Source organism: Rhizobium sp. OAE497, from assembly GCF_040546565.1.
Lineage (GTDB): Bacteria > Pseudomonadota > Alphaproteobacteria > Rhizobiales > Rhizobiaceae > Rhizobium.
This window is the reverse complement of sequence record NZ_JBEPOA010000001.1, coordinates 1,449,579-1,503,073: the sequence shown is the minus strand read 5'-3', so window position 1 is coordinate 1,503,073 and position 53,495 is coordinate 1,449,579. Positions and strand designations below refer to the sequence as shown.

Sequence of the window (53,495 nt, the reverse complement as noted above, 5' to 3'; positions counted from 1 at the left end):
GGTCCGGATCGGAGAGGATGCGTGCCGTCATATGTTCCGACTGGGCGATGCGCACATGCAGCACCGACTTGACCTCGGAATTATCGGCAACGGCATTCACCGGCCGCTTCTCCGCTTCCAGAATATGGATATCGACCGTCACCTTGTTCGGCAGCAGCGCGCCGCGCCAGCGCCGCGGACGGAAGGCGCTCACCGGCGTCATCGCCAGAAGCGGCGCCTCCAGCGGCAGGATCGGACCATGAGCCGAGAGATTATAGGCCGTCGAGCCCGCCGGCGTTGCCACCATCAGGCCATCGCAAATCAGCTCTTCGAGCCGGACATGGCCATCAACCTCAACCCGCAGCTTGGCCGCCTGATAGGACTGGCGAAACAGCGAGACCTCGTTGATCGCAAGTGCTGTCGAATTGGTGCCATCGGCATTGGCTGTCGTCATCTGCAGCGGCCGGAAGACATTCTCGACGGCAGCGCAGATACGATCCTGCAGATCCTCCGTTCTATAATCATTCATCAGGAAGCCGACGGAACCGCGGTTCATGCCATAGACAAGCTTGCCACTGTTCATCGTGCCATGCAGCGTCTGCAGCATGAAGCCATCGCCGCCAAGTGCGACAATGACATCGGCCTCCTCGGCCGGCACATCGCCATAGATGCGAATCAATTCCTCACGCGCCGCCAGCGCCTCGGTGGCGGAAGATGCCAGAAAACCAAGCGTCTGAAATGACCGGCCCATGCAATGCCCTTTATGATGCTCGCCTAGCTAAAGGATAAAGGGCTTGTGCGACAAGGTGTTTTGCGCGGCGATGCTAACCGCCAGCGCCAGGCAACCTGTCGGGAGTGCGAAGTTAGTTTTCAGGAAGCACCGCATTTTCTAACTGGCGCTCGCCGGGGTAAGCGCGCAAACGCCTTGCTCCCTTCGCTCACCATCGACCTCAGCCCCGCTGCAATGAGCTCCAGCAGCTCTTTCAATTGCATCGTAGAAATCGAGCTTCTTTCCAAGATAGGTTGATCCAGCGCGAGAGAAGTGCCCTGTATCTTGATAGATCGATGTACCGTTCTCCTCAATGGTGCAGGCAGGCCTATCCCCGCATAAATAATGCGTGAAATCCAATACCGGATATATGTAGCGGACACCTGCTTGAGAAACGCAACGGTGTCACGATTGAAATCCGCAGATTTGGCTGCGCTCAGGCTACAGGCATTGTTCGGGATACCCCATTTTCGCGCGCGCGCGATGCACAGGCCCATGTTACTGACGCCGTCCTGGGGCGGAGGCGCGAAAACGACGGGTTTAATCCCCATGGAAGACAGCAGGTCCAACGTCTTCTTGAATTCGGAAACTGCCAGCCCTAGGCTTGGCTGCACAAGGCCGCTTCCCCGCAAAAAGACGTGATCACGCCGAATATAGGGATAGAACGGCGACGAAACGACCACCGTCTTTACCGATGGGTGACGCTTGAAATACTGGAATACCTTATCATTGTGATCGAGGCATGTCTCGGGCCAGGTCGTGGCGGCATTTGCCGGAACCGGAGTCAAATCGATAAAGGGCCCACAATTGCTCATATTGAATTGGACGAGCTTAGCCTGGGGATTAGACGCCATGATGCCGTCAACCAGATGCATGGCGTAAGAATCGCCCCAGACAGCAATGTCTGGCGCTTCAGCCGTCTGGCACTTGGCCAATATTCGGCCGTTGCAATCATGATCCAGGCCAAAACTCTCGGCATTCGCCTGGGTGATTTGCTCGAAATGAGATTCCAAGCCCTCAGTCTTGTCGGCGATCAAACCCACGGAGATAAAAGCAGTGCCCACTGCCCCAAAGGCAGCGAATGCAGTTCGGCGTGATAGGAAAGAGCGTCGACGGAATGGCTGCTCCACATATCTGTATGTAACGAACGCAAGGGCGCCGCAAAGGCCAATCAGGCCGGCATAATCCCACGACGAAAGGTTTCCAAAAGAACGGATCCGGGCGAAAGCAAAAATCGGCTGATGCCATAAATAAAGGCTGTAGCTGCCCAAACCGATGACGACGAGAGGCGGGCTACCGAGGAGGCGGCCCGCAAAATTCCGTTGTGAAGCAAAGGCGATCACGGCAACTGTGCCGCATACGACCGGAAGCGTTTGCAAACCCGGATAAATCGCCGTCTCGGAAACCATAAAGTAAGAGAAGCAAATGGCTATGAGCCCGAGCGTGGCAATAACGCCGGCATATCGATGTTGTATGGCCCTACCATCATTGACGACCAGGGCAACGGCGGCACCGGCTCCCAATTCCCAGAAACGACTTGGCAAGAGATAGAAATTCATCGACGCACTGAAGCGCGGTATAATTTGGGTCAGCAGGAAGCTAACCACCGAGAGGAAAACAACCCAGCGCAGCGCCTTGCTCCAAGCACCGCGACTAAGAACCAAAAGGACAGGAAAGAGAAGATAGAATTGCTCTTCAACTGCGAGCGACCACGTATGCAAAAGCGGTTTCAGATCGCCTGCGCCGCCGAAGTAACGCGTCTCTTGCCAGAAGAGAAAATTCGAGATCGACAGGCAAACATGATAGAGGCTCTTCCCGAAGTCATTGAGTTCCTTTGGGAGCATCCACAGCCAGGCAAACGGCAGGCAGGCGGCACACACAACCAACAGAGCAGGTGCAATGCGTCTTGCTCGACGCTCATAGAAAGAAAGAAATGTGAAACTGCCTTTGCTGACCTCGTCCATAATGATGGAAGTAATTAAGAAGCCGCTGATCACGAAGAAGACATCGACGCCAGCAAACCCGCCCCGAATATTTGCCATTCCCGCGTGGTAGAGAATAACTGGAACAACCGCGATCGCTCGCAGTCCGTCAATCTCAGCTCGATATTTCATGAAATATGCTCCGTCCGCGGCAATAGGCGAGATGATTACTTCCGCTATCAAATGCGGATCGGCAGTCGCAGCTAGGCATCCACCAGCCTTCGCCACCGCCTGAGAACGCGTCTTCATAAACGACCAGATATGGGAAGAATGGTGCCCCCGGCAGGGTTCGAACCCGCGACCCCCTGATTACAAATCAGGTTCGAAAGCCTTGCATTATACAGCATCTTGCTCATCATGCGCCATCTGTGCGCCATCGCCAAAAATGGACGATGAGATTTGGTCCATGACATTGCGGTGTGAATCGCTCGGGAAAAGGTGGCCGTAGCGGCTCATGGTCACTGCAAGAGAGGAATGACCGGCGAAGGTTTGCACGGTCTTCGGCTGCAAGCCCGCTTCGATCCAGGTGGAAATGGCGAAGTGGCGCAAGGCGTGCCAGTTGAACGCCTTATATAGCTTGCCTTCCTCTTTAGCCTTCGCGGACACAGCCTTGATCAGCGGCCGATATTCACGGGTGAGGATGTTCTTGTGATCCATGAACCCGCCGCGGGAATTCGGGAAGATCAGGTCATCCGCCTCCTTGTTCTTGGCGGCTGCTCGCCAAGCTCGAAGATCATTGAGCATGGCAGAGGAAAGCGGGACGGTGCGAATGCCAGCCACCGATTTGGTGGTGTCCGCATTCTTATAGGCGTCGACGCGGCCGTCGACCGTGAGCTCGCCTGTGTTGAATGAAACGTGCTTCCACCGGAGGAAGTAAAGCTCTGAGGCTCGCACCCCGGCTGAGGCTGACAGGCGCATGCGAACCGCCAAGCCGCCCTTGGCTTCGGCCAGCGTGCGAGCGAGATCAAGCTTAGACGGCGGCACCACCTTCTTAGACCCTTCACCGCGCTTGCCGGTGACGCGAATGTTTGCGGCTGGATTTACCGCCATCAGGTCGGCTTCAACCGCATTCTGCAGCGCCCGCGAGAGGCTGCCCAATATGCGCCGGGTGGTCACAACGCCTACACCTGCCGTGCGGAGGCGGTCGCGGAAGTCGCTGACGACCTTCGCGGTGCATTGGGAGAGCTTCACCGGTCCAATGTGGCCATCGAAGATGATGCGCGTCTTCTCGGGCTGCTTGGCACGATGTTCTTCAGTCGGCGCCACGTAGTTGCGCAACTGGCCTTCCACGGTGCGCAGGTAATGCTCAGTGACGTGCTCGCCCCGGTCGCGGCGCTCGGTAAGAAGCTTGAGGTAGCTGGTAACGGCGTCATCAACGGTAGTGCTCGATGCATCAGCGCGGAATGTCCCGACGGCGACCTGGTGCGTGACTTCAGTTCGGTGAGCCTCGGCGTCCCGTTTCTTGTCAAACTGCCGTTTATGCCGCTTGCCGGTCGCGTCGGTCCAGGCGAGCACCCAGGCTTCGTGCTCACCGCTTTTGTTCGACCACCGCCGTTTCGTGATTGTTGCCAAACTAATGACCTCCTGATTTAGATGGCGCATGAAATCATGGCGCACGGAATTGTACAAGAGGTAAATCTTGTCAAACCGCAATGTTTACACCACCGTCCTGCCGTCATCATCTTAGGAAGGAGAAAAATGAACGCCGGTAACGACAACATCATTGAGGGCGATCTGCTCGTCGGAGCAAAGGCCATAGCTGAATTCCTCGGTGTCACTCAGAGGCAAGCCTACCGCCTCACCACCGACCGCATCATTCCCTTCCTAAAGCTGGGCGGCACAGTCGCCGCGCGCCGCTCTTCTCTATCCCGATGGATGGATGAAGCTGAAGCGAGGGCGGCAGCGTGACGCGTTACGTAACGGGGTTTGCGACATGCCGTTGACCAATGCGGAGCGGCAAGCCCGGCATCGTGAGAGGATCAAAGACAAGTTACGTAACGCGCCGGAGTTACGTAACGGTTCCGGCACTCGCGAAAGCGGATTGGCGGAAGCCGATGAGATGTTACGTAACGCATATTACAGCGTTGCCGAGCAATACTTCGCCAGGGCCGGCGAAAGGGCCCGCGAGGCAATCGAGGCGTTCCTAAGCGAAGAAATCGGGTTCGCCGACATCATGCTTATGGTCATGGAACAGGCCTACGGCCGCATCAATGATCATTACGAATGCGGCAACGTTGGCGTGCCCGTGCGGGAAATGTCCTGGCGGAAGCATGCCAAGACGATAGCCGAGCGCGTTACGTAACGCCCCAAATCACCAGTCAGTGACAACCAGCCTGCCGGCATCCGTCGGCGGGCCGCGCTTCTGCGCCCAAAACGGGAGACCCCATGAAAGTTCTATATTGCCGGAAGATCAGTGATCCACGCGGCAGCGAATGCATCGCCGCTGTCGACTTCGAGCTGAATGAGCATATCCGCATTTACGGCTTGCGGCTCATGAGGAAGGCCGACGGCCGCCATTTCATCTACGCCCCCCAGGCAGCTGGCTCGCGGAAGGTGGCAACGTTCTCGGAGGCCCTGTCCACCCGCCTGACCGACCTTGCGCTCGATGCGTATGAGGTGGCAGCGTGAAAGACGACAGCCGATTTCTCGAAAAATGGAAGCTTGTTAGGGCCGCGGGGAAAGACCGGGCCAATCTGAGTATGGGCGACATTTCCGTGCTGATTGCCATCTGCGACCGCTACGGCAGCAAGTACGATAAAGACGCCCCGGCAAAGGCTGGCCACGCCTTGCTTGCCTCCATGTCGGGCCTTTCCCGCCGTGCGACCATCGATTCCACCCGGCGCCTCATCGATGCAGGATATGTGTTTGTCATCGAACTGGGCTCCGGAACCGCGGGCACAAAATATGGCCTTCATTTCGCTAGAGGTGAAGACCGCTGCACCACTAAGGGTGAAAACGCTAGTGGTGAAGACGCCTTCACCACAGTAGTGAAGCCCGGTTCACCACTAGACCCCCGCAGTGGTGAAGACGCATTCACGGAGTCCCCACCTACTGAAAGCCGCCTACAGGCGAGCTTACATGTAGGTGATAGTAGGTTCGATGACGCGGCTTCGCCCCCGCCCCCGGATGGCCTGAAGGCCACCGCGGCGGTTCCGCCATCGGGAGATGGATTCGAAGAGTTCTGGAAAGCATGGCCGCGAAAGCATGGCTTGAAGAAGGCCCGTGCAGAGTGGGCGAAGATCGAGCATGACGTTGATATGATCATTGAGGCGGCAACCACCTGGGCCGAGCACTATGCCAAGAACGGCACCGACCGCAAATGGATACCGGAGCCCGCCAACTGGCTGCGCGGCGAGCGTTGGCGCGAAGATCTGCCCCTGGTCCATCTCGACGCGAAGGGCGCTGCGATCTCGAAGGCGAAGGCGAATGCCCCGCTAAAAGCCGAGGCGCCGGCACCCGCGAATGATGTCTATAGGCATGTGGTGATCGAGCGTGTCACGCCGCTACGGAACGGTGACTATGCCTATGAGGCACAGCTACGCTTCAGGGATTGCGAGCCAGACGATGACGTTGAGACCATCACGCAGAAATATGACGTCGACACCTTCCGTCAGCTGATGGCGGCGGTTGGCATTAAGATCATGCGGCCGGGCGACGAAGACCACTCAATTGGAAGGCCGGCCGTGCTGGTGGTGGACGCAGATAGCAACCACCGCTTCGAACCGTTGTTCCGGTCCAGCGCCGACGTCGAGGTAAGCTACGAGCCTCTACCTGAAAAGCCGCCGCGCCCGGCGAGAAGCGTCCAGCCCTGGAGGATGGCAGTATGACCAGCCTCGCCACCCAGCTCCACGAGATCGCCGACCGGCTCACCCGGTTGGCGCCCAGCCACCGAGATCCGAACCGCTTCCATGAGGACAAGAGCGAACTGGTCGGCCAGCTGCGGCGGCTGGCTCAATCGAACGGAAAGCGGCCGATTGAAGCCGCAAACGACAATCGCCCGAACAGGAGTGCTGTTTGACCAACACCGACATCAACCCCGATCGCCCGCTGCGAGGCCGGCGCCTATCTTGGCGCGAATTCACCGTGCTGACAGGGCGGCCGAAGCCGGATTATGCGAAGCTGGCGGCGAATGATAACGCTAAGGCTGTCGACGCCTCTGGCGATGTCGGAACAAATCGCTAACAGCATTGTTCCCCTCTTGTACACGTGGTATTTACCGGAAGAGGAGAAGATCGAATCTCCTCTAGGAAGACTAGAATAATGGCAGCTATTTTCGACGTATCGGACTACATCGTTGTTAAACTCCGCGAGGGCGGCGTTTTCTTGAACGTACTCAAGCTTCACAAGCTTATGTACTACGTTCAGGCGTGGCATCTTGCGTTCGGTCGCGGCCGCCTTTTTGATGGACGCTTCCAGGCGTGGGTGCACGGCCCGGTGAGTCGCGAACTTTATGATCGATATCGAGATACTAAGTCGATGTACTCTACGGTCGACATAACAGATGTAAGCCCGCTTTTCACACCGACGCGTTTGAATGATGCTGAGCGTGCGCATATAGATGCGGTTCTTGAAGTGTATGCGGTCTTTACTGGCGATCAGCTTGAGGAAATGACGCATCGCGAAACTCCTTGGCTAGCAGCACGCGTGAATGTTCCGGCCTCAGCTCGGAGTGAAACTCCCATATCTGAAGAAACAATGCGCAGCTTCTATGCACAGCGATTAAACACAGGGAACGCTGCAGCCGGCGCATGATGAAGCCTGTACTTGATCCGGAAATTATACCGCAGAAAGCGGAGAGGCCGGACCCTGGACGCGTCTCCGAAACTGCCCATTGGGCGTTCTCAATGCGCTATTGGCGGCAGGTCGACAATTTCGGGATTGGAGGAGAAGAGGCCGGTTGGTTTGTATCCTTGTTCGAGCGGATTAGTTCGCTTTGCGCGATGACCCTTGAGGACTTTTTTCGGGATACCGTCCTGCAGGCAAGCGTTCGTTTTCACGCGATAAATTGGCAGGGAAAGAATGTTCCTCTGCGGAGGAAGGATTTTGATTGGGTTCCCGAGGTCTACCGGGATAACCCAGATGACTACCCTATATACCAATTCCACGTATCGAGGGCGCTTGGGCGCGTTGTGGGGTTCTTCGATGAGGTTGGCGTTTTTCAGGTCGTTTTACTTGATCCCAACCACAACATTCAGCCGTCGAGTTACAACGACTACGAAATCCGTCCGACCAAGGCAGGCGCTTGCCTTTACGCTTCCGTATCCATTGCGGCCGATGAATACGTTTCGCAGTGTGCGGCAACCGATTGCTCAATGAAGACCGGGCTGTCGCGGCACCTGCAAAAGCAAATCTATCGGCAAACAAATGGCCTGATGATCTGCCATGTAGCGGAGGACCACTACATCAGGTTTCAAAAACTGCAAGAGGCCAATAGTGATTTCAACCTCCGAGACGTAATCGAGCTCGGCCTGATGCAATACGAGGCGGACAGCGGTTAAAGTTCGACAGCCCCAGGTAGGGGGCACCCCAGATCCTTGCCGCCGCAACTTTGAGGATCGGCGCGGTCCCATAGCGTTAGTGCTAATACAGGAAATTGCCTCCCGACCGGGGGCATCGATGTCTCTGGATTGCTCCGAAATCGGGAAACGGCGATGGCCATTTGTCCGCATTTTTCCGATTCAAATGTTGAGGGGGTCGCAATGCGCCTCCCGCGTGCGCAAGCGCGCGCGAGAAATCATTACGTTTTTTCCCCGAAGAAGCTGCTGGCTGCCGTCATTTTGTTTCCAATCCCTCTTGACGGTTCGTCGGTGACCAAACTTAACGTTTGAGCCGGCAGGCAGTTGGCAACAGACATTGTTTACATCAACGTGAGCTGTGTGGCTGACGATGAAGCTGCGCCAAATACTATAGATTTAGGACCAACGCGTCCGACCTCACCAACTAAGAGCCGGCCACCGGCCAGAACAAGACTCCTTCATAGGGTGCGACCTTGAAAGATATCGAAGTACCGGTTTTTGACCGGCGCCACTCTCTTCCAGATCTAATCGACCAAGACCTTGAATGGGCGCCCGCCCGGACCCTCATCAAGGGCGGCGGCGTCAAAGTCACGCTTCCGAACGACGGCCCGTCACCGGATCACCGCATCCGCGCTGGCGTGGCCTGGTACTCGTCCCATCCGTATAGCGGTCAGGCGGATAACGATAATAAAGATTGGCCGCTTGAGAAGCTGCTGAGGACAGAGGGCAATGACCATTGTCTCGCCCTCGCGGAACGATACCGCGACCTGCATGACGCCTCCACCCGCCCGACACAGCTGATCGGCCGAGAGACCGATAATCTGTATCTCGTTCAGAACGAGGATGGGGAAGGAAAGTCGAAAGGCACCAAGGTGGTGACCGGAAAGAAGGCCGTCGTCGACACCCCGCCCAGGCGGGCGAGCTTGCTCACGTCAGACTCGAAGAAGCGCGCCGCGGCTGTACCGAAGAAATGGACGGGCGACTGGCCGATCCTTTCCGCGATAGATGCGAAGCGAGAGCTTGCTATCCTTCGCGCTCAGCTAGCATTCGTTCCCAAGATCCTTGACGCTTTCGAGTGGTCGGTCGTGAACAGCCTCACCCTGGATGAGATTGGGAAGCGATTGGGTGCCGGCAGCAAAGGCGGCAAAGGCGAGGCCCGCGCGCGGATCTTCGATGGCTTCACCATTGTCGATCGGTTCTGGCAGCGGAAGCTTCGAACGGCGAGGAAGCGGGAGGAAGCGACGTACGCTTCGTCCTGGTGGCAGCCTGGCATGCCAGTGCCCTCTGGGTACTACCAATCGCGGGTTCATCCGGACATGATTTTTCCCGCTGCCGCGTAGGGGTACCCCATTTCCCAACCCCGAAGGGTATAGTTGAAGAGAAGGGCGGCAGCGATGTCGCCCTTTTTCGTTTCAGCTCGTCGCACCGGGCTGAGGTGGCTGGCCGCGCGCGGTCGGTCACCGTCAATTCTGTCGATCTGCGGATGTACCAGCGACAGGTAATTGTTCGTTGGATGGCGAGTCTGACGGACGATCGGCTGGAGCGCGCCTGCGGGCGCTGCTCGCTGCCCAATTCATGCGCCCGCTGGGCGCCCTTTTTTTGGCTCTACTAGTTTCAAACTCTGGAAAAGGACACCACCATGGCCCTGAATGGGTTGCATGTCACAGCCGGCTACGCCGGATCGTACCGGCGCGATAAGTCGCAGCCGATCCTGGGTAAAATCATCTGGTCCGAAGCACCGGCATCCGGCGCTGCGACCACCAACGTCGCGCCGGCCATTTCCGATGTCTTCGGCCAGCCGGTCTTCCGGTTTCGATCTTCTGCCGACGTCTATGTCAGTATCGGCCCGACCCCAAACGCTGCCGCCAGCCCGCGCATCCTTGTGCCGGCTGGGACTGATTACGACGTCTTCGCCGAGCCTGGCGACAAAGTCGCATGGAGCGCAGCATGACCATTCCCGAACTTGCAGAAATCGTTGAGCGTCATCTTGGCATCAAGCGCAGCCGTGTAACGAGCGTAGCGCGGGCGCTGCAGGCCGCTGGAGCCCTTTCGAAGGGCGGACCGGGCCAAGCGCCGGAATTCAGCCGCGACGACGCTGTTGCCCTCCTGGCTGGCGTTGCCACCGGTGCCAAGCTTGAAGCGGTCGCATCTGCGACACGCGCGCTTCTAGCGGCTACGCCAGGCGGCGCCGACGTCCGCTCTGCGCCGCTCTGCATTCCCAGGAATGCGGAGATCCAGCTGGCCGTCCTCGCTAGCATGTCTCTTACCGGTGACAGCCTCGAAGGCCTGACGATCGAAGTGGTGCACGGCTGGCCGGAAGTCGCGCTGATCTGGGCCGACGGCAAGGTCCAGCGCTTCCAGGCAGCCGGATCGGTAGCCAACACCCAGCCGACCAACAAGAGCCGCGTTGCGACGCGGATCGCCGGCGACGACTTCGCCAGTTTCATCAAGGAGGCCACCACCCATGGCTAAAGCATCATTCGCCGTTCCGACACTCAGCGAGGCCGATTCCGAATACGGCACACTGTCCGAACGCTACACCGCCCTGACCAACGAGCTTGCGGAGATCTCCCGCGAGGCTGACGAGCTTGAAGCGGATATGCGTGCTCGTCGAGCTCCATCCATTCGCCCGGGTGTTGCCGAGCTGATCGGCGAGGCCGTCGATCTTACGCTGCTGGAACGCCCACGGCGCCTGCGGGAGCTTCGCCAGCGCGCCGGTGATCTTGAGCAGGCCGCAGAGATCATCCGCCGCCGTCGTGACGACCGTCTGAGCGCCGCCAGCCTCGCTGCCTGCAAGGCCACGAAGGCCGAATATGCGCGCCGGATCGGCAAGTTCGTCGACGCGCTGCAGGCCGCCAAGGCGGCGTACGACGCAGCCGAGGAAGTGCTTGACGCTTTGGAGCGCGAGGGCGTGCAGATCGGCTACATGCCGCCGGCGCGGTCGCCCTTCTTCGCAGGCACCGAGAACGGCGCGACGCGGTTTGTTTCTGAAGCGTGGGGGAATGCGAATGTCTAACCGCCGCGAATATGAGGCCCGGCCAGCGGGCACGGGACGCAAGGGCGTCCGATCCATTAAGCTGCCAGGCGAACAGCGTCACGTCGAGCGTGCTGAGCCAGCAGAGGCTATCGCACGCCGCCTGGCGATCTCGAAGCGCGAGCGCGATCTGAGGGAGCGCACAGGTGGCTGAAATCAGCGGCTATGCCATTCAATGGGGGCAGCCGGCAGTCATCGCCGGCCTCTTCGAGGAGAGCTTCGCCCGCGGCGCGTTCAACCAAAGCCTGCTTGATCATCCGGACGTCGTGGTCCTCTGGGCGCACGACCCGAGCCGCCCGCTGGCTCGCGTCTCGAACAAGAGCCTGACTATCAGGTCCGACAGCATCGGCCTTTGGTACTCGTTCCAGCCCGATGACAAATCGCCTCTCGGGCAGGAAGCGCTGGCAAGCGTCGGCTCCGGCCTGGTCAACGAGGTGTCAGTTGGCTTTTCGTCGATCGAGGAAGAGTGGAACGACAGCGGCCGCATTCCGAAGCGCACCATCACCAAAGCGTTTCTTGGCGAAATCAGCATCGTTTTGTGGGGCGCCTACGGGCAGTCGACGAGCGCCGAGCTTGTCGGCCGATCCACAGCCGCCAGCAAGGCCGAGGCCGCAATGCGTCGGCGCGGCATTTCAACCACCTAGGAACATCATGGACGTACATTTCAAATACCAGCTGGGCGATCTCGTCGAGACGCGCCGCGGCGAAGTCGGCAAGATCGTGCTCATGTCGGTGTGCGAGAGCCGCGACGGGCGGGAAGACTACTACCGCACCTACAAGATTGTCGACGACGATGGCGGCCATGTGTGGACGCCGGAATTCGGCATTAAACGGGTGGTCGGGTGGTGAGCGGAGGCAGCGCCGCCGGGTGACCGACTGCAGCTCACGGGAACACCAGCATGCGGGCGGGGATGACCCTAGTGCCACCTCAAGCGGCAGGCAACTTTCGTGCATCGTGAGGTTGCATCGGCTTGTTTGATGAGCGAACTACGATAAACCGTCGACTCCTCTACACTCGCAAAGGAGGGGTCGCATGAATGAGGTGAAGGTAGTTGGCTTGGATCTCGCAAAGAACGTTCTGCAAGCACATGGTATCGACTCTTCAGGGAAGAAAACTTTTAACGTCCGGCTTAAGCGCGAGCAGGTGAAGCCGTTTTTCGCCGGGCTAGACCCATGCCTCGTTGCGATGGAAGCCGGATCGGCGTGCCACTTTTGGGGTCGCGAAATCGCTCGCTTTGGCCATGAGATAATGATCATACCCGCGCAGCATGTGAAGCCTTTCGTCAAAAGGAATAAAACCGATGCGCTAGACGCGCAGGCCATAGCTGTTGCTGCGCTCCAGGACGGGATGCAGCGGGTGGCCGTGAAAACGGTCGAGCAACAGGCGCTGACAGTTATCATCAAAACACGCGCGCTGTTCATCCGGCAGAGAACAAACACACTCCTAGCGCTGCGGGGCCACCTCGCCGAGTTCGGCTTTATTACGGGAACTGGAGTGGCCAGGCTAACAAAGATAACTGAAGACGTCTGTGCCGGTAGGATTCCAGAGATTCCGGAGCTCGCAAGGCAGGCGGTGGCAGACGTCCTAGCTGAAGTAGAAGCCTTGAATGTACGAATCGAGCGCCTTGAAGCCGATGTTGCTCGACTGTCGCGGGCTGATGGCGACGTCCGTCGTCTGCTTGCAATACCTGGCATTGGCCCTGTGACAGCTTCGGCGATCAAAGCCTATGTGCCCGACATTGCGGTCTTCCGATCCAGTCGCCATTTTGCGTCCTGGCTAGGATTAACACCGCGCTCGCATGATTCTGGCGGAAAAAGCCGACCTGGGCGAATTTCAAAACGGGGAAATGTGACATTGAGATCGCTTCTTTATCTTGGCGGCTTGACACTCGTTCGTATTGCCAAGGCAAAACCTGAGGCCGACCCCTGGTTGGCCCGACTAGCTACGAACAAACCGATGAAGGTTGCCGCGGTAGCTGCCGCCAACAAACTTGCCCGGATCATCTGGGCGCTACTGACCGGAAGCAAAGATTATACCCCCGCGCCGGTGACCTAGTCGCAGCATGCGACGCAAACGATCCTAGCCGCCGCTCCACCCGTGGTGACGAAACAGGCCGCATCGAAGACTGTGCATTGCACTATGTAGCTACTAGCCGTTTTGTCCGCGTTCTAGTGAAAGGCGTGCCACCCGGCAGCGCCGTATGATCTCCTGCAAGTGACAGCCACGTGCAATAGGTCGTTTGCGTTTCAAGGCCATCTCCGAAAGGGGATGGCCACCAATCGAATTACCAAGCCTTCTCGCGGGCACTGGAAAAAGTCCGCCGTCGGGCGACCCGATATCGCTGAACTGAGCAGCATGGCGCGCGTTCGGTGCAGGTCTAGAAACATTCGGCGATCCCAGGCCGCGCGGAAAGCGCCGCCGCTAATTAGAAAGCACAATCAATGACAAAAACGAACGCCCAGCCGGGCGAGCGAGGCCACGCGCGTGGCGGGAAGATAAGGTCGGCGAAATGATCGTGCCTGGCAGGCCGCTGCTCAACCGAGCACAGCGCCGGGCTCTTCGCGCCTAGCGCCACCATCGCCTTCAACAGTTCAATCCTTCGCCCTGGCGGCTCGCCGGGGCGCTTCCACATGGGAGAACACATGCCACAACTGGCAAACACCATCTGGGCAGACGGCCCGGGCGGCTCACCTACCCAACCTAATAAAGCCGACGTCCGCGAGTGGGGCACATGGCTGGAATCGTTTATCACGGCAATCGGCGCCAACAGTGGATCCGTCTTCGCGACGCGCGCCGCCCTTTATGCCGATCTTGCTCATGTTGCGAACAGCATGGCGTGGGTCGTGAATGATTCCACTGCGGCTTACAACGGCATCTATCAGAAGTCGGGCGCATCGGGGGTGGGGGCGTGGGCCAAGATCGCTGATCTGCCCTACAGCTTTATCACCGCTGTGGACGCTGGTGCCGGCACTCCGAATGCGATCGTAGCCACGAGCACTTTGCCAATCAGCACCTCTGCGCTCGTCATCATGAACGTGTTCGAGGCCAACACGGCCTCGCCGGTAACCGTTGCCTTCAATGGCGGCACTGTCCTGACGGTCAAGACCAACACTGGTAACGACGTCTCTGCTGGCGGCCTGGTGGCCGGTATGCAGTTGCTCGGAGTCGTATCGGGCTCCGTGTTCCGGCTGGTCAGCGATCAGGTTTCGAGCGCAGTTGTTGCGGCAGCGGAGGCTGCGGCTAGCGCGGCAAATGACTCAATGGAGGCCGCGGCACAGTCTGCCCAGGATGCAGCAGACAGCGCTGAGCAGGCCGCTTCTGTTGTGACGGGCAATATCGCGGCGGCCATTCATGCCGCTACAGCGAAGAGCGTTCCGGTTGATGCAGATGAACTCGGTCTTGTCGACAGTGCGGCAAGCTGGGCGCTCAAAAAGCTCACTTGGTTGGCGGTCAGGCTGGGCGTCTTCGTGCAGGCTGCCGCTACGGTTGCGAGCGCAGCGACGGCAGATATCGGTTCTGCATCAAGCTTCTTCATCAGCGTTACCGGTACGACTGCGATCACCTCTCTCGGGAGCGCAGTCGGAATCCAGGTGGGGACCTTGCGGCTGGTGCAGTTTGCGGCGTCTCTCACGCTGACGAACAATGCAAACATCATTCTGCCAACCGGCGCCAACATCACTACCGCTGCCAACGACTTCATGTTGGCGCGCTATGAAGGCTCCGGTGTTTGGCGTGTCATCTGGTATCGCGGCGCGCTTACCACGGCGGACTGGACGACTGGCACCAGTACGAAGCCCGGCATGCCGACGCCTGCGCAACTGAAGGCAGCAATCCAAGCTAATCGTTCTATTGCTGTGGTCGCGGATGTGAAAGCTCAGGGAACGGCACCGCAGACACTTACGGCAGCAGCTTGGACGCAACGAAACCTGAACACGGAAGTTTACGACCCGGATAGCATTGTTTCGATTTCCGGCAACACTTTCACCGTCACTAAAGACTGCATGCTTTCTGGTTGGTGTGCGTCTACCAACAACCAAGCAGCCATGCGGAGCCGAGTATATTGCGTCACAGATGCCGCGCCGGTCGGCTATTCGGCCTATATGTCGATCAACGGTTCTGGCGCAAGCGCTGTTGTCATGGCGTTCGATGGCATCAAGCTTGATGCCGGAAAGAACTACCGGATTGAAACGTACCATAGCTCAGCAGCCCCTGCCGGTGTCGCGCAAAACCTTGCGGGCATAGCGGAAACCTACCTGCAGCTTAAGCTGGAGACGATCTAGTGACGAAGTCGAAGTACGCAATCCTCAGTGACGACGTCGTAGACGTCATTTCGTTTGAACCCGACATGGAAGACGGCGAGGTCAGCCCCTCGTGGGTGCCGGTGCCAGACAGCGTTTTCGCAGGCTTCATAAGGCAGGTTGATGGCTCTTTCACATCGCCGCCACCCTTGCCCCCCAGCCTGAGCGACTACCAGGGTGCAATCCAAGAGCTTGTCGACCAAACAGCACAGGCCGAGCAATTCAATGACGGCGTGACGCTAGCGTCCTACGTTGCCTCCACAGTGCAGCCGTGGGCGGCACAGGCGCAAGCCTTCGTGTCATGGCGCGACAATGTCTGGCAATATGCGTACGCCGAGCTTGCAAAGGTGCAGGCCGGGGAACGCGAGCAGCCGAGCGTCGAAGCCTTTCTTCTCGAACTTCCGGAGGTCATTTGGCCATGAACCATTCAGCAGTAGCAGCGGCCGTCGCGCTCAACGCCACAAACGCCATCATCCACAGTCTTGTCGTCAGGGGCGTGCTCACCGGGAAACAGGGCTCCCAACTCTTGAGTGACATTGCGAAGGCGACCCGAGCTGATGACCTCGGCCAAGCTGGCGAAGATGTCGCCGCGTGGCTCGATAAGGCGGCGGCGCCTCTCGCGGCTTAGCCATCGGTGGGCTCGCCGGTGTTTGCCGGCGGGCTCTGGCGGGTCTGAGTTGGAACCAGATCGAGCTGATACTCGTTTTTCAGCCATACTTGAAACTCAGCGAGGTATTGCTCGTTCTGCTCGACCTCGACAATGCCAAAGAGTTCTGCGCCCGCCTTAGTCAGCGCAGGGCCGGTGAATTGCAACATCCTTGCTTGCTTCAGTCCTTCTTGGTCCACGACGCCGTCCTTAAACCCCATCATCCATAGTGGTTCACCATTCTTTGTCGCGGAGTAGAACTTCCCTCCAATACAAAACGCGCCTGCCGCGAAGATCAGTTCATTCACCGTCTGATAGGGCGTGAACGAGTGGGTCAGAAGGCCGTGCTCCTGCAGCACGGTGAGCGCGTGGTAGTTGAGGCCGTAAACATCAAGATCGTTAGCTCCAGGAGCCTTTCCAAGCGAGCAAAGCATGGGCCCGAACAGGGGGCCGCCGGATATCGCACAGGCTGTAAACTTCTGTAGGACAGCGACGGCCTCAGGGCTCAGAACGCTGAAAGCCTGCATCGCGAGCGGAGAAAACGATCCTGGCTTTTGGATTTCCCCCGAGAGTATCTTCGCAAAACCTGCCTTCATTCGCTCCGATGACGCCTCGGAAGCGAGCCGCCGAAATTTGTTGAGCCAATCGTCGGAGATATCGCCGTCTCCTATACCCGCTGTGCCGGCGCCCGAAGCGTCCACTATCGCATCCGCGAATATCTCTTCAACTGTGGCCTGCTCGCCAACAAGGCGCTTCAGTCCCTGATCAAACAGCGTTGCAGCGCGCGGATCCTCCTCGGCAATCATCTTTGCGGCTTTGGCCGCCACCGCATTGGAAATGATTTCCCGGCCTTTGTTGGTGGTCTTCTTCTCCGACCAGGTGTCGAAATAGTAGCCGCCTTCGCCGACGAGGAAATCCTTCGCTTTCTTCATCCGCGCGACTGCTGCTGCCGGCCAACCCTCTGTCCAAGCAGGAAGGTTAGATTTATTGGGTTCCGGCGCCGCTGGAAGATTGGAGGAGGTATCCGACGGCTGTTGATCACTCATTCCAATACAATCCTCGTGAGCGCCATACGGTCCGCAGCTGCTCCGCTATATCTTCTTCCGTCCGGTGGTCGAAGTGGGCCGCTAGAACAGCAGCTATTGTTGAAATACTAGCGTGGTCGGGCAATGCTTTTTCGGCGAGATCTGCCTGATTGTTGATCTCGCGCATGAGTAGATCGTCGTCTGCTTGGCTCATATTGATGCTCCGGATCATTCGAGCTGTTTAAGACTTCCCTGGCGCCTTCGGGAATGCCCCGGCGCCCTTGTATGGCTTCCCTGTTAGCGGTGAATACTTTGGCTGTTGTACTGCGGCAGGCTTGGACGTTTTCGGCTTAGCCGGAACACGGCGCCATCCGCTCATGGTCATGCACTGCTTTACGAACTGGTCGGCCCGGATCGCATTGTCGATAGCGTTGCCGAGCTGGGCGCCGGCGACATAGCTGGCACTGCCGAAAGCGATCATTCCTTGCTGTGTGCTCGATGACATCATTTCGCACCGCGCCTGCGCCATTTCAAGGTTCGGAGCATTCGGCACGATCGGCTCATAGGCGTAGTTCGTTTGGCAGCCCGAAAGGACGGCAAGGCTTGCCGCTATTACAATCAGTTTCTTCATGATGTTCCCCAGTTCCTGCTTTTGATCTAGCAGCAACTTGAGGACGTGTTTAGCGGCGCGGTAAACAACCCACCGACTTTTTTTGGGTGTTGGGGCGGTGAGAATGCCGGGCTCTGGATTTATCTTAGTGCGCGCGTCATGAAGTCGACCACTTCCAGGGCGGGCACACCAGCATTGACAGAATTTATGCCTGTCTCGTGCCTGAACTCAAGCGAGCGGATCACCATTCCAATGCAAAGCCCGCATTCATCCAAGATTGGGCCGCCACTACTGCCTGGAGACACGAGATTTGAAACGATCAACTTTCTGCCGCCCAGGCGGTCTTTTACAACTGCATTTAATTCACCGCGATGCGCCAGCAGGTGGCTAGTGACAGTGGTTGCGATGGTGGGATAGCCCAAAGAGATAGTCTGAGCGAGAGTTCGTGCTTCTCCGAGTAGGTGCACAGGCACCGCGTCATCCGGGCCCGCGACCGGGATGAAGGCGGCGTCCAGATCAGCGTCAAATATCCAGTCTGACGAAAGCGCCTTATAGGACCCGCTGAACTCGCCCCCGAAGCCAAGGAAATCCACTGGATCTCGGTCGTCCATTAAATTATGCGCAGCGGTGACGACATACCTTTTCTCGTCGCCTAAACTCGTCAGAAACGCAGTGCCAGTGTATTCTTGATCGCCCTTTCGGACGTAGATGGCGGGCACACTCTTCTTGTACTTCTCAGCGATATATGATGGTCCAAGAAGGATATTGTCCGCGATGCCAAGTTTCAGAAAGCCGTCGATCCTATTGGATTGCCAAGTATAGCGGTAGGCGTCTGTCCGAAGTAGCTCCGAGTCCGTCACCAGCCCCCACTCAACGAGCTTGCTAAGCATGAACTGCAATGGTTGGATTTGGGTGCTTTGTGACTGCCCCGACGCGTGCACCATGATGGTGAAGTCTAAGCCCGAGAACAGTCCTGCCTTTAGGAAGTGCTGCTTGTGACCCCAATCGGGTGTGTTCGCGAACTCTCGCTCAATCATCGCTCTGAATTCGGCATTGTCGACGACTGTCGAAAGCAGATTCATAACTGCCTCAACCTCATTCCGGGAGGTTCGCGGAAGTCCAGATTGCAGATTCACTACGACCATAATTCCGTCCACCCGGCCTCTCGCGCGCATGAAAGAAAAAATCTGTCACCGCGAGTCGCAAGTCAATCGCACTGCATCCCAATATCTGGGGATGTGGACGCGGGTTCCCCGGCGTGGGGAATGCTTGCTTCAACGTGCAAATCGTGTGAAATTGTGCGCGGAGCTTCAGAACTCCCGAAGCGGGCCCTTGCCGGGGCTTGCGCTTCAGACCGCGATAGGCGTGCGCTGCGGCTTGCCGGCCTCAGGACGCTGAAACTGACGAGACAACACCGTTGTCGCGACCGGCAGACTATTGCCGGGAAGGCCACGGTGCGTCAAGAGCAATCTTGACCGGAATAAACCCGAAAGGGTGAAGGCCGTGGCGCATGTCTTCGCGGGCATGTTCTGAACTTCCCGGCGCCAGTGCCGCACACTGGTTTGCCCGTCATCCGTGCCGCCTTCAGAAGCGCCGGGGACGGAAGTAACCGCGAGCACAAACATGATCCACGTTGAAGCGATCGAAATACCCGTCATCAGACAGCCAAGCATGTGCGACATCGCCCATGATGCTCTAAGCCGGGCGAATATCCTCTGCAGCCTCGCCGACCGCGTCCACGACGAGCTAGCCGAACGCCTGCCGCCTGGGTGGAATGAACTGACCTACATGATTTATCAGATGCTCGACACGGCGCGCCATCTGCAGCAGACGCACCAAGATTTCGGATGGGTGCTTCAAGACAAGCGTCGGCCAGCGTGATTCTGCCGGTGCCGGTGCTCGCAGGTACCGGCAAAATGGGGCCGCTCTAGTCCGACGGGGTTAGGGCGGCTTTTTCATGCGCCGCCATGCGCCATCCATGTTCCACGTAATCCCCGCTAACGCAGGGAAAAGCCCGGAAACCATGGTAATTCTCGTCAAATCAACGGCGCATGAAAAACCCGCCAACTGAGGGCGGGTTGATCATTAAGGAACTGATTTCGTTCACAAATTAGTGGTGCCCCCGGCAGGGTTCGAACCCGCGACCCCCTGATTACAAATCAGGTGCTCTACCAACTGAGCTACAAGGGCAATGCGTGCCAAGTAGCAGATTCTGCCCTTGTGTAAAGGAGAAAACCTTTTTGGCGCGATTTCGTGATCGATCTTCGCGCCTCCCTCCGCATGAACCTAACATGAAGCCCGTCTTCAGAGCGAGTTCAGGCCGCGGGGGCCAACCTTGGGCATGAACTACCAAGGAGATGCGTTATGAAAATCGCCCATTTTGCCATTGCGGCCGTTCTTTCGATCGGCTCGGCCTTCGTTGCGGCGGAGCCTGTCTCGGCCATGCCGCGGTCGCAGGCGCCGGTTGCGGCTGTGGAAAAGAGCGATGTCGTTCAGGTCCGGCACCGTCACTACCGGAACAACCATCGTTACTATTATCGCCATGGCTGGCGCTATAATCGGCACCACTATCGCGACTGGCGCGCCGAGCGGCGCTGGCGGGAGCATCGCTACTGGCGATACCACGACCGTTACTACCGGCCGCATCGCAACGGCGTCTATTTCCGCCTGAACCTCTAGAATGAAAAAGCCCCGGGAGACCGGGGCTTTCTTTATTCACATGCCTGCAGCGATCAATCGATATCGTCGACGACGGCGTCGGGCTTGCCGCTGATGCGATGCGCGAGCGCCGCTTCCATGAACTCGTTGAGTTCGCCGTCGAGAACATCGCCCGGAGCGGTGCTGGCCACGCCGGTGCGCAGGTCCTTGACCAGCTGGTAGGGCTGCAGGACGTAGGAGCGGATCTGGTGGCCCCAGCCGATATCGGTCTTCGATGCGGCTTCGGCGCTGGCGGCGTCTTCCCGCTTCTTCAGTTCCGCTTCGTACATGCGGGCACGCAGCATGTCCCAGGCCTTGGCGCGGTTCTTGTGCTGCGAGCGTTCCTGCTGGCAGGCGACCACGATGCCGGTCGGGATATGGGTGATACGCACGGCCGAGTCGGTCGTGTTGACGTGCTGGCCGCCGGCGCCCGAGGAGCGGTAGGTATCGATGCGGCAGTCGCTCTCGTTGATCTCGATGTTGATCGAGTCATCGACGACGGGATAGACCCAGATCGACGAGAAGGACGTGTGACGGCGCGCGTTGCTGTCATAAGGCGAGATACGCACCAGGCGGTGAACGCCCGATTCCGTCTTCAGCCAGCCATAGGCATTGTGGCCCTTGACGAGTAAGGTCGCGGACTTGATGCCCGCTTCTTCGCCGTCATGGACTTCCAGAAGCTCGACCTTGAATTTCGAACGCTCAGCCCAGCGGGTGTACATGCGCAGAAGCATGTTCGCCCAGTCCTGGCTTTCCGTGCCGCCGGCGCCGGAATGGACTTCGAGATAGGTATCGTTGCTGTCGGCCTCGCCTGACAGCATCGCCTCCACCTGGCGGCGCGCCGCTTCGGCCTTCAAGCCCTTCAGCGCTTCCTCGGCCTCGGTGACGATGCTCGCATCGCCCTCTTCCTCGCCCATCTCGATGAGCTCGATATTGTCGTTCAGCTGCTGCTCGAGCTGCCGCACGCCGTTGATGCCGTCATCCAGCTGCTGGCGCTCGCGCATCAGCTTCTGTGCTTCCTGGGCATCGTTCCAGAGGTTCGGGTCCTCTGCCTTGTTGTTCAACCAGTCCAGCCGTCTTATCGCCTGGTCCCAGTCAAAGATGCCTCCTCAGCAGGGTGATAGCCTGCTTGGTTTCATCGACTACGTTTATGATCTCCGCGCGCATTTTCCTGCTTCTCTGCGTTGGTCTCGAGATGGCCCGTCAAATAGTTGCGGCGGCAGCGGATGTAAAGCCCGCGGCCGCCGCATGGCGTTCGACGAAGGTGATTAGTAGAGGCCGCCGCTGTTCGACTGAACGGCCTGATTGGCCTGCGGCGAGGTCTTCAGGATCTCTTCCGGAGACATGGTGCTGTCCATGCCGATGACCGAGAAGCTATCGGCGGGGCCGGTGCCGGGCTTGAAGGCTTCGATGATCGTGTTCGGATCGCCTTCCTGCGCCGCCATGCCGGTCTTGCGGTCGATGGCGACGAGGTTCATGCCCTGCGGGATCACGAATTTGGACGGCGGCATGTCCTTGACGGCGGCCTGCATGAACTCGTTGAAGATCGGCGCCGAAAGGCCGCCACCCGTACCGCCGCGGCCAAGCGGCGCCGGCGTATCGAAGCCCATGTAGAGACCGGCGACCAGATCCGGCGTGAAGCCGACGAACCAGGCGTCCTTTTCATCGTTGGTGGTACCGGTCTTGCCGGCGACATCGCGGCCGCCGAGATCGATCTTGCCTGCGGCGGTACCGCGGGTGATGACGCCCTGCATCATCGAGGTGATCTGGTAGGCGGTCATCGGGTCGAGAACCTGTTCGCGGTTGTCGACGATGTTCGGCTCTTCCTGGTTCTGCCAGTCGCCGGCATTGCAGCCGTCGCAGACGCGCTCTTCATGCTTGAAGATGGTCTTGCCGTAGCGGTCCTGGATGCGGTCGATCAGCGTCGGCTTGATCTGCTTGCCGCCATTGGCAATGACCGAGTAGGCCGAGACCATGCGCAGAACGGTGGTTTCGCCGGAGCCGAGCGACATGGCGAGCAGCGGCGGCATCTTGTCGTAGATGCCGAAGCGCTCCGCATATTCGGCAACGATGTTCATGCCAAGGTCGTTGGCGAGGCGGACCGTCATCAGGTTGCGCGAATGCTCGATGCCCGAACGCAGCGTCGAGGGGCCGCCGACTTCGCCGCCGTAGTTCTCAGGCTTCCAGACCTGACCGCCGGAGACGATCTCGATCGGGGCGTCCATGATGACGGAGGCCGGCGTATAGCCATTGTCCATCGCGGCTGCGTAGACGAAAGGCTTGAAGGAGGAACCCGGCTGGCGCATCGCCTGCGTCGCGCGGTTGAATTCCGACTGGCCGTAGGAGAAGCCGCCAGCCATGGCGAGAACGCGGCCGGTTTTCGGGTCCATGGCAACGAGGCCACCCTGAACCTTCGGTGGCTGCTGCAGCCGGTATGATGTCGATGTCTCACCGCCCTGGCGCGCGACATAGACGACGTCGCCTGGCGACAGAACGCCCTCAGGCGACTTCGCCGTCTTGCGGTCGCCGGTCGACGAGCGATAGGCCCACTGCATGTTCTTTGCCTGGATGGTGCCGCGCTCGCGATCCGGGCCGATCTTGCCGCCACCGTCCTTCGGCGGCTGCAGGCCGATATCGACGCTGTCGTCGGAGACGGCGAGAACGACGGCAAGGCGCCATTCGGGAACGTCCGACAGGGCCGGAATGTCGGCGAGGGCCTTGCCCCAGTCGGCAGTCGTGTCGATCGTCTTGATCGGGCCATGGAAACCGCGGCGCTCGTCATAGGTCGTCAGACCATCCTGCAGGGCGCGGCGGGCCGCCAGCTGCATCTGCGGATCGAGCGAGGTGCGGACCGAGAGACCGCCTTCATAAAGCGCCTTCTCACCGAACTGGTCGATCAGCTGACGGCGGACGGCTTCGGCGAAATAATCGGAAGCGAAGAGCGACGGGCCGGTGCTGCGGGCGGTGACGCCGAGCGGCTGCTTTTTGGCTTCTTCGCCGTCTTCCTTGCTGACATAGCCGTTTTCGACCATGCGATCGATGACCCAGTTGCGGCGCTCAAGCGCTGCTTCCGGGTGGCGGAACGGATGGTAGTTTGCCGGGCCCTTCGGCAGCGATGCCAGATAGGCGGATTCGGCGATCGTCAGTTCGGTGACCGACTTGTTGAAATAGGTGAGTGCCGCGCTGCCGATACCGTAGGAGTTCAGGCCGAAGAAGATCTCGTTCAGATAAAGCTCAAGGATCTTGTCCTTGCTGTAGGCCTGCTCGATGCGGAAGGAGAGGATCGCTTCCTTGATCTTGCGGTCGATCGTCTGGTCCGAGGTCAGAAGGAAGTTCTTGGCGACCTGCTGGGTGATCGTCGAGGCGCCGACCGGGCGTCGGCCGGAGCCGAAATTCTGGACGTTGACGAGGATAGCACGGCCGAGACCGGTGAGGTCGACGCCCGGATGGTTGTAGAAATTCTTGTCTTCAGCCGAAAGGAAGGCAGCCTTAACGCGGTCCGGGATTGCCTGGATCGGCAGGAACAGGCGCTTTTCCTTGGCATATTCGGCCATCAGCGCGCCGTTTCCGGCGTGAACGCGGGTGGTCACGGGCGGCGCATAGCTGTTCAGCACGGCGTAATCGGGGAGATCCTTCGCGACGTTGGCCAGATAAACGGCCACGACAGCTGCTGCGCCAAGAAACATGACGCAAGCAATGCCGAAGAAATATCCTAGAAGTCTGATCATGTTGGGCTACCGGTATTCCAAATCTTCAATCGGCGCAGGCGGTATCATCGCATCAGATCGCGCAATTTACACGTTGCGCGCGGCTTACTCCATGCGCGGCACTGCGACAAGCCGATTCCGCCTCTCGGGTCAGAAACATAGCCGGGAGTAACGGCCTGAATGTGAGCAAAATAGGGCTCCCCTGCCCCATTCCACTGCCATCCTCAGCTTTCGCTCAAACTGTCACATCTTCGCCACGGCATTAGCCGCCATTGGCGGCAACCGACGAATGGTATCGCTTTACGGCATCGGTCAGCAGATCGGCCATCTTCAGCCGCCACTGGTCGTCGAGGAGAAGCTTCTCATCCTCGACATTCGAGAGGAAGCCGAGTTCCAGCAGGATAGAGGGCACGTCGGGTGCGCGCAGGACCTGGAAACCGGCATGCCGGTGCGGATTGTTGATCGTGCCGATCTGATCCTTGAAGGAGCCGAGCACATTCTCGGCAAGCGAGATCGAGAAGGCCTGGGTCTCGCGCCGCGTCAGGTCGAGCAGGATGTCGGCGACTTCAGGCGGCTCGGCAACGGTTTCCTTGCCGGCGATCTGATCGGAGAGGTTTTCGCGCTCGGCGAGATCGGCGGCGAGCTTGTCGGATGCCTTGTCGGAGATCGTGTAGACGGTGGCGCCCCTGATATCCTTCTGTTTCAGCGTATCGGCATGAAGCGAGATGAACAGGCCGGCATGGTGCTGGCGGGCGAGCTGCACGCGCTCGGAGAGCGACAGGAATTCGTCGCTATCGCGGGTGAGGAAGGCCTTGATGCCGGGCTCGCGGTTCAGCCGGTCAGCCAGCGCCTTGGCAAAGGCAAGCGTCACCTGCTTTTCCTCGGTCTTGGTGTCGACGCCGATCGCGCCGGTATCGATGCCGCCGTGACCGGCATCGACGGCAATGATGAAGTCGCCGGGCTTCGGCGCCTCTCCGGCCGGTATCGCGCTCGTCACCTGCTGGTCGGCCGGATCGCTCCAGGACTGGCCTTTGACGAGGGCCGCGAATTCCTCCTTGGTCGTCATCTCGGCATCGAGCACCAGGCGGTGGCCCTTGCCGTCCTCATCCTTCTGCACCTTGGCGATCGCCAGCTTCACCGGTTTGATCGCCGTCAGCACGATGCGGGCACTGCCCTCGCCCATCGCGCCGTAGCGGATATCCTTGAAGAGACCGCGGGCACCGAGCTGCTTGGCATCGAAGCCGAAGGCGGTCGCCGGCAGGTCGATGACGATACGCTCGGGACTGGCGATGTAGTGAACGGAGAAAGCCGGTTCGCGGTCGAAATCGACGACGATGCGGGTGCGGGCGTCATCGCCGATGATGCGGGCGCCATAGGCAAGCAGCGGTTCTGGCTTGCCGCCATCGGCAGCCGAAGCAGGTCCCACATGAAGACACAGCGCGGCGGCAACGAGCGCGCCCGCCAAAATATTCATCCGCCTGCCGGATTGCCCTTTAGCGGGCCGCTCCCTCTTAACCAATCGACCGCCACACCCTATCTGTCATTGCATATCGGTCCCGGACGCCCGCCAGCGCCGTCAGGCTCCCCCGAGCCTTGTAACACAGCGCATGCCGAATCAGGACCGTTTATCCCCGATTTTCTATGCGTGCCGAAATCCATCAATATTATGGCACATTTGGCTTTTCCCTTGCTATTGTGACAGAGAAACCATACAACGAATTTAGGTTAGAAGTGCTGACGGGATAGAGTCGCCGCGAAGGCTGCCAACCCCACGAGGACCTGGCGCCGCAACCGGCAATCGTCCGCCGTCATATGTGTTTCTAGCCGAGTGAACTGGATTCTGAATTTTCCGGCGTATGCGGAAACTTCATCGGTGGATAGCCACCAAACGCTCTGAGGAGCAAACCCATCGGACCTACGGGTCTTAGTATTGTCGATCTCGCTTGGTCATAATGGTGTCGCAGCAGGTTTTATCCAAAGTCTACAGGCCCCGGGAGAATATCTTCCCCGCTGTTGCCTGGCTGCTGCCTACCCTCCCGAACCAATCGCGACTTTCATTATCCGGCGCAACCGCTCATAACCGTTCCCTGCCTGTCCTAGACACCGGCGGGAATGCGCGTATCGGGCTGCGCCGAGGAGCACAGCTTACATGGCAGACAAAATGCTTATCGACGCGTCTCACGAGGAAGAGACGCGCGTCGTTGTCGTTCGCGGGAACCGCATAGAAGAATTTGACTTCGAGTCGCAGCACAAGAAGCAAATCCGCGGCAACATCTATCTTGCTAAGGTAACGCGGGTAGAACCCCTCGCTGCAGGCCGCTTTCGTTGATTACGGCGGCAACCGGCACGGCTTCCTGGCCTTTGCCGAAATCCATCCCGATTACTACCAGATCCCGCTGGCCGACCGTCAGGCGCTGCTGCGCGCCGAGGCCGAAGAGCATCGCCGCGACGACGACGTCGAGCATGTCGAGACCGCGCCGATGAACGATCCGGCGAACCAGGAGCAGCCCGATATCGGCATCGTCGCCAAGGACGAGCCTGCCGAGGAAGCCGCAGCCGAGGCTCCGGCCGAGGCAGAGGCTCCGGTTGCCGAAGAAGCCGCTCCGGCCAAGAAGAAGGCCGCGGCCAAGCCGCGCCGCAGCCGCAAGAAGGCTGTCGAAACCACCGCGACCGAAGACGCCGTTCCGACCGATGTCGAAGCACCGGTTGCTTCCGTCGACAGCGACGACGATTCGAACGGCGGCTCGATGGCTGCAATGGTCGAAAGCGACTCGATCTCGGAAGAAGTCGATTCCCGCCGCCGCGGCCACGACGACGATGACGACGACGATCACGACCATGAAGAAGAAGTGATCGAATCCGTCGGCGCCGAAGACGCGATGGAAGAAGTGCCGGATCGCGCAGCCCGCCGTCCGCGCAAGCAGTACCGCATCCAGGAAGTCATCAAGCGCCGCCAGATCCTGCTCGTGCAGGTCGCCAAGGAAGAGCGCGGCAACAAGGGCGCGGCTCTCACCACCTATCTGTCGCTCGCAGGCCGTTACTCGGTTCTGATGCCGAACACGGCGCGTGGCGGCGGCATTTCGCGCAAGATCACCAACCCGCAGGACCGCAAGCGGCTGAAGGAAATCGCCCGCATGCTGGAAGTGCCGCAGGGCATGGGCGTGATCCTCCGTACCGCCGGTGCCAACCGCACCAAGGTCGAGGTCAAGCGCGACTTCGAATATCTGATGCGCCTGTGGGAGAACGTCCGCACGCTGACGCTCGCCTCGACGGCTCCCTGCCTGGTTTACGAAGAGGGATCGCTGATCAAGCGCTCGATCCGCGACCTCTACAACAAGGATATCGGCGAGATCATCGTTGCCGGCGAAGAAGGCTATCGTGAAGCGAAAGACTTCATGAAGATGCTGATGCCGAGCCATGCCAAGGTGGTTCAGCCCTACCGCGACATCCACCCGATCTTCTCGCGCTCCGGCATCGAGGCACAGCTCGACCGCATGCTGCAGCCGCAGGTGACGCTGAAGTCCGGCGGCTACCTGATCATGAACCAGACGGAAGCGCTGGTTTCGATCGACGTCAACTCCGGCCGTTCGACGCGCGAGCACTCGATCGAAGACACGGCGCTGCAGACGAACCTCGAAGCCGCCGACGAAGTGGCGCGCCAGCTTCGCCTTCGCGACCTTGCCGGCCTGATCGTCATCGACTTCATCGACATGGAAGAAAAGCGCAACAACCGCGCTGTCGAGAAGCGTCTGAAGGAATGCCTGAAGAACGACCGCGCCCGCATCCAGGTCGGCCGCATCTCGCATTTCGGCCTTCTGGAAATGTCGCGCCAGCGCATCCGCGCTTCGGTTCTGGAATCGACGACGCAGGTCTGCTCGCATTGCGGCGGCACCGGCCACGTCCGTTCGCAGTCCTCCGTTGCCCTGCACGTCCTGCGCGGCATCGAGGAATATCTGCTCAAGAACACGACGCACGACATCACCGTCCGCACCACGCCTGACATCGCGCTCTACCTGCTCAACCACAAGCGCCAGTCGATCGTCGATTACGAAACCCGCTTCGGCGTGGCGATCGTCATCGGTGCCGACAACAGCATCGGTTCGCAGCATTTCGCGATCGATCGTGGCGAGCCGGTCGAGAACCCGGTCAAGATCGAAACGCTCTTCAACTTCGCGGCTATCCCCGACGATGACGACGACGATGTCGTGATCGAGATGGACGAGGAAGAAGACGAAGAGCTCGAAGAAAAGGCAGCCAGCGCCGAGCGCCCTGCCCAGCAGCGTTCGGAAAGCGACAGCGAAGGCGGTAACCGCAAGCGCAAGCGCCGCCGCCGCCGTCGTGGTGGCCGTGGTGGCAATGGCGACCAGGCTTCAGGCCTCGAAGCCTCCGCTGAAGACGGCGCCGACGAAACGGAAGGCGATGAGGACGAGGCAGAGGGCGATGAAGCCGCTGCAACCGAAGCCCGCGCCGAAGGCGATAGCGACAACGAGCAGCGCCGCAAGCGCCGCCGCCGTGGCAAGCGTGGCGGACGCCGCAACCGTGACGAAAACGGCGAACTGAGTGCCGATGCCGCCGACGGTGAAGGTGAAGGCGACGCCGAGTCGGAAGCCGAAGCCGGCGAGACCGTCGCGGTCGAAACCCAGGCCGAAGTGATCGAAGCCGTTGCAACTGATGCAGCCGAGGGCGAAAGCGCCATGGCAGCCGTCGAAACCGGTGCATTCGTCACCGAAGAGGTCAAGCCTGCCAAGGGCCGCGGCCGTGGCCGCCGCAAGGCAGCTGCATCGCCGGTCGAAGAGCCTGTTGTCGTCGAAGAAGCGCCTGCAGCCGCTGCGGAGCCGGAAGCCGAGACGGTCGAAGCATCCGCCGATCTCGCCGCTCCTGCTGCTGAAGCCGCTGCGGCCGAAGAGGCAAAGCCGGTCCGCGCCAACCGCGAATCGAACATCTCCTCGTCTGCTCCGACCGTGAAGTCGACCCGTGAGGCTGCCGAGGCCGAAGGCGATGGCAAGCCGAAGAAGGCCGGCTGGTGGCAGCGCCGCGGCTTCTTCTAAGAAGCCTGACAGTTCAAAACAAAAATCCGGCCGTGGAGACGCGGCCGGATTTTTTTATGGCTCGAGGATTGATTTTCGGCGAAGGCTCAGACTTCGACATGGATCGCCAGGACGGCGGTCGCGGCGTGGTCACGGACGTTATAGCGCAACTCGCCCTCGACCTTGACGAGGACGTAGGATTTGCGGCCTTCCTTCAGCTTGGCATCGATGTGATCGGTATCGAAGGGGCTGACCAGCGTCACCATATGCGAGCGGTCGGTTTCGAGGCTTCCGAGCTTCTGCAAAGAGGTCAGTATCTTGACCCAGTCGCGGTCGTCCGGAAGGTATATGATAAAGCGGTTCACTGCCTGCTCCTGAACAAGAAGCAGACGTCATATCACCCTCCAGCGTGACCTGAGCGTGACACCACCGGCAGTTATCAAAGGCATCGGAAGAGCCCGCTTTCCTGCTACCGGAAAGACATTTTCATGAGTAAAGCCGGAAGTACGGATGTAGCGGCATGTCGATTTTCAGGCCTCGCCGGCGCCGAAGACGACCGCGTCCAGCCAGGGATTCGAGAACTTGCGTTCCGGGTCCATCCTGTTGCGAAGATTGACGAAATCGCCAAACTTCTCATAACGGGCACCGATGCCGCGCTCGTTGAAGACCTTGCCCCAATGCGGCAGCGCGTTGAACGGCTGTAGCGCCTCCTCGATATGGCGCACCGCCCCGTTGACGGCATCCTGATCCCGCTGCCAGGTGAAGTGCATCGATAGCGTATCGCGCTGATATTGCGGGCTGAGCCACAGCGTGTCGGCGGCGACGGTGCGGAACTCGCCGGCCTGGATCAGCGGCGCGAAACGCTCGCGAATCTTCAGCAAGGCCTCGATTGCGGCTGCCCCATGCTGCCGGGGCACGTGGAATTCCGACTGTATCTCCACGCCGCTGCTCGGGGTGAATCCCATCTTGAAATGCGGCAGCCGGTCGGACCAGCGTCCGTAACGGCCGAGTTGCTCCGTCGAGTTGCCGGCATCGAGCCCGATGATCGGGTGACGGTTTACCGTAGCGCGCACCGCGCCATGCAGTGCGGCAGGCCAGTCAGCGTCCGATGCCGTGCGTTTCAGCCAGATCGCCCCCGCCTTCTCCGCCCATTGCGTGAAGACGCTGACGCTGTAGCCGCCGGCCATGATCTGATCGAGATTGGCAAGCAGCTGATCCCAGGCGAGATTCTCATAGACGCTTTGCGCGATTTCGAATTCCGGCCGGATATCGAGGCTGACCCGCGTCACAATGCCGAGCGCGCCGAGATGGACGACCATGCCGTCGAAGCCGGGCTCGCCGCGCTTGACCTTGACGAGGCCGCCGTCAGCGGCGACGAATTCCAGAGCGGATACCGCGGTCGCCAGATTGCCGTTGCCGTCGCCCGATCCATGGGTGGCCGTGGCGATCGCGCCGGCAATCGAGATATGCGGCAGCGAGGCGAGATTGTGGATCGCCAGCCGCTGACCGTGGAGAAACTGGGCGAGATCGCCATAGGTCCAGTGACCGCCGACGCTGACCTCCGTGCCGTTGCTCTCGACCACCGGATTGGCAGGCATATCCGTCAGCCGGATCGCGGTGCTGCCATCGGCAATGCCGTTGAAGGAGTGGCCGGAGCCGACTGCCTTCAGCGATCCCGATCGCGCGACGATGCTGCAAAGCTCATCCACCGAGGTGGGGCTGAGGCACTCCCTGAAGCTGTAGTGATAGCTCTCCGCCCAATTGGCTGCCGGAACCTGACGCACGCTACGAACCCTCCCGAATCCATTTGTCGCCTCGACGTTAGCCGAAACGCGCCGGGTTGAAGAGGCCGCTTGCCGTCAATTCCGTCCTGCCAGATACGGCAGGGCGAAGAGATAGAGGCCGCTGAAAAGCAGCAGGAACAGCGGCAGAAGCGGTGAATAGACGACCCCTGCCGGTGGCGTGCCGAAGGCCATGGTTGCGAAATTGGCGGCGACGGTCACCGTGAAGATGATCGAGATCCAGCGGTGCGCCTGCCGGATAAATCTGCTGAAAGCCAATGTTTCCTCCCTGAAGATATGGCCGAGATTCAAGCGCGCGCCAGCAGCTGCTCGAGGTTCTCGAAGAATTTGTGCCAGCCTGCGCGTGCGCCCATGAAGGCCTGCTGCTGGTCGGGGCGGAATCCGGATTGCTCCATGCGCAAATGCGTGCCCTTCGCCGTCGGCGTCAGGGTCCATGTCACGACGCTTTCGAGGCCATGGGCGTCCCAGCTGTAGGAGAGCGTCCTGTTCGGCTCGACTTCGCGGACCGCGCAATCGACCGAGCCCCAGTCGCCGCTGAACTTGAAGCGGTGGTCGACCACCGGCTTGAAATCGTTCCGCATCAGCCAATCCTGCAAGAGATGCGGCTGCGTCAGCGCGCGCCATATCTTTTCCGGCGGAAAGGCGATCTCCCGCTCGACGATCACGGTGCGCCGTTCGTGGGTTGCGTCGCTCATTGATCCATCCTCTTCAAAAGCTCTTCGAGATCATCGAACCGGCTCTCCCAGAAGCCGGCCATCTTCGTCGTCCAATCCGCCAGCGGGGCCAGAGCCTCGATGCGGGCGCTGTAATGCGTCTGGCGTCCCTCATGCCGGTCGCGCACCAGGCCAGCCTGCTTGAGGACGGCGAGATGCTTCGAGACGACCGGTTGCGAGACCCCTGCTCCTGACGTCAGCACGCCGACCGTCTTCTCGCCCTCCAGGCACAGGCGCTCGAAAAGCGCGCGGCGGGTCGGATCGGCGAGCGACCGGAAAAGCAGGTCCTGGGTGCTTTGTGTTTCCAATTCATACCTCATTGGCTATGGTTTTATTCATAGCCATGCGGGTATGGATTAGTCAAGAGGCTTGTGAACGGGCTCTGCTCGAACGCAGACAGGCCTTCACCTTGTCGCTACCCTAAAAGCAATGATTCCAGCAGAAGGGCCCTCCGCCGGCATGACCGAGATCTCAGACGCGCCGGACATGCGCCGCGGCCTGCACCTGTTCACCGATGGCTCCTTCGATCCGAAGTCCGGCCACGGCGGCTGGGCTTTCGCGGCCTATCGCGACGGCGCCGAAATCGCTGCGGCATCCGGCGGCATCGGCAACGCAGAGAATAACGGTATGGAACTGCTGGCTATCCTGGAAGCGGCGCGGTGGGTCGATGCCAACGCATCCGGCGAGACCGCAATCATCTGGACGGACTCGGCCTATGCCATGAAGGGCTGCACGCTCTGGCGGCCGATCTGGCGGAACAACGGCTGGAAGAAGATCGGTGCAAACGCCAATCTGAGGAACCGGGCGATCGCCAACAAGGACATCTGGCAGGCGATCGACGGCGCGCTATCGCGCAACGCCGCTTTGACCGTCGCCTGGTGCAAGGGCCATGCCGGCATCGGCGGCAATGAGCGGGCCGATGAGCTGGCGGAGCGCGGGCGCCTGTCGCTTCGCCCGCTCACAAATTGATTCAAGCGCCTGCGGAATTGATTCAGGAAACCGGCGCAAGCGCAGGAAAACAGACTCTATTTCAGCCAGCCGGCCATGCGCTCGATGGCCTCAGCGATCTCCGATTCGGATCCCGCATAGGACATGCGCATCGTCCTGTTGCCCTCCAGCGGATCGAAGTCGAGACCCGGCGTGGCCGCGACATTGATCTCCGCCAGCATGCGCTTGGCAAAGGCCATGCTGTCATTGCTGAAGCGTGTGACGTCGACATAGGCGTAGAAGGCGCCGTCCATCGGCGATGCCACCGGCAGACCGATTTCGGGTAAGCGCCGAAGCAGGAAATCGCGGTTTGCGGCATAGCTCGCCTTGTAGACGTCGAGCTCGGCAGCAGCGCCAAGCGCTGCCGTCGCGGCGATCTGCGAGAGCTCCGGCGGCGAGATGTAGAGGCTCTGGGCGACGCGCTCGATCGGGCGCACCAGGCGCTCCGGCAGCACCATCCAGCCGATCCGCCAGCCGGTCATGCAATAGTATTTCGAGAAGGAGTTGATGACGATTGCCTCGTCCGTCAGCTCCAGCGCGCTGGTCTCCTCACCGGCAAAGGTCAGGCCGTGATAGATTTCGTCGGAGATGAAGGCGATCGAATTGGCGGCGCAATAGTCCGCAAGCGCCTGCAGCGCCGCCCTGCCCGTCACCGTTCCGGTCGGGTTTGCCGGGCTTGCGAGCAGGATGCCCTTCAGCTTCACGCCATTCTCGCGCTGTGCGGCTTCCAGGCTTTCCGGCGTCAGCGTAAAATGCGTCTCGGCCGTCACGGCAACTTCGATCACCTTCAGTCCGAGGGCGCCGAGGATGTTGCGATAGGCCGGATAGCCGGGCCGAGCGATCGCCACGGCGTCACCGGCATCGAAGAGCGACAGGAAAGCGAGATTGAAACCGGCAGACGAGCCCGTGGTGATGGCGATCCGCGCCGGATCGATCTCCAAGCCATGACGGTCGCGGTAGTGCCAGGCAAGCGCATGTTTCAGCCGCGCTGTCCCCAGCGCATCGGTATAGCCGATCTTGCCTTGCGCAAGGGCTGCGCGGGCTGCCTCGAGCGCTCCCTGCGGGGCCGGATGGGAGGGCTGGCCGACCGCCATCGAGATAACCGGGTGGCCGGCGGCGCGCCGTTTGGTCGCCTCGGCCAGAACATCCATGGCGTGGAAAGGCTCGACTTCGCTGCGCTTCGATACGGAAAACAAGGTCTGATAACTCCGGATATTCAATTGCGGCCAGACAATTGCCGCATTATCAGGTTCATCACAATCCCGCGATTGCGCGGCGATCCAGAAAAATCCTGTTTGATGGCCGGGCCGCACACCGTAATTTGATGCTTCGCATTCAAGCCCATTAACCGGGCGATGTTATGAAGCGGCATCGCATTCGATCAGCCGACGAGGACACAATGGCTCTCTTTCCGAAAACCTTCACCGCCCTTGCGCTCGCTGCCAGCTTTGCCATGCCGCTTCCAGCGCTTGCACTCGACGATGCGCAGAAGAAAGAATTCGGCGAGTTCATCAAGGAATACCTGATCCAGAACCCGGAGATCATGCTCGACGTTCAGGATGCCCTGCAGAAGAAGCAGGAAGAAGCCCGTCTCGTCAAAGCCAATCAGGTGATCAGCGAGAACAGCAAGAGCATCTTCGACGCCAAGGACGATATCTCGATCGGCAACCCGAAGGGCGACGTCACCATCGTCGAGTTCTTCGACTATAACTGCGGCTATTGCCGCCACGCGCTCTCCGACATGCAGACGATGCTGAAGAAGGACAAGAGTGTCCGCTTCGTGCTGAAGGAATTCCCGATCCTCGGACCGGAATCGGTTGCCGCCCACAAGGTTTCGGACGCTTTCCGCAAGCTGGCGCCGGAGAAATACGAGCAGTTCCACCTGGCGCTGCTCGGCGGCGAAGGCCGTGCGGATGAAGACAGCGCCATGGAAGTCGCCTCCTCGCTCGGCGTCAACGAAAAGCAGATCCGCGACGAAATGGCGAAGAGCCCGGATACCGGCTCGGTGCAGAACGCCTATGACCTGGCGCAGAAACTCGGCATTTCAGGCACGCCGTCCTATGTGATCGGCAACGAGCTGGTGCAGGGCGCAGTCGGCTTCGACGACCTTGAAGCCAAGGTGAAGAACATGCGGACCTGCGGCAAGACGAGCTGCTGAGGCTCTCGCCCATCAAATCGCCAAAATCCAAGCGTTTCAGCCATGTGGACAAATATGGCACGATTCGGGATGCCTATCCCAAAGGGCTTTCATTAAGGCCATGGGGAGTCTATAGGTTGCCCTCGTGCATTCAATGGAACACTCGATGACGCAAACGATTTTCGTCCTGAACGGGCCAAACCTGAACATGCTGGGCAAAAGAGAACCCGGCATCTACGGTGGCAAGACGCTTCAGGACATCGAGGCGGATTGCCGGGCTGCGGGCAAGGAACTCGGTTTCGAGATCGACTTCCGCCAGAGCAACCACGAAGGCACGTTGATCGACTGGTTCCATGAAGCCAACGACAAGGCGGCAGGCGTTGCCATCAATGCCGGCGCCTACACGCATACATCCATTGCACTGCATGATGCGATCAAGGCTATTTCCATTCCGGTGATCGAGCTCCATATCTCGAACGTGCATGCACGCGAAGAATTCAGGCACAAGTCGATGATTGCCCCTGCCTGCAAGGGTGTAATCGCCGGCTTCGGCCCCCACAGCTACATTCTGGCGCTCCAGGCGCTGAAGAACCTCACGGCATAAGAAGAAGACAGGGCAAACACTCATGGCTGAAAAGAAATCCGGTATCGACCAGGCACTGATCCGTGACCTCGCGAACATCCTCAACGACACGGACCTGACGGAAATCGAAGTCGAGCAGGACGATCTGCGCATCCGCGTTTCGCGCGGCGGCAACATGCAGTACGTCCAGGCGCCGATGGCGGCTCCGGCTTACGCTGCTGCTCCGGCAGCTGCAGCACCCGCCGCTGCCGCGGCACCGGCCGCAGCAGCCGCTCCGGCGCGCAACCCGGCCAACACCGTCAGCGCTCCGATGGTCGGCACTGCCTATATGGCACCGGCTCCGGGCGCGCGCGCCTTCATCGAAGTCGGCTCGACCGTCAAGGAAGGCCAGACGCTGCTCATCATCGAAGCGATGAAGACCATGAACCAGATCCCGTCTCCGAAGTCGGGCAAGGTCACGGAAATCCTCGTCGAGGACGGAAGTCCCGTCGAATACGGCCAGGCCCTGGTCGTCATCGAATAAGGCGGGCGTCATGGTCTCCAAAATCCTCATTGCAAACCGCGGTGAAATTGCGCTGCGCGTCTTGCGCGCCTGCAAAGAGCTCGGCATTCCCTGCGTCGTGGTTCACTCCACGGCAGACGCCGACGCCATGCATGTGCGCCTTGCCGACGAAAGCGTCTGCATCGGCCCGCCGCCATCACGCGACAGCTATCTGAACATTCATCAGATCGTTGCCGCCTGCGAAATCACCGGCGCCGACGCGGTTCACCCGGGCTACGGCTTCCTCTCCGAGAACGCCAAGTTTGCGGAAATCCTCGAAGCCCACGGCATCACCTTCATCGGCCCGACGGCGGAGCATATCCGCATCATGGGCGACAAGATCACCGCCAAGACGACGGCGCAGGAACTCGGCATCCCCGTTGTTCCCGGCTCCGACGGCGAAGTGAAGACCGAAGAAGATGCGCTGAAGACGGCGGCCGAAATCGGCTACCCCGTTCTGATCAAGGCAACCGCTGGCGGCGGCGGACGCGGCATGAAGGTTGCCAAGTCCGAAGCCGACCTGATCGAGGCATGGTCGACGGCCCGTACCGAAGCGGCTGCCGCTTTCGGCAACGAAGCCGTCTACATGGAAAAGTATCTCGGCAAGCCGCGCCACATCGAAGTTCAGGTGTTCGGTGACGGCGAAGGCAATGCGATCCATCTCGGCGAACGCGACTGCTCGCTGCAGCGCCGTCACCAGAAGGTCTGGGAAGAAGCCAATTCCCCCGCCCTCAACGTCGAGCAGCGCATGAAGATCGGCCAGGTCTGCGCCGACGCCATGAAGAAGCTGAAGTATCGCGGCGCCGGTACAATCGAGTTCCTCTACGAGAACGGCGAGTTCTATTTCATCGAAATGAACACCCGTCTTCAGGTCGAGCATCCGGTCACCGAAGCGATCACCGGTATCGACCTCGTGCACGAACAGATCCGCGTTGCCTCTGGCGGCGGTCTCTCGGTTACGCAGGACCAGATCACCTTCGAAGGCCATGCCATCGAATGCCGCATCAATGCCGAGGACGCGCGCACCTTCGTGCCCTCGCCCGGCACGATCACGCATTTCCATGCGCCCGGCGGTCTCGGCGTGCGCATCGATAGCGGCGCGTATCAGGGCTACAAGATCCCGCCCTATTACGACAGCCTCATCGGCAAGCTCATCGTGCACGGCCGCACCCGCGTCGAATGCATGATGCGCCTACGCCGCGCGCTGGACGAATTCGTCGTCGATGGCATCAAGACCACGCTGCCGCTGTTCCAGGACCTGGTTTCCAACCAGGACATCGCGAATGGCGACTACGACATTCACTGGCTGGAGCAATATCTGGCCAGCACCAAACCGGCCTGATCCGGAATGGCAGGGTCGCGCAGGAAGTCCCCAGGTATTACCCCGGAGATCCTCCTGCGCGCCTACTCCATCGGCCTCTTCCCGATGGCCGAATCGGCTGACGATCCGGAAATCTTCTGGGTCGAGCCGGAGCTTCGCGGGGTGATCCCCCTCGACGACTTCCACATTTCGAAAAGCCTGGCGAAGACCATTCGCCGAAAGCCGTTCGACATCCGCTTCAACTCGGATTTCGACGCGGTGATCTCGGCCTGCGCCGAGGAGACGTCCGGGCGGCCGAGCACCTGGATCAACGGCACGATCAGGCAACTCTATTCGACGCTCCATCGCATCGGCCACGCGCATTCGGTCGAAGCCTGGGACGGCGATGAGCTGGTCGGCGGCCTCTATGGCGTTTCGCTGGGAGCGGCGTTCTTCGGCGAGAGCATGTTCTCGCGACGCACCGATGCCTCGAAGATCTGCCTCGTGCATCTGGTCGAGCGGCTTCGGGAGAAGGAATTCAAGCTGCTCGACACGCAGTTTACCACCGAGCACCTGAAGACGTTCGGGGCGATCGACGTTCCGAAGGAAGAATATGCCGTGATGCTTGATGCGGTGATGGATTCGCCTCATCTGCAGTTTTAGGGCGGCTATCGGTGCGCCCGCCCTCGCCCTTCGAGGGTCGCTTTGCTCCCACCTCAGGGTGAGGGCTTCTCTATCTTGAATGCAGCTTCCCACACGACGACATATGCTCCGCCCTCATCCTGAGGTGCCCGAAGGGCCTCGAAGGACGAGGGTCGGCCACCGGGGGCACGACACCAAACCAATCAGAAATTCACTTGGCCTTCGCCGCGCCATCCGGCGCCGGCACGTCGGACTGCGCCTTGCAGTCCTTCAGCCAGACGTCATAGATCGGATGCTCGACGGCATTCAGACCCGGGCTGTCGGCGAACATCCAGCCGGTGAAGATGCGGCGGATCTTGCGGTCGAGGGTGATCTCGTCGACCTCGACGAAACCGTCGATCTTCTGCGCTTCCGACTGGTCGCGCGAATAACAGGCCTTCGGCGTGACCTGCAGGGCGCCGAACTGGACGGTCTCGTTGACATAGACGTCGAAAGTGGTGATGCGGCCGGTGATCTTGTCGAGGCCGGAGAAGACGGCGACAGGGTTTTCGATGCGCGCGGCGGAGGCCGCCTGCGGCAGGAAAGAGGAGCCAAGCGCCAGGGCGATCCCGGCGGCACGCAGGACATGGTTCCGCGTGAAAAGCTGCATATCTACCCGTCTCCACCGCATCTCAAGATAATGGCCGCAGCTTCTGCGGCCAACCTGCGGGTAAAGGTCAATTGTGGCCAAAAGCGGGGCCGGATGGCCCGCTTCGCGGTCGAGAAACTCAGTTGCCCGGCGTCCAGGCGTCGTAGTCGCCGGTGACGCGCGGACGCTCGCCGGTTGCGGCCAGCGAACCCGGCGGACGGTAAGCCTGCGGCGAACCGGTCGGGTTGGCGCGGTGCGCCTTTTCCCATTCCTTGGCGGCGTAGTTTTCCTTGGACGGCGGTGTGTCGGTGCGGTGATGCATCCAGCCGTGCCAGCCCGGAGGAATGGCGGAGGCTTCGGCATAGCCGCTGTAGATCACCCAACGCTTCGGCAGGCCGTAGGAAGACAGGCCGCCTTCGTAATAGACATTGCCGAGCTCATCTTCGCCAACACGCTTGAAGCCGCGAAGCGCAAACAGTGTTCCCAGCGTGTAGTGGTTCCACCAGGTGAAAATGTGCAGCAGGAAGTTCTTCATGTCTGTTCCTTGTGCTTGAGGGAGGTCAAGCGGGACTGGAATTCGTTCACTCGCTTATGCCGCCGGAAGACCTGATTGTCCAGTGATTCCAGATCGGCAAAGGCTCATTTCAGGGCCATCTTGAAGCCGAGATGCCACGGCTCAAAGCCCAGGCGCTCGTAGAAGCGGTGTGCATCCTTGCGCTTGCCATTGGAGATCAACTGAACACGGGAGAAACCGCGGCTTTTTGCCTCTGCGATGCAGAACTCGATCATCTGCCTGCCGATGCCCTGCCCGCGCAAATCATCGCGCGTCTGCACCGCTTCGATGATCATGAAGGAGGCGCCGCGGCCGGTCAGCGTCGTCGCTATCGAGGTCTGAAACGTGCCGGCAACTTCGCCGGACAGTTCGGCAACATAGAGCGTCTGATCCGGTGATGCGGCAATCGCGGAGAAGGCCCGCAAATAGTCGGGAAAGGCAGCCTCGTCAGTCGTATCGCCATGGCCGCCGATATCGTCGGCGGCAAACAGCGCGATCAAGGCGGCAAGGTCGGCTTCCCGGGCTTCACGGATGATGAGCTGGCCGGTCATGAGGCTCTCAATGGGTGGGGAGATGCTTTTCGAGCACGAGCGTGGCGATGCCCGACTGGCCGGGACCGACATTCTCGTTGCGGCCGACTTCGGCGAAGCCGAGCCTGGTGTAGAAGCTGATCGCTTCGGCGTTCTTCGGCTCCACCTCGAGGCGCATAATCTCGGCGTCGGGGAAGCAGGTTTCGAGCTCGGCGAACATGTCGCGGCCGATGCCTTGTCGCTGCAGCGCCGGACGAACATAGAGAAGATGCAGAACCGCCGTCTTCGCCATGTCCGTGGACATCACGGCATAGCCGACGCCGCCGATATCCTTGCCGCTATCGGCAACGACGAATTCGGCGTTCTTCTTCGCCAGCCGCTCTTTCAGAGCCGCCGGAGAAAACAGGTGGGCGATGAGTTCGTTGACCTTCGGCTCGCCATAGAAGCGATCGTAGGCGGCGTGAAAGCTCTCGACCAGGAGTGTGCGGACCTTCTCCAGATCACGCTCACCGGCGGTGCGGACGAAATAGACCATTGTCGCTTTCCTGTGGCGCGGCGGCAGCGTACTGCCGCCCGCCCGCCGAGGTTATTCCTCGACGATGCCGAGCTTGGCCTTGACCAGCGCCTGGACGGCCTGCGGATTGGCCTTGCCGCCGGTTGCCTTCATGACCTGACCGACGAACCAGCCGGCCAGCGTCGGCTTGGCGAGAACCTTGGCGACCTGATCCGGGTTGGCGGCGATGATCTCGTCGACGGCCTTTTCGATGGCGCCGGTGTCGGTCACCTGCTTCATGCCGCGGCTTTCGACGATCTTGGCCGGATCGCCACCCTCATTGAGAATGATCTCGAAGAGGTCCTTGGCAATCTTGCCGGAGATGGTCTCGGCCTTGATCAGGTCGATGATGCCGCCGAGCTGGGCCGGGGAAACCGGAGTCGATTCAATGTCTTTGCCGAGTTTGTTCAAGGCACCCAGCAGGTCGTTGATGACCCAGTTTGCGGCCATCTTGCCATCGCGGCCTTCGGCAACGGCTTCGAAATAATCGGCAATCGCCTTTTCCGAAACGAGAACCGAGGCGTCGTAGATCGACAGGCCGAGCTCGCGCACGAAGCGCTCTTTCTTGTCATCCGGGAGTTCCGGCAGATCGGCTTCTAGCGCCTTGATGAAGGCGTCGTCGAATTCGAGCGGCAGCAGGTCCGGATCGGGGAAGTAGCGATAGTCATGCGCATCTTCCTTGGAGCGCATGGAGCGCGTCTCGCCCTTGTTCGGATCGAAGAGGCGGGTTTCCTGATCGATCGAACCGCCGTCTTCGAGAATGCCGATCTGGCGGCGTGCCTCGTATTCGATCGCCTGGCCGATGAAGCGGATCGAGTTGACGTTCTTGATTTCGCAGCGCGTGCCGAAGCCTTCGCCGGGGCGGCGAACGGAGACGTTGACGTCGGCGCGCATCGAGCCTTCGTCCATGTTGCCGTCGCAGGTGCCGAGGTAGCGGACGATCGAGCGTAGCTTCGTCATGTAGGCCTTGGCCTCATCGGACGAGCGCATGTCGGGCTTCGAGACGATTTCCATCAGGGCGACGCCCGAACGGTTCAGGTCGACATAGGACATGGTCGCATGCTGGTCGTGCAGCGACTTGCCGGCGTCCTGTTCCAGGTGAAGGCGTTCGATGCCGATCTCGATATCCTCGAACTGGCCCTGGCGATCAGGACCGAGAGAGATGACGATCTGGCCTTCGCCGACGATCGGATCCTTGAACTGCGAGATCTGATAGCCCTGCGGCAGGTCGGGATAGAAATAGTTCTTACGGTCGAAGAGCGAGCGCTTGTTGATCTGCGCCTTCAGGCCGAGACCGGTGCGCACCGCCTGCTTGACGCATTCCTCGTTGATGACGGGCAGCATGCCGGGCATGGCCGCATCGACGAGCGAGACGTTGGAATTCTGCGGCTTGCCGAATTCGGTCGAAGCGCCGGAGAACAGCTTCGAATTCGACAGCACCTGTGCATGGACTTCCATGCCGATGATGACTTCCCAATCGCCAGTGGCGCCGGGAATGAAGCGTTTCGGATCAGGCGTGCGAACGTCGACAAGGGTCATTTGATGCTCTTTGGAAGGCTGTTCTTTTCATCTGGTGAGGTAAAGGAAATGGCTTGCGGGTGCAAGGCTTTCGGCGCGCTTGAGCTATCGGCTCCCGTTTTCGGGCTGTTAACAGCGGCGCGCTAGCATGGATCCATGATCGCCTCCCATCTGCCTCAACTCGCCGCCCTGCTTCTCGGCTACAATCTCTTCGTCTTCGCAACCTATTTCATCGACAAGCGCGCCGCGCGGCTGGGACATCGGCGCGTCAGCGAGCGGACCTTGCTGATGCTGGCATTGTTCGCCGGCAGCCCGGGCGCCATCACCGCACAGCGTCTGCTGCGTCACAAGACGCAGAAGGAGCCGTTCCGCACGCTTCTCATGGGAATCGCCGCACTTCATGTCCTGCTGATTGGCGGCGCTGTTGCGTTTTTCGCCGCACGCCGATTGGGGCTCGTCTAGAAATCCGGGCCGTATGTTCCGTCGCCAGCCGTCTCCAGCGGCTTGGTCAGGCCGACGGATGGCACGTCACGGTCGAGCTTCGGATTATAGACGATCGACAGCCAGTGGATGGCATAGCCATGTTTCTGGAAGAAGTTGATCGCCTCGTTGTTTCCCGAATGCGTCTGCATGCCGGCGCTGGAAAAGCCCTGATCGGCGATGTCCGCCTCGATCTGCGAAAGCAGCGCGGTGCCGACGCCCTGACGGGTGAAAGAAGGGTCGATCCAGAAATCCGAGATCGTCTCGTCGAATTTTTCCCGCGCGCCCCAGCCGACAATCTGGCCGTTGAGTTCGGCAACGGTGATCGTCAGCCAGCTGTTATGGGTGAAGTTCGAAAAGGCACTGCGCGCGGCATCGAGCAGCGCGTCCGTCTCGCCCATGGCCGCCATCGCCTTTTGCCAGGCTCTGAGGCCGATCTCACTCAAAAGGTCCGCCTCGCCCTCGCGGGCATTGCGAATGTGGATCATGGAACCCCCGTTCAATGATCAAAGTAGAACACCGAATCGCCAGCTTTTCCATCGATTTGCGCGGCTTGCGCACCGTTTTTGCAGGCCCGCGGCGAATCCGGCGCGCTTGACGGCAACCTGTGCGTGGGTTAGGCAAACCTTATGTTGAATTCGTCTGAGACCCGCTAAGGGCCCTGCCCGCAAATCTCTTTGCGCGCATGGGCCAGAAAAAAACGAAGCCCCGCCGTTCGCCTTGAACGACGGATCGTTTTTTTGCGCTTTCGAGCGCTGCGACCGGATCAACACAACAATGGACATTTCACGCGCCGAACAGCGCATCCTGCACCTGCTCGCCCAGGGCGGCAGGATCGAACTCACCCGCGGCGAAAACCGCACGATCGAGAAGCTGCAACTCTTCACGAGAGAAGGCTGGGTCTTCTCCGGCCTCGACATCCTGACCTTCCGCAAGCTCAAGCAGAAACGGGCGATCCGCTCACAGGGCGGCAGGCCCTACCGGATCACCGAGCGGGGGTTGGTGCTGGTGCGGGCGGAGCAGGATAACAGGTGACGATTGTGGGTCAGCTCGCTGATGAGCTGGCCCACCTCTAAATCGACAGGGTTGGCGCAAAACCTTCTTCGCGCTATCTTAGCGTTATGAGCGATCTGCGAGACACCATCCCTGTCGAAGACCTGACCGAAGTGCAGCCCACTGCGGCTGCCGACGCGGGCTATGATGCATGGAAGGAAAAGAAGATCCGAGCCGCACTGAAGCAGGCGGATGATCGCTCCTCAATGGTCCCGGCAAAAAAGGTCTGGGAGCGTTTCGGGTTTGAACGTTAGTTTCACGCCACAAGCCATCGCCGACCTCAGTGAAATTCATAGCTATATCAGGGAATTCGACCCGAGTGCCGCCGATCGGATTCTGTCGCGCATCCGGCAAGTCATCGAGATATTCGAAAATTTCCCGCTGCTCGGCCGGGAGGGCAGCATCAATGGCACGCGCGAGTTCGCGATTTCCGGACTGCCCTATACGATCGTCTATCGCATCATCTCCGCCGGCGATCTCGACATCCTGACCATCGTCCACCAACGCAAACTTTATCCGCCTCAGCAGGATTGAGGTCATGCACGGCTGGATAGCTCAGCCTTCATCGCCACCCATTCCTCAGCGAGCGTCCCAGCTCCACGAGAGCGTCCAGCGCGGCGATACCAATAATCGGCGTTCCAGTCGTCGCCTTCGATGCGGTGGCAAAGGGCGTGGCCCCAGTCGAAGGGGCGCTGCCCTTCGTGCGCCTGGCAGATATCGTGAACCGCGGCCCACTCGGCGCCCATGACGAAACCGGCGGCCGCGAGGCGGTCGAGGGACGCTATCAGATTTTCGAGATCAGTTTTGGACATGGCCACCTCCCAGCGTTGCCTACCCCAGATGCATTTCGAGGTTCACCTTTTCAAGGTCTATTCCGAGGCTCGCGCCGGCATCGGAAAACTCCACCTCTCCCTCGACACTCCGGCAGTAGAATTGACTTCGCCGACCACGATGTGGTCGGCGACGGTCATTTTCCGAATTGTCAGTCCGCTTACCACCACTTGGCAGGCGAGAACTTGCCGGCGGCCTGTTCGATGACATGCGCGGTCTTGAAGAGGGTTTCCTCGTCGAACGGCTTGCCGATCAGCTGGAGACCGAGCGGCAGGCCCTTGTGGTCGAGACCGGCGGGAACGGCGATGCCCGGGAGACCGGCCATGTTGACGGTCACCGTGAAGATGTCGTTCAGGTACATGGCAACAGGATCGGCAGCCAGATTTTCGTCGGCGACGCCGAAGGCCGAGGACGGCGTGGCGGGCGTCAGGATGGCGTCGACACCGGCATCGAAAGCGATTTCGAAGTCGCGCTTGATCAGCGTACGGACCTTCTGGGCCTTGATGTAGTAAGCGTCGTAGTAACCGGCCGAAAGAACGTAGGTGCCGATCATGATGCGGCGCTTGACTTCCTTGCCGAAGCCCGCGGCGCGGGTCTTCTCATACATGTCGGCAATGTCCTTGCCGTCGACGCGCAACCCGTAGCGAACGCCGTCGTAACGGGCAAGGTTCGAGGACGCTTCGGCGGGCGCCACGATGTAATAGGCCGGAAGGGCGTATTTCGTGTGCGGCAGCGAGATGTTGACGATCTCGGCGCCAGCATCCTTCAGCCAGGCGATACCCTGCTGCCAGAGGGTTTCGATCTCCTCCGGCATGCCATCGACGCGGTATTCGTTCGGGATGCCGATCTTCATGCCCTTCAGCGACTTGCCGAGTGCGGCTTCATAATCCGGAACGGGCAGATCGACCGAAGTCGTGTCCTTGGCATCGACGGATGCCATCGACCTCAGGAGGATTGCGGCGTCGCGCACATCGCGGGCGATCGGGCCGGCCTGGTCGAGCGAGGATGCGAAGGCAACCGTGCCCCAGCGCGAGCAGCGGCCATAGGTGGGCTTGATGCCGACGGTGCCGGTGAAGGCTGCGGGCTGGCGGATCGAACCGCCGGTATCGGTCGCGGTAGCGCCGGCGCAGAGATGGGCCGCAACGGCAGCGGCCGAACCGCCCGACGAGCCGCCCGGAACGAGCTGCTGGTTGGAGCCCGACGCGCGCCACGGGTTGATGACCGCGCCGTAGTGTGAGGTCTCGTTCGACGAGCCCATGGCGAATTCGTCCATGTTCAGCTTGCCGAGCATGACGGCGCCATCGTCCCAGAGGTTCTGGGTGACGGTCGATTCGTAGCGCGGCTCGAAGCCGTCGAGGATGTGGCTGCAGGCCTGGGTGTGGACGCCGACGGTCGCGAACAAATCCTTGATGCCGAGCGGAATGCCTTCGAGGTCGCCAGCCTTGCCGGCAGCGATACGCTCATCCGACTTCTTCGCCATGACGCGGGCGAGATCGGGGGTGGTCTTGATATAGGCGTTCAGCTGGCCATTGGCCGCGTCGATCGCCGAGATATAGGCTTCGGTCAGTTCGGTCGCGGTGATCTCTCTGGCGCGCAGCTTCTCGCGGGCTTCGGCAATGGTCAGGCTGGTGAGTTCGCTCATGGTCTCTACTCGGATATCTCTGTTGGTAACGGGTGTCGGAAAAAGCGGCAGCGCTTATTCGACGACTTTCGGCACCAGGAAGAAATTGTGGTCGGTGACAGGGGCGTTGGCGACGACGTCGTCGGCCTTGTTGCCGTCGGTCACCTGATCGGTCCGCTTCTTCATCGCCATCGGCGTGACCGAGGTCATGGCCTCGACGCCTTCGACATTCACTTCGGAAAGCTGTTCGACGAAGCCGAGAATGCCATTGAGCTCACCCACCATGCGATTTGCCTCGTCTTCGGAGACGGCAATACGGGCAAGGCGCGCGACGCGCTTAACGGTGGCAAGATCGACGGACATGGCATACTCCGAAAGGGAAATTTCCCACTCGCTATAAAGACCATGTCCGCCTTGTGCAACGGGCTTTCGTTAGATCGAGACGCTCTCGGAAGGCTTGATTGCCTTCACTTCCGTCTTCGAACCTTCCATGCCCGAGACGAACTTGTCGGCGGTCTGGTCGATGATCGGGAAGGTGCCGTAGTGGCAGGGGATCGCGGTCTTGAAGTTGAAGTAGCGCTGGCAGGCGAGAGCTGCCACCGCGCCGCCCATGGTGAAGCGGTCGCCGACGGGAACGAGGCCGATATCGGGCTGGTGCAGCTCGTTGATCAGCGCCATATCGGAGAAGATGTCGGTGTCGCCCATGGCGAGGATCGAGGCTTCGTCGTCGAAGTGCAGCATCAGGCCGTTTGCGTTGCCGAGCGCGTGGGCGATGCCGTCTTCGGTGACCTGTGCGGAGGAATGCAGCGCATTCGTAAAGGTCGCCGAGAAGCTGCCGAGCGAGATCGTGCCGCCGGTATTGCCCATTTCGATCTTCGACACGCCCTTGGCGGCAAGCCAGGAAGCAAGATCGGCATTGGCGAGAACGGTGGCGCCGGTCTCCTTGGCAAGTGCAATGGTGTCGCCGACATGGTCGCCATGGCCGTGGGTGAGGAGAATATGGGTGACGCCCGCCGATACATCCTTGATGTCCTGTCCCTCGAAGGAAGAGTTATAGGTCAGGAAGGGGTCAAGGAGGATGGTTGCCTTGCCGGTTTCGATGCGGAAGGCGGAATGACCGAGCCAGGTGATCTTCATGAAATGGGTCCCTTATTATCAGATGCAAAAGCGGATTTCGCTTGTTATGGACATAGCCGATATGGCCGCAAAGAAAAGCGCCGCAAGCTTCAATTTGTTTTGACGGGATGAAACGCCGATGACAGTGATGACGATCGAGGAGATGGCTGCCGCCCTGCAGCCCGGACAGGCGATCGCGGGCCTCGATCTCGGCACCAAGACGATCGGCCTTGCGATGTCCGATCTCGGCCGCCGCTTCGCCACACCCCGGCCGGTTCTGAAGCGCGAAAAGTTCACGCTCGACGCCGAGGCGCTGCTGGCTTTCGCGGAGAAGGAAAAGGTCGCGGGTTTCGTGATCGGACTGCCGATGAATATGGACGGCTCTGCCGGTCCCCGCGTTCAGGCGACGCGCGCCTTCGTGCGCAACATGGAGCAGAAGACCGCCCTGCCCTTCGTCTATTGGGACGAGCGGCTTTCGACCGTGGCGGCCGAACGGGCCTTGCTTGAGATGGATGTGTCGCGCGCCAAGCGGGCTGAGCGGATCGATTCCGCTGCGGCAAGCTTCATTCTTCAGGGCGCTCTGGACAGGCTGTCGGCGCTTTCGAGATCAGCCGATTTCGACGACTGACGCGCCGCCCACCAGGCCGCGATCTTCTTGCGGCGGCGGAAGGCGATGATGGCGATGACGACGAGGCTGTCGACGGCGATGGCACGGGCGACGAGCGGCGGAATGGTTTCCGGCGGAACGCCGAGGATCTTGCCATAGACCTCAAATGTCAGGTCATGAACCTGGCGGCTCAGCATGAAGATGCCGAAATTGATGTCGTAATAGGAAAGCCAGTACCAGCCGCTCAGGAAAACGATCGGGCCCAACCAGAAGATCAGGAACCACTTCATGCGGCCTCCCCTCGGTGACGCCAGGTGTTTCTATAACGCCAGGCGGCCGGACTTTCGAGACCGACAACCCAGGTCGACAATGCCATGACGCTCAGGACGACCGCCGGGACGGTGATATCGAGGGCGAGCACCGCGAAAAACATCATCGCGGCGACAAGCAACGCAGCTTTGGCGGCTCTGGTTCCCATCATGGGTCCTGACAGCTAAGAATTTAACTGCCGGTACCCTGTCGCCTTAACGCCGACGGCGCAACGTAAACCATTTGTTAAGGTTAACAGCCGGGCGGGCGCCTGTGGATGACCGGACGGGCGATCAGCCGTAGACGCCGCGAACGATGCGCTTGACGGCCAGCGCCGCCTTCTCCCAGTCCTTGGCATTCTTCAGCGGCAGCCCGGCGCATTGGCCGCCGGCAGCGGCCGAGAGCACCAGATGCTGGATGGCGGCGAAGAGAATCGCATTGACGGCAGCGGTATCGACGCCCTTCGGCGGCGTCAGGGAGCCGCGCATTCGGTCCAGCCATACCGACAGCGCCTTCGAGCGCGCCTCGGAGAGCCGCCTCACCTGCTCGGTATTTTCCGAGACTTCCCAGGCAACGATGCGGCGCATCAGCGGATCGTCGCGCAGCGCCTCGAGGAAGAGCAGCGACAGCCGCTCCATCAGGTCGCCATAAGTCAGCAGGAACATGCCGCCGGTATCTTCCGGGATACGGTCCTTGACCCAGGTGCCGAGATCGGCGCCGATCGCCTCGACCAGACCGTTGAGACCCCCGTAATAGCGGTAGATCAGCTGCTTGTCGCAACCGGCGCGGCGGGCCACCGCGTTGATGCCGAAATTCTGGAAGCCTTCCTCGGCGAGCAGCGCCTTGGCGGCGTTCAGGATCGCCTTCTCGGTGGCGCTGCGGTCGCGGATGCGCTTTTCCGGCTCGCCGGGGGCGACAGGCGCCAAAACCATGGTGTCGTTCAGCATATCGAGGCCGATTCCGTTCGTGTCACTACAAGGTGAGTAACAACGGGGTTTCGGCCCGGCAACGTTCAAGCCCTTGAAAGCTTGTGGATAGACGGCGCGCTCCACAGATGTCTCCTTCCGGAGACACCTAGAGATACTGGCCGAACCAGACGGAGCGGTCTGCCGGTGCCACCAGCGGCGGCGCCAGACGCTCGAAGCCGCGGGAGGCCCAGAAGCGCTGGCCGCTGACATTCTCGGCATTGGCGCCGAGATAGACGCCCTTCACCCCGGCCTCGCGCGCCGTCGATATCCAGAGATCGAGAAGCCTGGTGCCGAGCCCCCGCCCCTGCAGGCGCGGCAGCAGGTTCATGTGGATATGGGCGGGAAAGGCCGCCACCCTCGGTGCGAAAGCGGCTTCGGGATGATGGATCGTGTGGATGCGGCGTTCGTCGGCATTCCATGCCGCGGGATCGCCTTGCGGCTCCTCATAGCGGGCGCGCAGGGCCGGCCACCATTCACGCTCGAGTCTCGCTTCGAAAGCCGCCGTATCATGGGGGCCGACGATATAGCCGGCGACGCCTTCGTCATCCTCGACGACGAATGAGGTGTCGGGGCTCAGCACGATGTAAGGCGCCGAGTAGATGTGGCCGATGAGCTGGCCGTCCTTGTAAAGACGGGTGGCATCCTTGCCGGCATCGCCTGTCAGCAAAGAGATGGCGTAGATCTGGTCGAGATCGCCAAGACGGGCCTTGCGGATTTCGCTCATGCGTCAGCTGGCCGGCGGGTAGAGAAGATCGACGATGTAGCTGGCATCGAACCGGGCATCGAGCATGCCGTAGGTGGCGCGCCAGCCGCCGGCGAGACGGGTTTCGATGAAGGCATCGGCGATGCGTCCGGCACCAAGGCGGTAGAGCTCGGCGGCACCGGCGGCGAGCGCCAGCTGCTCGATCAGCAGGCGGGCAGCGCCCTCGTCGCGCTCGCAGAGCGCCATGGCGGCGCGCAGCACGTCGATGGTCTTCTTGCCGGCAGGGCCGAGATCGCGGGCGAGACCGGCAAAGACCGTTTCGAACAGATCCTTGCCGCGCGAGAGAACCCGCAGAAGATCGAGCGCCATGACATTGCCGGAGCCCTCCCAGATCGCGTTGACCGGGGCCTCTCTATAATGACGGGCGATCGGGCGCTCCTCGATGTAGCCGCTGCCGCCGATGCATTCCATCGCCTCATAGATCAGCGCCGGCGCGATCTTGCAGCACCAGTATTTGGCAACCGGCGTCATGACGCGGGCGTAGGCCGCCTCTTCGGCATTGTTGCGGGCCTTGTCGAAGGCTTCGGCAAGACGGAACGACAGCGCCGTTGCAGCAGCGACGTCGAGCGCCATGTCGGCGAGCACGCGGGTCATGATCGGCTGATGGACGAGCATCTTGCCGAAGACGCTGCGGCCGCGGGTGTGATGAACGGCTTCGGCGAGCGACGCGCGCATGATGCCCGACGAGGCCAGCGCGCAATCGAGCCGCGTCAGCGTCACCATATCGAGAATGGTGCGGATGCCGGCATCGGGACCGCCGAGCAGGAAGCCGAACGTGTCGTTGAACTCGACTTCCGAGGAAGCATTCGAGCGGTTGCCGATCTTGTCCTTCAGGCGCTGGAACTGCAGGCCGTTGGCGGAACCGTCTTCGAGCAGGCGCGGAACGAGGAAGCAGCCCATGCCCTCCTTCGTCTGCGCCAGCATGATGAAAGCGTCGCTCATCGGCGCCGACATGAACCACTTGTGGCCCGAGAGACGATAGATGCCTTCGCTGACCTTTTCGGCGGTGCTCTTGTTGGAGCGGACGTCAGTGCCGCCCTGCTTCTCGGTCATGCCCATGCCGATCGTCACGGCAGTCTTCTGCATGGCCGGCTTGTTCGACGAATCGTATTTGCGCGACAGGATCTTCGGCGCCCAATCCTTCTGGACGGCGGGCGAAGCAGAGAGAGCAGCGACCGAGGCGCTCGTCATCGTCAGCGGGCAGAGATGGCCAGATTCGAGCTGCGCCGTCAGGTAGAAACGGGCGGCGCGGATCTTGTGCGACTGGTCCTTGGCATCGGCATCGGCCTGCGGATCCCAGACCGACGAATGCAGGCCGACGGACATCGAGCGGCGCATCAGCGCGTGCCAGGCCGGATGGAACTCGACGACATCGAGGCGCTCGCCGCGCGGGCCGTGGGTGCGCAGCTGCGGCGTACCCTGGTTTGCCATGCGCGCCAGCTCCTGCGCCTCCGGAGAGGTGACGTAGCGACCCATGTTTTCCAGGTCTTCACGCGTGCCGCGCGGCAACCCTGCCGTCAGGTCGACGATCAGCGGATCGGAGCGGTAGGCATTGATACCTGACCAGAGGCTTGGCTGGTTCAGCTCGGCGAGTTTTTCTTCAGCGGGAGTCATGAGTCGCTTCTATTGCATGAGCCAGACAAAGGGAAACCGGAACTTGACGATTTCAACCTCAGCTCTAGCGGATTTGCGGCAAAATTGCATGGGGACATAAGCCTTTGCCCACAGCGCAAGCTTGCGGCGGCGGGCAGCACTCATTATAGACCCCACCGGTATAGCAAGAGGCAGGTCCATGGTCTTTTTTCCCCACCGCCACCTCATCGGCATCAAGGGTCTCACCGAGCAGGATATTACCTATCTCCTCGACAAGGCCGACGAGGCCGTCAAGATCAGCCGTCAGAGAGAAAAGAAGACGTCGACGCTCAGAGGGCTGACACAGATCAACCTCTTCTTCGAAGCATCGACGCGCACGCAGGCATCCTTCGAACTCGCCGGAAAGCGGCTCGGCGCCGACGTCATGAACATGTCGGTCGGCAACTCTTCGGTAAAGAAGGGCGAGACGCTGATCGATACGGCGATGACGCTGAATGCGATGCGCCCCGATGTGCTGGTTATCCGCCATTCGAGCGCCGGTGCGGCCGCCCTCCTCGCACAGAAAGTCTCCTGCTCGGTCGTCAATGCCGGCGACGGACAGCATGAACATCCGACCCAGGCGCTGCTCGACGCGCTGACGATCCGCCGTGCCAAGGGCAAGCTCTCGCGCATCATTGTGGCGATCTGCGGCGACGTGCTGCATTCGCGTGTCGCGCGCTCCAACATCCTGCTTTTGAATGCCATGGGCGCCCGGGTGCGCGTCGTCGCTCCTGCGACGCTGTTGCCTGCCGGGATCGCCGACATGGGCGTCGAAGTCTTCCATTCGATGAAGGAAGGCCTGAAGGACGCCGATGTCGTGATGATGCTGCGTCTGCAGCGCGAACGCATGTCCGGCGCCTTCGTGCCGTCGGTGCGTGAATATTACCACTTCTACGGCCTCGATGCCGAAACGCTGAAGGCGGCGAAGGAAGATGCGCTGGTCATGCATCCGGGTCCGATGAACCGCGGCGTCGAAATTGCATCCGAAGTGGCCGACGGTCCGCAGAGCGTGATCGCCGAGCAGGTCGAGATGGGTGTTGCGGTGCGCATGGCGGTGATGGAGACGCTGCTTGTTTCCCAGAACCAGGGACCTCGCACTGAAGGAGTGGGCGCATGAGCAACCTCGTCCTCAAGAACGTCCGCATCATCGATCCCTCGCGCAATCTCGATGAAACAGGCACCATTGTCGTCAAGGACGGCGTGATCGTCGCATCGGGCAAGGATGCGCAGAACCAGGGCGTGCCCGATGGCGCCGAAGTGCGCGATTGCAACGGCCTCGTCGCGGTCCCCGGCCTCGTCGATGCCCGCGTGCATATCGGCGAACCCGGTGCCGAGCACCGCGAGACCATCGCATCCGCCAGCCGTGCTGCGGCAGCGGGCGGCGTGACCTCGATCATCATGATGCCGGATACCGATCCTGTGATCGACGACATCGCGCTCGTCGAATTCGTCAAGAAGACCGCCAAGGACAAGGCGCTCGTCAATGTCTATCCGGCAGCGGCGATCACCAAGCATCTGGCCGGCGAGGAAATGACCGAGATCGGCCTGCTGATGGAAGCCGGCGCGGTTGCCTTTACCGATGGCCGTTCGAGCATCCATGACACGCAGGTGCTGCGCCGGGTGATGACCTATGCGCGCGAATTCGGCGCCGTCATCTCCTGCGAGACCCGCGACAAATACCTCGGCGCCACCGGCGTCATGAACGAAGGGCTGTTTGCCAGCTGGCTCGGTCTCGGCGGCATTCCGAAGGAAGCCGAACTGATTCCGCTGGAGCGTGATCTGCGCGTCGCGCAGCTGACGCGCGGCAACTATCACGCCGCGATGATCTCGGTGCCGGAATCGGTCGACGCGATCAAGCTCGCCAGGAGCCGCGGCGCCAAGGTGACCTGCGGCATCTCGATCAACAATCTGGCGCTCAACGAAAACGACATCGGCGAGTACCGCACCTTCTTCAAGCTCTACCCGCCGCTGCGCACCGAAGACGATCGCGTGGCGATGGTCGAGGCGCTGGCCAAGGGCGAGATCGACATCATCGTTTCCTCGCACGATCCGCAGGACGTCGACACCAAGCGCCTGCCCTTCGGCGAAGCGGCCGATGGCGCCGTCGGCCTCGAGACCCTGCTTGCGGCGGCCCTTCGGCTGCATCACAGCGGCCAGGTCAGCCTGATGCGGCTGATCGATGCGATGTCGACCCGCCCGGCGCAGATCTTCGGCCTCGATGCCGGAACGCTGAAGCCCGGCGCCAAGGCGGACATTGCGCTGATCGATCTCGAAGAGCCTTGGCTTGTCGCCAAGGACATGCTTCTGTCGCGCTCGAAGAACACGCCTTTCGAGGAC

At 60.5% G+C, this 53,495-nt stretch carries 64 protein-coding genes and 1 tRNA gene (2 of these 65 cut by a window edge); 33 read left to right on the top strand and 32 right to left on the bottom strand.

Features of this window, described 5'->3' with window-relative positions; genetic code table 11:
• The 3 genes from ABIE40_RS07705 to ABIE40_RS07690 form a co-directional block, all read right to left on the bottom strand.
• On the bottom strand, window positions 1-730 hold the 5' portion of the coding sequence (locus ABIE40_RS07705; RefSeq protein WP_199628679.1) for an NAD kinase. It extends 44 nt beyond the left edge of the window; the window shows 730 of its 774 coding nt (coding positions 1-730); the start codon lies at window positions 728-730; its stop codon lies off the left edge, out of view.
• 119 nt (window positions 731-849) lie between these two features.
• Window positions 850-2,862: an acyltransferase family protein gene (locus ABIE40_RS07695; protein ID WP_199628680.1), complete on the bottom strand. Its 2,013-nt coding sequence runs from the start codon at window positions 2,860-2,862 to the stop codon at window positions 850-852.
• A 204-nt stretch (window positions 2,863-3,066) separates the two neighbouring features.
• Window positions 3,067-4,302 carry a tyrosine-type recombinase/integrase gene (locus ABIE40_RS07690; RefSeq protein ID WP_199628681.1) on the bottom strand — a complete coding sequence of 412 codons (1,236 nt, stop codon included), beginning with the start codon at window positions 4,300-4,302 and terminating at the stop codon, window positions 3,067-3,069.
• Between the two features lie 126 nt (window positions 4,303-4,428).
• On the opposite strand from ABIE40_RS07690, the gene ABIE40_RS07685 reads away from it, so the two are divergent.
• The 18 genes from ABIE40_RS07685 to ABIE40_RS07600 all read left to right on the top strand — a co-directional run bounded on the left by ABIE40_RS07685 (window position 4,429) and on the right by ABIE40_RS07600 (window position 16,207).
• Window positions 4,429-4,638 carry a helix-turn-helix domain-containing protein gene (locus ABIE40_RS07685; protein WP_199628682.1) on the top strand — a complete coding sequence of 70 codons (210 nt, stop codon included), beginning with the start codon at window positions 4,429-4,431 and terminating at the stop codon, window positions 4,636-4,638.
• A gap of 25 nt (window positions 4,639-4,663) precedes the next feature.
• Window positions 4,664-5,032, top strand: coding sequence for a hypothetical protein (locus ABIE40_RS07680; RefSeq protein WP_199628683.1), 369 nt, complete (start codon window positions 4,664-4,666; stop codon window positions 5,030-5,032).
• Window positions 5,033-5,115: 83 nt separating this feature from the next.
• Window positions 5,116-5,358: a hypothetical protein gene (locus ABIE40_RS07675; protein WP_199628684.1), complete on the top strand. Its 243-nt coding sequence runs from the start codon at window positions 5,116-5,118 to the stop codon at window positions 5,356-5,358.
• The gene (locus ABIE40_RS07670; protein ID WP_199628685.1) at window positions 5,355-6,557 is read left to right on the top strand and encodes an LvrA C-terminal domain-related protein; all 1,203 of its coding nucleotides are present in this window, start codon (window positions 5,355-5,357) and stop codon (window positions 6,555-6,557) included. Before ABIE40_RS07675 ends, ABIE40_RS07670 begins: the two co-directional genes overlap by 4 nt.
• Entirely contained in the window at window positions 6,554-6,748 is a 195-nt protein-coding gene (locus tag ABIE40_RS07665; RefSeq protein WP_199628686.1) for a hypothetical protein, read from the top strand. Before ABIE40_RS07670 ends, ABIE40_RS07665 begins: the two co-directional genes overlap by 4 nt.
• Complete coding sequence (locus ABIE40_RS07660) at window positions 6,745-6,912, top strand: hypothetical protein (protein WP_199628687.1); 168 nt, start codon at window positions 6,745-6,747, stop codon at window positions 6,910-6,912. Before ABIE40_RS07665 ends, ABIE40_RS07660 begins: the two co-directional genes overlap by 4 nt.
• Before the next feature lie 78 nt (window positions 6,913-6,990).
• Complete coding sequence (locus ABIE40_RS07655; RefSeq protein ID WP_199628688.1) at window positions 6,991-7,482, top strand: Panacea domain-containing protein; 492 nt, start codon at window positions 6,991-6,993, stop codon at window positions 7,480-7,482.
• Window positions 7,479-8,228: a hypothetical protein gene (locus ABIE40_RS07650; protein WP_199628689.1), complete on the top strand. Its 750-nt coding sequence runs from the start codon at window positions 7,479-7,481 to the stop codon at window positions 8,226-8,228. Before ABIE40_RS07655 ends, ABIE40_RS07650 begins: the two co-directional genes overlap by 4 nt.
• A 491-nt stretch (window positions 8,229-8,719) precedes the next feature.
• On the top strand, window positions 8,720-9,586 hold the full coding sequence (locus tag ABIE40_RS07645; protein ID WP_199628690.1) for a hypothetical protein: 867 nt from the start codon (window positions 8,720-8,722) through the stop codon (window positions 9,584-9,586).
• 299 nt (window positions 9,587-9,885) lie between these two features.
• The gene (locus tag ABIE40_RS07640) at window positions 9,886-10,197 is read left to right on the top strand and encodes a hypothetical protein (protein ID WP_199628691.1); all 312 of its coding nucleotides are present in this window, start codon (window positions 9,886-9,888) and stop codon (window positions 10,195-10,197) included.
• Window positions 10,194-10,718, top strand: a complete 525-nt coding sequence (locus tag ABIE40_RS07635) for a hypothetical protein (protein WP_199628692.1) — start codon at window positions 10,194-10,196, stop codon at window positions 10,716-10,718. Before ABIE40_RS07640 ends, ABIE40_RS07635 begins: the two co-directional genes overlap by 4 nt.
• Window positions 10,711-11,262, top strand: coding sequence for a hypothetical protein (locus ABIE40_RS07630; RefSeq protein WP_199628693.1), 552 nt, complete (start codon window positions 10,711-10,713; stop codon window positions 11,260-11,262). Before ABIE40_RS07635 ends, ABIE40_RS07630 begins: the two co-directional genes overlap by 8 nt.
• 164 nt (window positions 11,263-11,426) lie before the next feature.
• Window positions 11,427-11,924 carry an HK97 family phage prohead protease gene (locus ABIE40_RS07625; protein WP_199628694.1) on the top strand — a complete coding sequence of 166 codons (498 nt, stop codon included), beginning with the start codon at window positions 11,427-11,429 and terminating at the stop codon, window positions 11,922-11,924.
• Between the two features lie 7 nt (window positions 11,925-11,931).
• Complete coding sequence (locus ABIE40_RS07620; RefSeq protein WP_199628695.1) at window positions 11,932-12,129, top strand: hypothetical protein; 198 nt, start codon at window positions 11,932-11,934, stop codon at window positions 12,127-12,129.
• Between the two features lie 184 nt (window positions 12,130-12,313).
• A complete protein-coding gene (locus tag ABIE40_RS07615; protein WP_199628696.1) occupies window positions 12,314-13,336 on the top strand; it encodes an IS110 family RNA-guided transposase in 1,023 nt (340 codons plus the stop codon).
• A gap of 587 nt (window positions 13,337-13,923) precedes the next feature.
• Window positions 13,924-15,561, top strand: a complete 1,638-nt coding sequence (locus ABIE40_RS07610; protein WP_199628883.1) for a hypothetical protein — start codon at window positions 13,924-13,926, stop codon at window positions 15,559-15,561.
• Window positions 15,561-16,001: a hypothetical protein gene (locus ABIE40_RS07605; protein WP_199628697.1), complete on the top strand. Its 441-nt coding sequence runs from the start codon at window positions 15,561-15,563 to the stop codon at window positions 15,999-16,001. Before ABIE40_RS07610 ends, ABIE40_RS07605 begins: the two co-directional genes overlap by 1 nt.
• Window positions 15,998-16,207, top strand: a complete 210-nt coding sequence (locus ABIE40_RS07600) for a hypothetical protein (protein WP_199628698.1) — start codon at window positions 15,998-16,000, stop codon at window positions 16,205-16,207. Before ABIE40_RS07605 ends, ABIE40_RS07600 begins: the two co-directional genes overlap by 4 nt.
• On the opposite strand, the gene ABIE40_RS07595 is transcribed toward ABIE40_RS07600, so the two are convergent.
• The 4 genes from ABIE40_RS07595 to ABIE40_RS07580 form a co-directional block, all read right to left on the bottom strand.
• Window positions 16,204-17,271: a DUF2806 domain-containing protein gene (locus ABIE40_RS07595; RefSeq protein ID WP_199628699.1), complete on the bottom strand. Its 1,068-nt coding sequence runs from the start codon at window positions 17,269-17,271 to the stop codon at window positions 16,204-16,206. The two genes, ABIE40_RS07600 and ABIE40_RS07595, sit on opposite strands and share 4 nt — an antisense overlap.
• Window positions 17,264-17,464, bottom strand: coding sequence for a hypothetical protein (locus ABIE40_RS07590; RefSeq protein WP_199628700.1), 201 nt, complete (start codon window positions 17,462-17,464; stop codon window positions 17,264-17,266). Before ABIE40_RS07590 ends, ABIE40_RS07595 begins: the two co-directional genes overlap by 8 nt.
• Before the next feature lie 27 nt (window positions 17,465-17,491).
• Window positions 17,492-17,881 (bottom strand): lipoprotein, encoded by a 390-nt coding sequence (locus ABIE40_RS07585; RefSeq protein WP_199628701.1) that lies wholly within the window; start codon window positions 17,879-17,881, stop codon window positions 17,492-17,494.
• A 119-nt stretch (window positions 17,882-18,000) separates the two neighbouring features.
• Complete coding sequence (locus ABIE40_RS07580; RefSeq protein WP_199628702.1) at window positions 18,001-18,942, bottom strand: S1 family peptidase; 942 nt, start codon at window positions 18,940-18,942, stop codon at window positions 18,001-18,003.
• A 541-nt stretch (window positions 18,943-19,483) separates the two neighbouring features.
• On the opposite strand from ABIE40_RS07580, the gene ABIE40_RS07575 reads away from it, so the two are divergent.
• Window positions 19,484-19,741, top strand: coding sequence for a hypothetical protein (locus ABIE40_RS07575; RefSeq protein WP_199628703.1), 258 nt, complete (start codon window positions 19,484-19,486; stop codon window positions 19,739-19,741).
• Window positions 19,742-19,974: 233 nt separating this feature from the next.
• Here the strand turns inward: ABIE40_RS07575 and ABIE40_RS07570 are convergent.
• Window positions 19,975-20,050 (bottom strand) — tRNA-Thr (locus tag ABIE40_RS07570).
• A 174-nt stretch (window positions 20,051-20,224) separates the two neighbouring features.
• On the opposite strand from ABIE40_RS07570, the gene ABIE40_RS07565 reads away from it, so the two are divergent.
• On the top strand, window positions 20,225-20,539 hold the full coding sequence (locus ABIE40_RS07565) for a hypothetical protein (RefSeq protein WP_130282513.1): 315 nt from the start codon (window positions 20,225-20,227) through the stop codon (window positions 20,537-20,539).
• Between the two features lie 53 nt (window positions 20,540-20,592).
• Here ABIE40_RS07565 and prfB read toward each other — a convergent pair.
• The 3 genes from prfB to ABIE40_RS07550 form a co-directional block, all read right to left on the bottom strand.
• Window positions 20,593-21,724 (bottom strand): peptide chain release factor 2 gene (gene prfB / locus ABIE40_RS07560; RefSeq protein WP_112720412.1). Its coding sequence is split into 2 segments (ribosomal slippage): window positions 20,593-21,654 and window positions 21,656-21,724, totalling 1,131 coding nucleotides; the frame shifts between segments, so codons are not numbered across the junction.
• Between the two features lie 101 nt (window positions 21,725-21,825).
• The gene (locus ABIE40_RS07555; RefSeq protein ID WP_112720413.1) at window positions 21,826-24,285 is read right to left on the bottom strand and encodes a penicillin-binding protein 1A; all 2,460 of its coding nucleotides are present in this window, start codon (window positions 24,283-24,285) and stop codon (window positions 21,826-21,828) included.
• Between the two features lie 241 nt (window positions 24,286-24,526).
• Window positions 24,527-25,738: an N-acetylmuramoyl-L-alanine amidase gene (locus tag ABIE40_RS07550; RefSeq protein ID WP_199628704.1), complete on the bottom strand. Its 1,212-nt coding sequence runs from the start codon at window positions 25,736-25,738 to the stop codon at window positions 24,527-24,529.
• 835 nt (window positions 25,739-26,573) lie between these two features.
• On the opposite strand from ABIE40_RS07550, the gene ABIE40_RS07545 reads away from it, so the two are divergent.
• A complete protein-coding gene (locus ABIE40_RS07545; RefSeq protein ID WP_502944802.1) occupies window positions 26,574-29,312 on the top strand; it encodes an Rne/Rng family ribonuclease in 2,739 nt (912 codons plus the stop codon).
• Between the two features lie 86 nt (window positions 29,313-29,398).
• Here the strand turns inward: ABIE40_RS07545 and ABIE40_RS07540 are convergent, their stop codons facing one another.
• The 5 genes from ABIE40_RS07540 to ABIE40_RS07520 all read right to left on the bottom strand — a co-directional run bounded on the left by ABIE40_RS07540 (window position 29,399) and on the right by ABIE40_RS07520 (window position 32,114).
• A complete protein-coding gene (locus ABIE40_RS07540; protein WP_112720416.1) occupies window positions 29,399-29,656 on the bottom strand; it encodes a hypothetical protein in 258 nt (85 codons plus the stop codon).
• 165 nt (window positions 29,657-29,821) lie between these two features.
• Complete coding sequence (locus ABIE40_RS07535; protein ID WP_199628706.1) at window positions 29,822-31,075, bottom strand: D-arabinono-1,4-lactone oxidase; 1,254 nt, start codon at window positions 31,073-31,075, stop codon at window positions 29,822-29,824.
• 75 nt (window positions 31,076-31,150) lie between these two features.
• Complete coding sequence (locus ABIE40_RS07530) at window positions 31,151-31,351, bottom strand: hypothetical protein (RefSeq protein ID WP_199628707.1); 201 nt, start codon at window positions 31,349-31,351, stop codon at window positions 31,151-31,153.
• Between the two features lie 29 nt (window positions 31,352-31,380).
• A complete protein-coding gene (locus tag ABIE40_RS07525; protein ID WP_112720419.1) occupies window positions 31,381-31,788 on the bottom strand; it encodes an SRPBCC family protein in 408 nt (135 codons plus the stop codon).
• On the bottom strand, window positions 31,785-32,114 hold the full coding sequence (locus ABIE40_RS07520; protein WP_112720420.1) for an ArsR/SmtB family transcription factor: 330 nt from the start codon (window positions 32,112-32,114) through the stop codon (window positions 31,785-31,787). Before ABIE40_RS07520 ends, ABIE40_RS07525 begins: the two co-directional genes overlap by 4 nt.
• 151 nt (window positions 32,115-32,265) lie before the next feature.
• Between ABIE40_RS07520 and ABIE40_RS07515 the strand changes: the two genes are divergently transcribed.
• On the top strand, window positions 32,266-32,775 hold the full coding sequence (locus tag ABIE40_RS07515) for a ribonuclease H family protein (RefSeq protein ID WP_199628708.1): 510 nt from the start codon (window positions 32,266-32,268) through the stop codon (window positions 32,773-32,775).
• 56 nt (window positions 32,776-32,831) lie between these two features.
• On the opposite strand, the gene ABIE40_RS07510 is transcribed toward ABIE40_RS07515, so the two are convergent.
• Window positions 32,832-33,989 carry a pyridoxal phosphate-dependent aminotransferase gene (locus ABIE40_RS07510; RefSeq protein WP_199628709.1) on the bottom strand — a complete coding sequence of 386 codons (1,158 nt, stop codon included), beginning with the start codon at window positions 33,987-33,989 and terminating at the stop codon, window positions 32,832-32,834.
• A 203-nt stretch (window positions 33,990-34,192) separates the two neighbouring features.
• Between ABIE40_RS07510 and ABIE40_RS07505 the strand changes: the two genes are divergently transcribed.
• The 5 genes from ABIE40_RS07505 (at window position 34,193) to aat (ending at window position 38,017) form a co-directional block, all read left to right on the top strand.
• Window positions 34,193-34,951 (top strand): DsbA family protein, encoded by a 759-nt coding sequence (locus ABIE40_RS07505; RefSeq protein WP_199628710.1) that lies wholly within the window; start codon window positions 34,193-34,195, stop codon window positions 34,949-34,951.
• 145 nt (window positions 34,952-35,096) lie between these two features.
• A complete protein-coding gene (gene aroQ / locus ABIE40_RS07500; protein WP_112720423.1) occupies window positions 35,097-35,534 on the top strand; it encodes a type II 3-dehydroquinate dehydratase in 438 nt (145 codons plus the stop codon).
• A gap of 22 nt (window positions 35,535-35,556) precedes the next feature.
• Window positions 35,557-36,036 carry an acetyl-CoA carboxylase biotin carboxyl carrier protein gene (accB, locus tag ABIE40_RS07495; RefSeq protein ID WP_112720424.1) on the top strand — a complete coding sequence of 160 codons (480 nt, stop codon included), beginning with the start codon at window positions 35,557-35,559 and terminating at the stop codon, window positions 36,034-36,036.
• Between the two features lie 10 nt (window positions 36,037-36,046).
• A complete protein-coding gene (accC, locus tag ABIE40_RS07490) occupies window positions 36,047-37,396 on the top strand; it encodes an acetyl-CoA carboxylase biotin carboxylase subunit (RefSeq protein WP_130282528.1) in 1,350 nt (449 codons plus the stop codon).
• A gap of 6 nt (window positions 37,397-37,402) precedes the next feature.
• Complete coding sequence (gene aat / locus ABIE40_RS07485) at window positions 37,403-38,017, top strand: leucyl/phenylalanyl-tRNA--protein transferase (protein ID WP_199628711.1); 615 nt, start codon at window positions 37,403-37,405, stop codon at window positions 38,015-38,017.
• A 190-nt stretch (window positions 38,018-38,207) separates the two neighbouring features.
• Here the strand turns inward: aat and ABIE40_RS07480 are convergent, their stop codons facing one another.
• From ABIE40_RS07480 to gatB, 5 genes are all read right to left on the bottom strand, one after another.
• Entirely contained in the window at window positions 38,208-38,645 is a 438-nt protein-coding gene (locus ABIE40_RS07480; RefSeq protein ID WP_130282532.1) for a DUF2155 domain-containing protein, read from the bottom strand.
• Window positions 38,646-38,763: 118 nt separating this feature from the next.
• On the bottom strand, window positions 38,764-39,159 hold the full coding sequence (locus ABIE40_RS07475) for an NADH:ubiquinone oxidoreductase subunit NDUFA12 (RefSeq protein WP_112720428.1): 396 nt from the start codon (window positions 39,157-39,159) through the stop codon (window positions 38,764-38,766).
• A gap of 104 nt (window positions 39,160-39,263) precedes the next feature.
• The gene (locus tag ABIE40_RS07470) at window positions 39,264-39,728 is read right to left on the bottom strand and encodes a GNAT family N-acetyltransferase (RefSeq protein WP_199628712.1); all 465 of its coding nucleotides are present in this window, start codon (window positions 39,726-39,728) and stop codon (window positions 39,264-39,266) included.
• Between the two features lie 7 nt (window positions 39,729-39,735).
• Window positions 39,736-40,242, bottom strand: coding sequence for a GNAT family N-acetyltransferase (locus tag ABIE40_RS07465; protein WP_199628713.1), 507 nt, complete (start codon window positions 40,240-40,242; stop codon window positions 39,736-39,738).
• Between the two features lie 51 nt (window positions 40,243-40,293).
• Window positions 40,294-41,799 carry an Asp-tRNA(Asn)/Glu-tRNA(Gln) amidotransferase subunit GatB gene (gene gatB / locus ABIE40_RS07460; protein WP_199628714.1) on the bottom strand — a complete coding sequence of 502 codons (1,506 nt, stop codon included), beginning with the start codon at window positions 41,797-41,799 and terminating at the stop codon, window positions 40,294-40,296.
• Between the two features lie 135 nt (window positions 41,800-41,934).
• On the opposite strand from gatB, the gene ABIE40_RS07455 reads away from it, so the two are divergent.
• Window positions 41,935-42,240: a DUF1294 domain-containing protein gene (locus ABIE40_RS07455; protein ID WP_199628715.1), complete on the top strand. Its 306-nt coding sequence runs from the start codon at window positions 41,935-41,937 to the stop codon at window positions 42,238-42,240.
• Here ABIE40_RS07455 and ABIE40_RS07450 read toward each other — a convergent pair.
• Window positions 42,237-42,746: a GNAT family N-acetyltransferase gene (locus ABIE40_RS07450; protein WP_199628716.1), complete on the bottom strand. Its 510-nt coding sequence runs from the start codon at window positions 42,744-42,746 to the stop codon at window positions 42,237-42,239. The two genes, ABIE40_RS07455 and ABIE40_RS07450, sit on opposite strands and share 4 nt — an antisense overlap.
• Window positions 42,747-43,035: 289 nt before the next feature.
• Here ABIE40_RS07450 and ABIE40_RS07445 point away from each other — a divergent pair, with 289 nt between their 5' ends.
• Together ABIE40_RS07445 and ABIE40_RS07440 are read left to right on the top strand one after the other, a co-directional pair.
• On the top strand, window positions 43,036-43,293 hold the full coding sequence (locus tag ABIE40_RS07445) for a YjhX family toxin (protein WP_199628717.1): 258 nt from the start codon (window positions 43,036-43,038) through the stop codon (window positions 43,291-43,293).
• Window positions 43,294-43,503: 210 nt separating this feature from the next.
• Window positions 43,504-43,845, top strand: coding sequence for a type II toxin-antitoxin system RelE/ParE family toxin (locus ABIE40_RS07440; RefSeq protein ID WP_354540985.1), 342 nt, complete (start codon window positions 43,504-43,506; stop codon window positions 43,843-43,845).
• A 2-nt stretch (window positions 43,846-43,847) separates the two neighbouring features.
• On the opposite strand, the gene ABIE40_RS07435 is transcribed toward ABIE40_RS07440, so the two are convergent.
• The 4 genes from ABIE40_RS07435 to ABIE40_RS07420 all read right to left on the bottom strand — a co-directional run bounded on the left by ABIE40_RS07435 (window position 43,848) and on the right by ABIE40_RS07420 (window position 46,900).
• Window positions 43,848-44,123 carry a hypothetical protein gene (locus ABIE40_RS07435; protein ID WP_199628718.1) on the bottom strand — a complete coding sequence of 92 codons (276 nt, stop codon included), beginning with the start codon at window positions 44,121-44,123 and terminating at the stop codon, window positions 43,848-43,850.
• A 179-nt stretch (window positions 44,124-44,302) separates the two neighbouring features.
• A complete protein-coding gene (gatA, locus tag ABIE40_RS07430) occupies window positions 44,303-45,784 on the bottom strand; it encodes an Asp-tRNA(Asn)/Glu-tRNA(Gln) amidotransferase subunit GatA (protein ID WP_112720438.1) in 1,482 nt (493 codons plus the stop codon).
• 54 nt (window positions 45,785-45,838) lie between these two features.
• Entirely contained in the window at window positions 45,839-46,126 is a 288-nt protein-coding gene (gene gatC / locus ABIE40_RS07425) for an Asp-tRNA(Asn)/Glu-tRNA(Gln) amidotransferase subunit GatC (RefSeq protein ID WP_112389713.1), read from the bottom strand.
• Between the two features lie 69 nt (window positions 46,127-46,195).
• A complete protein-coding gene (locus ABIE40_RS07420) occupies window positions 46,196-46,900 on the bottom strand; it encodes a metal-dependent hydrolase (RefSeq protein ID WP_199628719.1) in 705 nt (234 codons plus the stop codon).
• 118 nt (window positions 46,901-47,018) lie between these two features.
• Between ABIE40_RS07420 and ruvX the strand changes: the two genes are divergently transcribed.
• Window positions 47,019-47,507, top strand: a complete 489-nt coding sequence (ruvX, locus tag ABIE40_RS07415; RefSeq protein WP_199628720.1) for a Holliday junction resolvase RuvX — start codon at window positions 47,019-47,021, stop codon at window positions 47,505-47,507.
• Here the strand turns inward: ruvX and ABIE40_RS07410 are convergent.
• The 5 genes from ABIE40_RS07410 to ABIE40_RS07390 form a co-directional block, all read right to left on the bottom strand.
• The gene (locus ABIE40_RS07410) at window positions 47,450-47,776 is read right to left on the bottom strand and encodes a DUF6105 family protein (RefSeq protein WP_112720441.1); all 327 of its coding nucleotides are present in this window, start codon (window positions 47,774-47,776) and stop codon (window positions 47,450-47,452) included. The two genes, ruvX and ABIE40_RS07410, sit on opposite strands and share 58 nt — an antisense overlap.
• Complete coding sequence (locus tag ABIE40_RS07405; protein ID WP_199628874.1) at window positions 47,773-47,964, bottom strand: hypothetical protein; 192 nt, start codon at window positions 47,962-47,964, stop codon at window positions 47,773-47,775. The genes ABIE40_RS07410 and ABIE40_RS07405 overlap by 4 nt, the downstream gene beginning before the upstream one ends.
• A 124-nt stretch (window positions 47,965-48,088) precedes the next feature.
• Entirely contained in the window at window positions 48,089-48,742 is a 654-nt protein-coding gene (locus tag ABIE40_RS07400; protein ID WP_199628721.1) for a TetR/AcrR family transcriptional regulator, read from the bottom strand.
• A gap of 127 nt (window positions 48,743-48,869) precedes the next feature.
• Window positions 48,870-49,487 carry a GNAT family N-acetyltransferase gene (locus tag ABIE40_RS07395; protein ID WP_199628722.1) on the bottom strand — a complete coding sequence of 206 codons (618 nt, stop codon included), beginning with the start codon at window positions 49,485-49,487 and terminating at the stop codon, window positions 48,870-48,872.
• A gap of 3 nt (window positions 49,488-49,490) precedes the next feature.
• Window positions 49,491-51,140 (bottom strand): acyl-CoA dehydrogenase family protein, encoded by a 1,650-nt coding sequence (locus ABIE40_RS07390; protein ID WP_199628723.1) that lies wholly within the window; start codon window positions 51,138-51,140, stop codon window positions 49,491-49,493.
• Between the two features lie 178 nt (window positions 51,141-51,318).
• Here ABIE40_RS07390 and ABIE40_RS07385 point away from each other — a divergent pair, with 178 nt between their 5' ends.
• Together ABIE40_RS07385 and ABIE40_RS07380 are read left to right on the top strand one after the other, a co-directional pair.
• Window positions 51,319-52,275 carry an aspartate carbamoyltransferase catalytic subunit gene (locus ABIE40_RS07385; protein WP_199628724.1) on the top strand — a complete coding sequence of 319 codons (957 nt, stop codon included), beginning with the start codon at window positions 51,319-51,321 and terminating at the stop codon, window positions 52,273-52,275.
• Window positions 52,272-53,495 carry the 5' portion of a dihydroorotase gene (locus ABIE40_RS07380; protein WP_199628725.1) on the top strand. Its footprint extends 66 nt past the window's final position, so only the first 1,224 of its 1,290 coding nucleotides appear in the window; its start codon is at window positions 52,272-52,274; its stop codon lies off the right edge, out of view. Before ABIE40_RS07385 ends, ABIE40_RS07380 begins: the two co-directional genes overlap by 4 nt.

Coding starts and splice junctions, on each gene's coding strand:
- ABIE40_RS07695 (WP_199628680.1), bottom strand. CDS start 2,862: ATGAAATATCGAGCTGAGATTGACGGACTGCGAGCGATCGCGGTTGTT.
- ABIE40_RS07685 (WP_199628682.1), top strand. CDS start 4,429: ATGAACGCCGGTAACGACAACATCATTGAGGGCGATCTGCTCGTCGGA.
- ABIE40_RS07680 (WP_199628683.1), top strand. CDS start 4,664: ATGCCGTTGACCAATGCGGAGCGGCAAGCCCGGCATCGTGAGAGGATC.
- ABIE40_RS07675 (WP_199628684.1), top strand. CDS start 5,116: ATGAAAGTTCTATATTGCCGGAAGATCAGTGATCCACGCGGCAGCGAA.
- ABIE40_RS07665 (WP_199628686.1), top strand. CDS start 6,554: ATGACCAGCCTCGCCACCCAGCTCCACGAGATCGCCGACCGGCTCACC.
- ABIE40_RS07655 (WP_199628688.1), top strand. CDS start 6,991: ATGGCAGCTATTTTCGACGTATCGGACTACATCGTTGTTAAACTCCGC.
- ABIE40_RS07650 (WP_199628689.1), top strand. CDS start 7,479: ATGATGAAGCCTGTACTTGATCCGGAAATTATACCGCAGAAAGCGGAG.
- ABIE40_RS07640 (WP_199628691.1), top strand. CDS start 9,886: ATGGCCCTGAATGGGTTGCATGTCACAGCCGGCTACGCCGGATCGTAC.
- ABIE40_RS07635 (WP_199628692.1), top strand. CDS start 10,194: ATGACCATTCCCGAACTTGCAGAAATCGTTGAGCGTCATCTTGGCATC.
- ABIE40_RS07630 (WP_199628693.1), top strand. CDS start 10,711: ATGGCTAAAGCATCATTCGCCGTTCCGACACTCAGCGAGGCCGATTCC.
- ABIE40_RS07620 (WP_199628695.1), top strand. CDS start 11,932: ATGGACGTACATTTCAAATACCAGCTGGGCGATCTCGTCGAGACGCGC.
- ABIE40_RS07615 (WP_199628696.1), top strand. CDS start 12,314: ATGAATGAGGTGAAGGTAGTTGGCTTGGATCTCGCAAAGAACGTTCTG.
- ABIE40_RS07610 (WP_199628883.1), top strand. CDS start 13,924: ATGCCACAACTGGCAAACACCATCTGGGCAGACGGCCCGGGCGGCTCA.
- ABIE40_RS07600 (WP_199628698.1), top strand. CDS start 15,998: ATGAACCATTCAGCAGTAGCAGCGGCCGTCGCGCTCAACGCCACAAAC.
- ABIE40_RS07595 (WP_199628699.1), bottom strand. CDS start 17,271: ATGAGTGATCAACAGCCGTCGGATACCTCCTCCAATCTTCCAGCGGCG.
- ABIE40_RS07590 (WP_199628700.1), bottom strand. CDS start 17,464: ATGAGCCAAGCAGACGACGATCTACTCATGCGCGAGATCAACAATCAG.
- ABIE40_RS07585 (WP_199628701.1), bottom strand. CDS start 17,881: ATGAAGAAACTGATTGTAATAGCGGCAAGCCTTGCCGTCCTTTCGGGC.
- ABIE40_RS07580 (WP_199628702.1), bottom strand. CDS start 18,942: ATGAATCTGCTTTCGACAGTCGTCGACAATGCCGAATTCAGAGCGATG.
- ABIE40_RS07575 (WP_199628703.1), top strand. CDS start 19,484: ATGATCCACGTTGAAGCGATCGAAATACCCGTCATCAGACAGCCAAGC.
- ABIE40_RS07565 (WP_130282513.1), top strand. CDS start 20,225: ATGAAAATCGCCCATTTTGCCATTGCGGCCGTTCTTTCGATCGGCTCG.
- ABIE40_RS07555 (WP_112720413.1), bottom strand. CDS start 24,285: ATGATCAGACTTCTAGGATATTTCTTCGGCATTGCTTGCGTCATGTTT.
- ABIE40_RS07550 (WP_199628704.1), bottom strand. CDS start 25,738: ATGAATATTTTGGCGGGCGCGCTCGTTGCCGCCGCGCTGTGTCTTCAT.
- ABIE40_RS07525 (WP_112720419.1), bottom strand. CDS start 31,788: ATGAGCGACGCAACCCACGAACGGCGCACCGTGATCGTCGAGCGGGAG.
- ABIE40_RS07515 (WP_199628708.1), top strand. CDS start 32,266: ATGACCGAGATCTCAGACGCGCCGGACATGCGCCGCGGCCTGCACCTG.
- ABIE40_RS07505 (WP_199628710.1), top strand. CDS start 34,193: ATGGCTCTCTTTCCGAAAACCTTCACCGCCCTTGCGCTCGCTGCCAGC.
- aroQ (WP_112720423.1), top strand. CDS start 35,097: ATGACGCAAACGATTTTCGTCCTGAACGGGCCAAACCTGAACATGCTG.
- accB (WP_112720424.1), top strand. CDS start 35,557: ATGGCTGAAAAGAAATCCGGTATCGACCAGGCACTGATCCGTGACCTC.
- accC (WP_130282528.1), top strand. CDS start 36,047: ATGGTCTCCAAAATCCTCATTGCAAACCGCGGTGAAATTGCGCTGCGC.
- aat (WP_199628711.1), top strand. CDS start 37,403: ATGGCAGGGTCGCGCAGGAAGTCCCCAGGTATTACCCCGGAGATCCTC.
- ABIE40_RS07480 (WP_130282532.1), bottom strand. CDS start 38,645: ATGCAGCTTTTCACGCGGAACCATGTCCTGCGTGCCGCCGGGATCGCC.
- ABIE40_RS07475 (WP_112720428.1), bottom strand. CDS start 39,159: ATGAAGAACTTCCTGCTGCACATTTTCACCTGGTGGAACCACTACACG.
- ABIE40_RS07470 (WP_199628712.1), bottom strand. CDS start 39,728: ATGACCGGCCAGCTCATCATCCGTGAAGCCCGGGAAGCCGACCTTGCC.
- ABIE40_RS07465 (WP_199628713.1), bottom strand. CDS start 40,242: ATGGTCTATTTCGTCCGCACCGCCGGTGAGCGTGATCTGGAGAAGGTC.
- gatB (WP_199628714.1), bottom strand. CDS start 41,799: ATGACCCTTGTCGACGTTCGCACGCCTGATCCGAAACGCTTCATTCCC.
- ABIE40_RS07455 (WP_199628715.1), top strand. CDS start 41,935: ATGATCGCCTCCCATCTGCCTCAACTCGCCGCCCTGCTTCTCGGCTAC.
- ABIE40_RS07450 (WP_199628716.1), bottom strand. CDS start 42,746: ATGATCCACATTCGCAATGCCCGCGAGGGCGAGGCGGACCTTTTGAGT.
- ABIE40_RS07445 (WP_199628717.1), top strand. CDS start 43,036: ATGGACATTTCACGCGCCGAACAGCGCATCCTGCACCTGCTCGCCCAG.
- ABIE40_RS07440 (WP_354540985.1), top strand. CDS start 43,504: ATGATCGCTCCTCAATGGTCCCGGCAAAAAAGGTCTGGGAGCGTTTCG.
- ABIE40_RS07435 (WP_199628718.1), bottom strand. CDS start 44,123: ATGTCCAAAACTGATCTCGAAAATCTGATAGCGTCCCTCGACCGCCTC.
- gatA (WP_112720438.1), bottom strand. CDS start 45,784: ATGAGCGAACTCACCAGCCTGACCATTGCCGAAGCCCGCGAGAAGCTG.
- gatC (WP_112389713.1), bottom strand. CDS start 46,126: ATGTCCGTCGATCTTGCCACCGTTAAGCGCGTCGCGCGCCTTGCCCGT.
- ABIE40_RS07420 (WP_199628719.1), bottom strand. CDS start 46,900: ATGAAGATCACCTGGCTCGGTCATTCCGCCTTCCGCATCGAAACCGGC.
- ruvX (WP_199628720.1), top strand. CDS start 47,019: ATGACAGTGATGACGATCGAGGAGATGGCTGCCGCCCTGCAGCCCGGA.
- ABIE40_RS07410 (WP_112720441.1), bottom strand. CDS start 47,776: ATGAAGTGGTTCCTGATCTTCTGGTTGGGCCCGATCGTTTTCCTGAGC.
- ABIE40_RS07405 (WP_199628874.1), bottom strand. CDS start 47,964: ATGGGAACCAGAGCCGCCAAAGCTGCGTTGCTTGTCGCCGCGATGATG.
- ABIE40_RS07400 (WP_199628721.1), bottom strand. CDS start 48,742: ATGCTGAACGACACCATGGTTTTGGCGCCTGTCGCCCCCGGCGAGCCG.
- ABIE40_RS07395 (WP_199628722.1), bottom strand. CDS start 49,487: ATGAGCGAAATCCGCAAGGCCCGTCTTGGCGATCTCGACCAGATCTAC.
- ABIE40_RS07390 (WP_199628723.1), bottom strand. CDS start 51,140: ATGACTCCCGCTGAAGAAAAACTCGCCGAGCTGAACCAGCCAAGCCTC.
- ABIE40_RS07385 (WP_199628724.1), top strand. CDS start 51,319: ATGGTCTTTTTTCCCCACCGCCACCTCATCGGCATCAAGGGTCTCACC.